Annotated in this window: 57 protein-coding genes (1 of these 57 running past the window's edge); 37 read left to right on the top strand and 20 right to left on the bottom strand. The window is 63.5% G+C overall.

The window, feature by feature from the left end; translation table 11 throughout:
• From N7650_RS20430 to N7650_RS20395, 8 genes are all read left to right on the top strand, one after another.
• A protein-coding gene (locus tag N7650_RS20430) for a tetratricopeptide repeat protein (protein WP_279899748.1) crosses the window boundary here: on the top strand, positions 1-179 show its 3' portion. It extends 643 nt beyond the left edge of the window; 179 of the gene's 822 nt are visible here — the last part of the coding sequence; its start codon lies off the left edge, out of view; the stop codon is at positions 177-179.
• A gap of 184 nt (positions 180-363) precedes the next feature.
• Positions 364-816 carry a MarR family transcriptional regulator gene (locus N7650_RS20425; protein WP_009396570.1) on the top strand — a complete coding sequence of 151 codons (453 nt, stop codon included), beginning with the start codon at positions 364-366 and terminating at the stop codon, positions 814-816.
• On the top strand, positions 813-2,900 hold the full coding sequence (locus N7650_RS20420; protein ID WP_279899747.1) for an FUSC family protein: 2,088 nt from the start codon (positions 813-815) through the stop codon (positions 2,898-2,900). Before N7650_RS20425 ends, N7650_RS20420 begins: the two co-directional genes overlap by 4 nt.
• Positions 2,897-3,109, top strand: a complete 213-nt coding sequence (locus N7650_RS20415) for a DUF1656 domain-containing protein (protein WP_009396566.1) — start codon at positions 2,897-2,899, stop codon at positions 3,107-3,109. Before N7650_RS20420 ends, N7650_RS20415 begins: the two co-directional genes overlap by 4 nt.
• Entirely contained in the window at positions 3,106-3,981 is an 876-nt protein-coding gene (locus N7650_RS20410) for an HlyD family secretion protein (protein WP_064303113.1), read from the top strand. Before N7650_RS20415 ends, N7650_RS20410 begins: the two co-directional genes overlap by 4 nt.
• Complete coding sequence (locus N7650_RS20405) at positions 3,978-5,378, top strand: TolC family protein (RefSeq protein ID WP_279899746.1); 1,401 nt, start codon at positions 3,978-3,980, stop codon at positions 5,376-5,378. Before N7650_RS20410 ends, N7650_RS20405 begins: the two co-directional genes overlap by 4 nt.
• A 151-nt stretch (positions 5,379-5,529) precedes the next feature.
• Entirely contained in the window at positions 5,530-5,769 is a 240-nt protein-coding gene (locus N7650_RS20400) for a DUF2789 domain-containing protein (protein WP_009396560.1), read from the top strand.
• A gap of 65 nt (positions 5,770-5,834) precedes the next feature.
• Positions 5,835-6,473 (top strand): hypothetical protein, encoded by a 639-nt coding sequence (locus N7650_RS20395; RefSeq protein WP_064303115.1) that lies wholly within the window; start codon positions 5,835-5,837, stop codon positions 6,471-6,473.
• A gap of 3 nt (positions 6,474-6,476) precedes the next feature.
• On the opposite strand, the gene N7650_RS20390 is transcribed toward N7650_RS20395, so the two are convergent.
• From N7650_RS20390 to N7650_RS20370, 5 genes are all read right to left on the bottom strand, one after another.
• Positions 6,477-6,917, bottom strand: a complete 441-nt coding sequence (locus tag N7650_RS20390; RefSeq protein ID WP_009396554.1) for a CBS domain-containing protein — start codon at positions 6,915-6,917, stop codon at positions 6,477-6,479.
• A 143-nt stretch (positions 6,918-7,060) separates the two neighbouring features.
• Positions 7,061-7,825, bottom strand: coding sequence for an L-cystine ABC transporter ATP-binding protein TcyN (gene tcyN, locus N7650_RS20385; RefSeq protein ID WP_009396553.1), 765 nt, complete (start codon positions 7,823-7,825; stop codon positions 7,061-7,063).
• The gene (gene tcyL / locus N7650_RS20380; RefSeq protein ID WP_009396552.1) at positions 7,822-8,496 is read right to left on the bottom strand and encodes a cystine ABC transporter permease; all 675 of its coding nucleotides are present in this window, start codon (positions 8,494-8,496) and stop codon (positions 7,822-7,824) included. Before tcyL ends, tcyN begins: the two co-directional genes overlap by 4 nt.
• Positions 8,493-9,293 carry a cystine ABC transporter substrate-binding protein gene (tcyJ, locus tag N7650_RS20375; RefSeq protein ID WP_279899745.1) on the bottom strand — a complete coding sequence of 267 codons (801 nt, stop codon included), beginning with the start codon at positions 9,291-9,293 and terminating at the stop codon, positions 8,493-8,495. Before tcyJ ends, tcyL begins: the two co-directional genes overlap by 4 nt.
• Positions 9,294-9,411: 118 nt before the next feature.
• A complete protein-coding gene (locus N7650_RS20370; protein WP_279899744.1) occupies positions 9,412-10,410 on the bottom strand; it encodes a D-cysteine desulfhydrase in 999 nt (332 codons plus the stop codon).
• 290 nt (positions 10,411-10,700) lie between these two features.
• On the opposite strand from N7650_RS20370, the gene epsC reads away from it, so the two are divergent.
• The 4 genes from epsC (at position 10,701) to N7650_RS20350 (ending at position 15,325) form a co-directional block, all read left to right on the top strand.
• On the top strand, positions 10,701-11,633 hold the full coding sequence (gene epsC / locus N7650_RS20365; protein ID WP_009396549.1) for a serine O-acetyltransferase EpsC: 933 nt from the start codon (positions 10,701-10,703) through the stop codon (positions 11,631-11,633).
• A 280-nt stretch (positions 11,634-11,913) separates the two neighbouring features.
• Positions 11,914-13,899 (top strand): choline transporter BetT, encoded by a 1,986-nt coding sequence (gene betT, locus N7650_RS20360; protein WP_279899743.1) that lies wholly within the window; start codon positions 11,914-11,916, stop codon positions 13,897-13,899.
• A 236-nt stretch (positions 13,900-14,135) separates the two neighbouring features.
• Positions 14,136-14,618, top strand: coding sequence for an Hcp family type VI secretion system effector (locus N7650_RS20355; protein WP_279899742.1), 483 nt, complete (start codon positions 14,136-14,138; stop codon positions 14,616-14,618).
• On the top strand, positions 14,615-15,325 hold the full coding sequence (locus tag N7650_RS20350; RefSeq protein ID WP_279899741.1) for a DUF4225 domain-containing protein: 711 nt from the start codon (positions 14,615-14,617) through the stop codon (positions 15,323-15,325). The genes N7650_RS20355 and N7650_RS20350 overlap by 4 nt, the downstream gene beginning before the upstream one ends.
• Positions 15,326-15,681: 356 nt before the next feature.
• Here the strand turns inward: N7650_RS20350 and N7650_RS20345 are convergent, their stop codons facing one another.
• Entirely contained in the window at positions 15,682-16,722 is a 1,041-nt protein-coding gene (locus tag N7650_RS20345; protein ID WP_279899740.1) for a LacI family DNA-binding transcriptional regulator, read from the bottom strand.
• A gap of 313 nt (positions 16,723-17,035) precedes the next feature.
• Here N7650_RS20345 and N7650_RS20340 point away from each other — a divergent pair, with 313 nt between their 5' ends.
• The 14 genes from N7650_RS20340 (at position 17,036) to N7650_RS20275 (ending at position 32,149) form a co-directional block, all read left to right on the top strand.
• Positions 17,036-19,186 carry a TonB-dependent receptor gene (locus N7650_RS20340; protein ID WP_279899761.1) on the top strand — a complete coding sequence of 717 codons (2,151 nt, stop codon included), beginning with the start codon at positions 17,036-17,038 and terminating at the stop codon, positions 19,184-19,186.
• A 1-nt stretch (position 19,187) separates the two neighbouring features.
• On the top strand, positions 19,188-20,519 hold the full coding sequence (locus N7650_RS20335) for an LLM class flavin-dependent oxidoreductase (RefSeq protein ID WP_279899739.1): 1,332 nt from the start codon (positions 19,188-19,190) through the stop codon (positions 20,517-20,519).
• Positions 20,520-20,530: 11 nt separating this feature from the next.
• Positions 20,531-21,568: an L-glyceraldehyde 3-phosphate reductase gene (gene mgrA / locus N7650_RS20330; RefSeq protein WP_009396536.1), complete on the top strand. Its 1,038-nt coding sequence runs from the start codon at positions 20,531-20,533 to the stop codon at positions 21,566-21,568.
• A gap of 3 nt (positions 21,569-21,571) precedes the next feature.
• Positions 21,572-22,495 (top strand): sulfonate ABC transporter substrate-binding protein, encoded by a 924-nt coding sequence (locus N7650_RS20325; RefSeq protein ID WP_009396534.1) that lies wholly within the window; start codon positions 21,572-21,574, stop codon positions 22,493-22,495.
• Positions 22,496-22,803: 308 nt separating this feature from the next.
• A complete protein-coding gene (locus N7650_RS20320) occupies positions 22,804-23,277 on the top strand; it encodes a YMGG-like glycine zipper-containing protein (RefSeq protein WP_009400072.1) in 474 nt (157 codons plus the stop codon).
• A 346-nt stretch (positions 23,278-23,623) separates the two neighbouring features.
• On the top strand, positions 23,624-24,703 hold the full coding sequence (locus tag N7650_RS20315) for a methyl-accepting chemotaxis protein (RefSeq protein WP_279899738.1): 1,080 nt from the start codon (positions 23,624-23,626) through the stop codon (positions 24,701-24,703).
• A gap of 17 nt (positions 24,704-24,720) precedes the next feature.
• Complete coding sequence (locus N7650_RS20310; RefSeq protein ID WP_009400075.1) at positions 24,721-25,086, top strand: response regulator; 366 nt, start codon at positions 24,721-24,723, stop codon at positions 25,084-25,086.
• Positions 25,086-25,424 carry an STAS domain-containing protein gene (locus N7650_RS20305; RefSeq protein WP_064303127.1) on the top strand — a complete coding sequence of 113 codons (339 nt, stop codon included), beginning with the start codon at positions 25,086-25,088 and terminating at the stop codon, positions 25,422-25,424. Before N7650_RS20310 ends, N7650_RS20305 begins: the two co-directional genes overlap by 1 nt.
• Positions 25,414-27,435, top strand: a complete 2,022-nt coding sequence (locus N7650_RS20300; protein WP_279899737.1) for a chemotaxis protein CheA — start codon at positions 25,414-25,416, stop codon at positions 27,433-27,435. The genes N7650_RS20305 and N7650_RS20300 overlap by 11 nt, the downstream gene beginning before the upstream one ends.
• Positions 27,426-29,045, top strand: coding sequence for a methyl-accepting chemotaxis protein (locus N7650_RS20295; protein WP_279899736.1), 1,620 nt, complete (start codon positions 27,426-27,428; stop codon positions 29,043-29,045). Before N7650_RS20300 ends, N7650_RS20295 begins: the two co-directional genes overlap by 10 nt.
• A gap of 11 nt (positions 29,046-29,056) precedes the next feature.
• Positions 29,057-29,560: a chemotaxis protein CheW gene (locus tag N7650_RS20290; RefSeq protein WP_279899735.1), complete on the top strand. Its 504-nt coding sequence runs from the start codon at positions 29,057-29,059 to the stop codon at positions 29,558-29,560.
• A gap of 1 nt (position 29,561) precedes the next feature.
• Entirely contained in the window at positions 29,562-30,374 is an 813-nt protein-coding gene (locus N7650_RS20285) for a protein-glutamate O-methyltransferase CheR (protein WP_279899734.1), read from the top strand.
• A complete protein-coding gene (locus tag N7650_RS20280) occupies positions 30,371-31,438 on the top strand; it encodes a chemotaxis response regulator protein-glutamate methylesterase (protein WP_009400087.1) in 1,068 nt (355 codons plus the stop codon). Before N7650_RS20285 ends, N7650_RS20280 begins: the two co-directional genes overlap by 4 nt.
• A 54-nt stretch (positions 31,439-31,492) precedes the next feature.
• Positions 31,493-32,149 carry a response regulator transcription factor gene (locus tag N7650_RS20275; protein ID WP_009400089.1) on the top strand — a complete coding sequence of 219 codons (657 nt, stop codon included), beginning with the start codon at positions 31,493-31,495 and terminating at the stop codon, positions 32,147-32,149.
• Positions 32,150-32,155: 6 nt separating this feature from the next.
• Here N7650_RS20275 and N7650_RS20270 read toward each other — a convergent pair whose 3' ends face one another.
• The gene (locus N7650_RS20270) at positions 32,156-32,581 is read right to left on the bottom strand and encodes a thioesterase family protein (RefSeq protein ID WP_009400091.1); all 426 of its coding nucleotides are present in this window, start codon (positions 32,579-32,581) and stop codon (positions 32,156-32,158) included.
• A 291-nt stretch (positions 32,582-32,872) separates the two neighbouring features.
• On the opposite strand from N7650_RS20270, the gene N7650_RS20265 reads away from it, so the two are divergent.
• The 3 genes from N7650_RS20265 (at position 32,873) to N7650_RS20255 (ending at position 34,367) form a co-directional block, all read left to right on the top strand.
• A complete protein-coding gene (locus N7650_RS20265; protein ID WP_279899731.1) occupies positions 32,873-33,211 on the top strand; it encodes a hypothetical protein in 339 nt (112 codons plus the stop codon).
• Between the two features lie 104 nt (positions 33,212-33,315).
• Positions 33,316-33,765, top strand: a complete 450-nt coding sequence (locus N7650_RS20260) for a hypothetical protein (protein WP_279899730.1) — start codon at positions 33,316-33,318, stop codon at positions 33,763-33,765.
• A gap of 278 nt (positions 33,766-34,043) precedes the next feature.
• A complete protein-coding gene (locus N7650_RS20255) occupies positions 34,044-34,367 on the top strand; it encodes a response regulator (protein ID WP_158487720.1) in 324 nt (107 codons plus the stop codon).
• Between the two features lie 57 nt (positions 34,368-34,424).
• Here the strand turns inward: N7650_RS20255 and N7650_RS20250 are convergent, their stop codons facing one another.
• Entirely contained in the window at positions 34,425-35,966 is a 1,542-nt protein-coding gene (locus tag N7650_RS20250) for a phosphoenolpyruvate carboxykinase (protein ID WP_279899727.1), read from the bottom strand.
• Positions 35,967-36,146: 180 nt separating this feature from the next.
• A complete protein-coding gene (gene hslO, locus N7650_RS20245; protein WP_009400108.1) occupies positions 36,147-37,049 on the bottom strand; it encodes an Hsp33 family molecular chaperone HslO in 903 nt (300 codons plus the stop codon).
• Between the two features lie 110 nt (positions 37,050-37,159).
• Between hslO and N7650_RS20240 the strand changes: the two genes are divergently transcribed.
• Positions 37,160-37,963 (top strand): phosphatase PAP2 family protein, encoded by an 804-nt coding sequence (locus tag N7650_RS20240; RefSeq protein WP_009400110.1) that lies wholly within the window; start codon positions 37,160-37,162, stop codon positions 37,961-37,963.
• Here the strand turns inward: N7650_RS20240 and N7650_RS20235 are convergent.
• Positions 37,954-38,352, bottom strand: coding sequence for a S4 domain-containing protein (locus N7650_RS20235; RefSeq protein WP_009400112.1), 399 nt, complete (start codon positions 38,350-38,352; stop codon positions 37,954-37,956). The two genes, N7650_RS20240 and N7650_RS20235, sit on opposite strands and share 10 nt — an antisense overlap.
• Before the next feature lie 108 nt (positions 38,353-38,460).
• Here N7650_RS20235 and N7650_RS20230 point away from each other — a divergent pair, with 108 nt between their 5' ends.
• On the top strand, positions 38,461-38,943 hold the full coding sequence (locus N7650_RS20230; protein ID WP_009400114.1) for an ATP-dependent zinc protease: 483 nt from the start codon (positions 38,461-38,463) through the stop codon (positions 38,941-38,943).
• Positions 38,940-39,845 (top strand): 30S ribosomal protein S6--L-glutamate ligase, encoded by a 906-nt coding sequence (rimK, locus tag N7650_RS20225; RefSeq protein ID WP_009400116.1) that lies wholly within the window; start codon positions 38,940-38,942, stop codon positions 39,843-39,845. The genes N7650_RS20230 and rimK overlap by 4 nt, the downstream gene beginning before the upstream one ends.
• On the opposite strand, the gene N7650_RS20220 is transcribed toward rimK, so the two are convergent.
• Together N7650_RS20220 and ompR are read right to left on the bottom strand one after the other, a co-directional pair.
• On the bottom strand, positions 39,842-41,155 hold the full coding sequence (locus N7650_RS20220; protein ID WP_064303132.1) for an ATP-binding protein: 1,314 nt from the start codon (positions 41,153-41,155) through the stop codon (positions 39,842-39,844). The two genes, rimK and N7650_RS20220, sit on opposite strands and share 4 nt — an antisense overlap.
• A gap of 125 nt (positions 41,156-41,280) precedes the next feature.
• Positions 41,281-42,021, bottom strand: coding sequence for a two-component system response regulator OmpR (ompR, locus tag N7650_RS20215; protein ID WP_009400122.1), 741 nt, complete (start codon positions 42,019-42,021; stop codon positions 41,281-41,283).
• 242 nt (positions 42,022-42,263) lie between these two features.
• Between ompR and N7650_RS20210 the strand changes: the two genes are divergently transcribed.
• The 4 genes from N7650_RS20210 to N7650_RS20195 all read left to right on the top strand — a co-directional run bounded on the left by N7650_RS20210 (position 42,264) and on the right by N7650_RS20195 (position 47,475).
• The gene (locus N7650_RS20210; protein WP_279899724.1) at positions 42,264-44,582 is read left to right on the top strand and encodes a Tex family protein; all 2,319 of its coding nucleotides are present in this window, start codon (positions 42,264-42,266) and stop codon (positions 44,580-44,582) included.
• Positions 44,579-44,965, top strand: a complete 387-nt coding sequence (locus N7650_RS20205) for a PaaI family thioesterase (protein ID WP_279899723.1) — start codon at positions 44,579-44,581, stop codon at positions 44,963-44,965. Before N7650_RS20210 ends, N7650_RS20205 begins: the two co-directional genes overlap by 4 nt.
• Before the next feature lie 298 nt (positions 44,966-45,263).
• Positions 45,264-46,847: a glutamate--cysteine ligase gene (gshA, locus tag N7650_RS20200; RefSeq protein WP_279899722.1), complete on the top strand. Its 1,584-nt coding sequence runs from the start codon at positions 45,264-45,266 to the stop codon at positions 46,845-46,847.
• A 1-nt stretch (position 46,848) separates the two neighbouring features.
• On the top strand, positions 46,849-47,475 hold the full coding sequence (locus tag N7650_RS20195) for a TetR/AcrR family transcriptional regulator (RefSeq protein WP_009400130.1): 627 nt from the start codon (positions 46,849-46,851) through the stop codon (positions 47,473-47,475).
• A 79-nt stretch (positions 47,476-47,554) separates the two neighbouring features.
• On the opposite strand, the gene N7650_RS20190 is transcribed toward N7650_RS20195, so the two are convergent.
• From N7650_RS20190 to N7650_RS20155, 8 genes are all read right to left on the bottom strand, one after another.
• Positions 47,555-47,770 (bottom strand): TOBE domain-containing protein, encoded by a 216-nt coding sequence (locus N7650_RS20190; protein ID WP_009400132.1) that lies wholly within the window; start codon positions 47,768-47,770, stop codon positions 47,555-47,557.
• A gap of 28 nt (positions 47,771-47,798) precedes the next feature.
• A complete protein-coding gene (ssuB, locus tag N7650_RS20185; protein WP_009400134.1) occupies positions 47,799-48,611 on the bottom strand; it encodes an aliphatic sulfonates ABC transporter ATP-binding protein in 813 nt (270 codons plus the stop codon).
• Positions 48,608-49,405, bottom strand: a complete 798-nt coding sequence (gene ssuC, locus N7650_RS20180) for an aliphatic sulfonate ABC transporter permease SsuC (RefSeq protein WP_009400136.1) — start codon at positions 49,403-49,405, stop codon at positions 48,608-48,610. The genes ssuB and ssuC overlap by 4 nt, the downstream gene beginning before the upstream one ends.
• Before the next feature lie 10 nt (positions 49,406-49,415).
• Positions 49,416-50,564, bottom strand: a complete 1,149-nt coding sequence (gene ssuD / locus N7650_RS20175; protein ID WP_279899720.1) for an FMNH2-dependent alkanesulfonate monooxygenase — start codon at positions 50,562-50,564, stop codon at positions 49,416-49,418.
• A gap of 58 nt (positions 50,565-50,622) precedes the next feature.
• Positions 50,623-51,588 (bottom strand): sulfonate ABC transporter substrate-binding protein, encoded by a 966-nt coding sequence (locus N7650_RS20170; RefSeq protein ID WP_009400141.1) that lies wholly within the window; start codon positions 51,586-51,588, stop codon positions 50,623-50,625.
• Between the two features lie 100 nt (positions 51,589-51,688).
• Positions 51,689-52,282 carry an NADPH-dependent FMN reductase gene (gene ssuE / locus N7650_RS20165; RefSeq protein WP_009400143.1) on the bottom strand — a complete coding sequence of 198 codons (594 nt, stop codon included), beginning with the start codon at positions 52,280-52,282 and terminating at the stop codon, positions 51,689-51,691.
• Between the two features lie 335 nt (positions 52,283-52,617).
• Positions 52,618-53,256: a peroxiredoxin gene (locus N7650_RS20160; protein WP_279899718.1), complete on the bottom strand. Its 639-nt coding sequence runs from the start codon at positions 53,254-53,256 to the stop codon at positions 52,618-52,620.
• Positions 53,257-53,424: 168 nt separating this feature from the next.
• On the bottom strand, positions 53,425-54,765 hold the full coding sequence (locus tag N7650_RS20155) for an OprD family porin (protein WP_009400147.1): 1,341 nt from the start codon (positions 54,763-54,765) through the stop codon (positions 53,425-53,427).
• A gap of 342 nt (positions 54,766-55,107) precedes the next feature.
• Between N7650_RS20155 and tauA the strand changes: the two genes are divergently transcribed.
• On the top strand, positions 55,108-56,063 hold a 956-nt coding region (gene tauA, locus N7650_RS20150; RefSeq protein WP_279899716.1), incomplete at its 3' end, for a taurine ABC transporter substrate-binding protein.

The raw sequence follows: 56,063 nt of genomic DNA, 5'->3' as shown, positions 1-56,063 counted from the left end.
GGGTGTATTGGCTGGAACTGGCGGCGGTGGCCGGGGTGATGCAGGCGGCGGAAGAACTGGCCCTGCATTTCCAGACCGGGGGCAATGAACTGCGCTACCTGTTCTGGCGCGACCAGGCGATCGGGCTGGGCAGCCCGCTGGCGTTGGCGATGAAGGTCGAGGATCAGTTGCGCACCTAGCAAGAACATCGTGGTCCCTGTGGGAGCGGGTTTACCCGCGATTACAATAGTGAATTCACCATCGCAATCGCGGGTAAACCCGCTCCCACAGGTACGCGTAGATCGGTATCTCTCCCAGACGGCTATTGACGCTCCCCGCACCTTCGAAGGATATTAATAGTTAGCAAACTATGAATATTCCCCGATGAAGCTCGAAGCACTGCAAATGAACACCAGCAGCGGCATGGTCATGGCCAGCCGCAGTTGGCGACGCATCTGCCAGACCACCCTGGCGCGCTTTGGCATCAGCGAGGCCTGCGCCGTACCGCTGCTGATGATCCTGCGCCTTGGTGACGGTGTGCATCAGGTCGCGGTGGCCCAGGCGGTGGGGGTGGAAAGCCCGTCGCTGGTGCGTCTGCTCGACCAGTTGTGCAGCGCCGGTTATGTCCGGCGCTGCGAAGATCCAGGTGACCGCCGGGCCAAGGCCCTGTCCCTGACCGACGAAGGCCGCAGCCTGGCCGAAGCCATCGAAAGCGAACTGGTGCGCCTGCGTCGCGACGTGCTCAAGGACGTCTGCGCGGCAGATCTGGAGGCCACCCTGCGCGTGGTCAAGGCCTTCGAAGAGGCGGCGCAACGTTCGCCGGGCCTGCCCCTGTGAAGCACTTCTTCAGCTCGATGCCGCCCGCGCGGGACTGGTTCTACGGCGTGCGCACCTTCGCCGCGTCGATGATCGCCTTGTACATCGCCCTGCTCCTGCAATTGCCACGACCTTACTGGGCGATGGCGACTGTCTATATCGTCTCCAGCCCTTTTGTCGGGCCGACCAGTTCCAAGGCCCTGTACCGCGCCGTTGGCACCTTGCTCGGTGCCGCCGGGGCGGTGTTCCTAGTGCCGCTGCTGGTTCAGGCGCCGGTGTTGCTGACCCTGGCCGTGGCCCTGTGGACCGCGACCCTGCTGTTCCTCTCCCTGCACCTGCGCACCGCCAACAGCTACACCCTGATGCTGGCCGGCTACACCCTGCCGATGATCGCCCTGCCGGTGGTGGACAATCCCCAGGCGGTGTTCGACATCGCTTCGTCCCGGGCCCAGGAAATCTGCCTGGGTATCGTCTGTGCAGCGGTGGTCGGGGCGGTGTTCTGGCCGCGCCGCTTGACCCCGGTGTTCGTTGGCGCCACCGGCAACTGGTTCGGCAGTGCCATCGGCTACTGCGACATCTTTCTTGCCCGCAATGTGCCTGCCGACAGCGTGGCGGGCCTGCGCGGCTCGATGGTGGCGACCTTCAACACCCTGGAAATGATGATCGGCCAGCTATCCCACGAAGGGGCGCGGCCGCAGACGGTGAAGAACGCCCGCGAGCTGCGTGGGCGCATGATCCACCTGCTGCCGGTGGTCGATGCCCTGGATGACGCCTTGCTCGCCCTCGAAGGCCGTGCACCGGAGCAGGCCGCGCAACTGGAGGGGCTTCTTGCACAGGCGCGCGAATGGCTGAAAAGTACCGCGACGCAAGCCCCGGTAGCACGCTGGGCGGCCCTGCGCGACCAGCTCGAACGCCTGCAGCCCAGCGTCGCCGAACTCGACCAGCGCCCCGGGCTGCTGCTGTCCAACGCCCTTTACCGCCTCGGTGAATGGATCGACCTGTGGCAGGACTGCTGCAGCCTCAAGCACGCCATCGCCAATGAAGACCTTTCGCCCTGGCGCGCGGTGTATCGCCATTGGCGCCTGGGCCGCCTGACGCCTTTCTTCGATCGCGGCCTGATGCTGTATTCGGTGTTTTCTACCTTCAGTGCCATCGCCGTGGCCACCGGCCTGTGGATCGCCCTGGGCTGGGCCGATGGCGCCAGCGCGGTGATCCTCGCGGCAGTGGCGTGCAGCTTCTTCGCCGCCATGGACGACCCGGCGCCGCAGATCTACCGCTTCTTCTTCTGGACCACCCTGTCGGTGGTGTTCGCCAGCCTGTATCTGTTCCTGGTCCTGCCCAACCTGCATGACTTCCCCATGCTGGTGCTGGCCTTCGCCGTGCCCTTCATCTGCGTCGGCACCCTGACCGTGCAGCCGCAGTTCTACCTTGGCACCTTGCTGACCATCGTCAACACCGCCTCCTTCATCAGCATCCAGGGCGCTTACGACGCGGATTTTCTCGCCTTCGCCAATGCCAATATCGCCGGCCCGGTGGGCCTGCTGTTCGCCTTTATCTGGACCTTGGTGATGCGCCCGTTCGGCGTCGAGCTGGCGGCCCGGCGCCTGACCCGCTTCAGTTGGCGCGACATCGTCGGCATGACCCGCCCAGCCACCCTCGCTGAACACCGCCGCCTCGGGGTGCAGATGCTCGACCGCCTGATGCAGCACCTGCCACGCCTGAGCCAGACCGGCCAGGACAGCGGCGCGGCCCTGCGTGACCTGCGCGTGGGCCTTAATCTGCTGGACCTGCTCGCCTACCTGCCACGGGCGACCCCGGAGCCTCGGGCGGCGCTGGAAAACGTCATCGAGGAAGTCGGCGGCCACTTCCAGGCCTGCCTAGACGCCGGCGAGCGCCAGCACGCCCCGGCTGTGTTGCTGGGCAGCATGGAAAAGGCCCGTCGCGCCCTCAATCTCGACGCCATGGAAGGCTGCGCCGAAGCGCGCCTGCATTTGCTCCATGCGCTCAGCGGCCTGCGCCTGGCGCTGCTGCCGGGTGTGGAGGTTGTGCTGGAGCCCGACCCGCAATCGCAACTGCCCTATGGCCTCGACGGAGCACCCCTGTGATCGGTGAACTGGATATCAGCGGGGTATTCCTGCCCACGCTGCTGGTGATGATGCTGGTCAGCTACCTGCTGTTCCTTGGCATCCACGCGGTGCTCAACCGCCTGCACTTCTACCGCCTGGTCTGGCACCGGGCGTTGTTCAACGTTGCGCTCTACGCCGTGCTCCTTGGCACGCTGGACCACTTTTGCCGAAGCCTGATGCTGCCATGAAGAAACCGTTTTTGACCCTGGGCCGTGTGGTCCTGACGCTGTTGGTTGTGACCCTGGCGACCGTGCTGGTCTGGCAGATGGTCCTGTACTACATGTTCGCCCCCTGGACCCGCGACGGGCATATCCGTGCCGATGTGATCCAGATCGCTCCCGACGTCTCCGGCCTGATCCAGGAAGTCGCGGTGCGCGACAACCAGCCGATCAAGCGTGGCGACGTGCTCTTCACGATCGACCAGGACCGCTTCCGCCTGGCCCTGCGCCAGGCGCAGGCGACCCTGGCCGAGCGCAAGGAAAGCCTGGCCCAGGCCCAGCGCGAAGCCAGGCGCAACAAGGGCCTGGGCAACCTGGTCGCCGCCGAGCAACTGGAAGAGAGCCAGTCGCGCCAGGCCCGCGCCCAGTCGGCGCTGGACGAGGCCCAGGTGGCCGTGGATGCGGCGCAACTCAACCTTGACCGTTCGGTAGTCCGCAGCCCGGTCAATGGCTACCTCAACGACCGCGCGCCGCGCGCCCACGAGTTCGTCAGCGCCGGGCGTCCGGTACTGGCGGTGGTGGACAGCGAGTCGTATCACGTCGATGGCTACTTCGAGGAAACCAAGCTCTCCGGCATCCATGTCGGGCAGGCCGTGGATATCCGCGTGATGGGCGACAACACCCGGCTGCGCGGCCATGTGCAGAGCATCGTTGCCGGTATCGAGGACCGTGACCGCAGCAGCGGCGCCAACCTGTTGCCCAACGTCAACCCGGCGTTCAGCTGGGTACGCCTGGCGCAACGGATTCCGGTGCGCATCGCCTTCGACGAAGTACCGGCGGACTTCCGCCTGATCGCCGGACGCACCGCCACGGTGTCGATCATCGAGGACACCCGGCCATGAAAAGGCTGTCGCTGCTTGGCTTGAGCCTGCTGCTCTCGGCCTGCCAGATGGTCGGGCCGGATTACCGGTTGCCGGAGAAGGCCGCCTTCAATCGTATTGACCTGCAAGGGCAACTGCGCGCCGACGCCGACAGCGTGGTTTCGGCGCCGGTGCCGAAGGACTGGTGGCGGCTGTATCGTGACGAGCGCCTGGATGCCCTGGTCAACCAGGCGCTGGCGGCCAACAGCGAACTGCGCGTGGCAGCGGCGAACATCGCCCGGGCCCGGGCGCAGGTCGAGGAAGCCGAGGCGCAAGGCGGCTTCAACGGTGGCGTCAAGCTCGGCGCGCAGCGCCTGCAGGAGTCTGGCGAGGCCTTCCTGCTGGCGGACAAGGTGCCGGTGGCGAACATCGGCGAGGCGATCATCAGCGCGTCCTACCAGTTCGACCTGTGGGGCACATTGAAGCGTGGCGTCGAGGCGGCCCAGGCCAATGCCGACGCCGTGCAGGCCGCGGCAGATACAGCGCGGATCACCGTGGTGGCCGATGTGGTGCGGGCCTATACCCAGGTCTGCGCGGCCAACGAGGAATATCACATCGCCCGCGAGTCGCTGGACCTGCAGGACCAGAGCGTCAGCCTGACCCGGCGCCTGCGTGATGCCGGGCGTGGCGATGAAACCCAGGTGACCCGTACCGAGACCCGCTTCAAGTCGCTGCGCGCCGAGTTGCCGCGCTACCAGGCGGCGCGGGACGCGGGGCTGTACACCTTGTCGATGCTGCTGGCCAAACCGGTGGATCAACTGCCGGCGGGAACTGTCGATTGCGCCGAGCTGCCGCATATCGCCCGGGTGTTGCCGGTGGGTGACGGCGCCGCGTTGCTCAAGCGGCGCCCGGATGTACGCCGGGCCGAGCGCATGCTGGCGGCGTCCACCGCGACCATCGGCGTGGCGACCGGGCAGTTGTATCCGGATATCAGCATCGGCGCGCAGGTGGGCACCATCGGTATCCTGGAAAACCTCGGCAAGCCGGCAACCAACCGCTGGGGCTTCGGCCCGCTGCTGACCTGGACGGTGCCGACCAATGGCTCGCGGGCGCGGATCCGCGAAGCCGAGGCCGGCACCCAGGCGGCGCTGGCCAACTTCGACGGCGTGGTGCTGAACGCCATACGCGAAACCCAGACCAGCCTGTCGCAGTACAGCGCCTTGCTGGATCGGCGCGATGCGCTGGAAGAGGCGGAGCGCTCGGCGAAGCTGGCGGCGGACCAGACGCACCGGTTCTACCAGGCCGGACGGGCGTCGTTCCTCGCGGATCTGGAGGCAACCCGGACCTATACCGATATGCGGGCGCAACTGGCGACGGCGAATACCCAGGTGGCGATGGGGCAGATCGGGTTGTTCCTGGCGCTTGGTGGGGGCTGGTAGGCCGCCATCGCTGGCAAGCCAGCTCCCACAGGGTGCTGTGGGAGCTGGCTTGCCAGCGATGAGGCCCTAAACAACACCACAACTTACCTGGCCTAAACTTTCACTCCTTCAGGCAATCAATCCCTTATCAACCCGCCCAAAGGAGTGCCACATGGACCTGTCCCACCACGAATTCTCCGCCTTGTTCGAGCAACTCGGCCTGCCTTCCGATGCCACCAGCATCCAGCAGTTCCTCACCAGTCACTCCCCGCTGAAGAACGAAATCAAGCTGGTCGACGCGCCATTCTGGAGCGATGCCCAGCGCGCCTTCCTCAAGGCCGAATACATTGCCGATTCGGATTGGATCATGACCATCGATCAACTCAACGTGGCCCTCAGAAATAAACGCTGAGCGGCACCCTATGAGCTTCATTGGCGTTGCTATGCTCAGAAAAAAACAACAAGGGGACAGCGCCAATGAAAGACCCCTATGCCGTCGGCTTCTGGGCAGCCGTTGCCGCCCTGGGCCTGCTGACCGCCGGTTATTTCTACGGGGTCAGGGAAGTCCACCAGCTCGATCAGGCCCGCCAGTTCCTCTACGGAGCCGCCGGCCTGATCGCGGCCCTCGCCCTGAGCGCGCTGGCGTGGATTCGCTGGCAGTTGCTGAAGACGCGAAGGCGCCAACTGGAACAGGGACGAACGCTGGTCGCCATCTGGAACACCAAGGTTGCCCTGCGCCGTGTAGAAACCGTGTTCGACCGCTATTTCTGGGGCAGTTACTGGCAGCCGGGGCGGACCTTCCAGGAAGTGATGGGCGAGCTTGAAGGCACGCCTCTGGAGCGCAGCCTCGAAGCGCTCAAGGCGCAGTGCCAGGAGCTCGATCAGGAAACCCACGATCGCCACCGTCATTGGCTGAACAACGCCCGCGAGCTGTCCAGCGTGGCCACGGCCATGGCCCGCGAGCGCTACCAGCTCGACCTGTGCGACTCGCAGCAAAGCTCGCGACGCGGTGCTGCGGTGCTCAACCGCGACCTTGAGGTGCTGGTGTACACCTGGTCGGCGCGGTTGCGCAGTTTCGATCATCAGCTCGATGAGCTCGAGGGCGAGTACCGCTAGTTATCATTCGCCGCGGATATAGCCTTCCAGCTGGCGAATCAGATCGGCCTGCTCGGCGATGGCTTCCTTGACCAGGTCGCCGATCGACAGCAGGCCGAGCAGTTTGCCGTCTTCCACCACCGGCAGGTGGCGCAGGTGGCTGTTGGTCATCATGGTCATGCAGGTATCGACGTTCTGATGGGAGTTCACGGTGATCACCGGTGAACTCATGATCTCGCGTACTTCGGTACCCACCGATGAGCGCCCCTTGAGCACCATCTTTCGCGCGTAATCGCGCTCGCTGACGATGCCCACCACTTCGCCTCCCTCGACCACCGGCAACGCGCCGACGTTTTTCTCTGCCATCACCATCAGAGCCTCGAGCACCGTCTGGTGCGGCGCGATGGTGTAGACCTGGTCGGTATGCTGCGACTTCAACTTCAATAGCTGTGCCACGGTTTTCATTGTGGGCCCTCTGCATGGGGTGGTGTTGGTAAGGCAGATACCCACAAGAATCGTGCACGACCGCAGAACGGGCAAGGCGGATTGCGGCATCGAGGCCATTGAAAAACGTCATCGCCACGTTTTTCCCGGCCCGCTCCGTGTTTTCAGCCCTGGCTGGCGCTGTTCGCGCCGAGGATCTTGCCGAGGAACTGTTTGGTCCGTTCATGCTGCGGGTTGGCGAACAGCGCCTTGGCTTCGCCCTGTTCGACGATCACCCCCTTGTCGAAGAAGATCACCCGGTTTGCCACGTCGCGGGCGAAATTCATTTCGTGGGTAACGATGATCATCGTGCGTTTTTCCCTGGCGAGGTCGCGGATGGTCGCCAGCACTTCGCCGACCAGTTCCGGGTCGAGGGCCGAGGTGGGTTCGTCGAAGAGGATCACCTGGGGCTCCATCGCCAGCGCGCGGGCGATGGCCACGCGCTGTTGCTGGCCGCCGGACAGGCGCCGCGGATAGGCGTCTTCCTTGCCCGCCAGGCCGACCTTGGCCAGCAGTGACCGCCCCAGTGCCGCCGCCTGTTCGTGGGGTGTTTTCTTCACGATCAGCGGACCTTCGATCACGTTCTCCAGCGCGGTGCGATGGGGGAACAGATTGAAGTTCTGGAACACGAATCCGACCTGCTGGCGCAGGCGGCGGATCAGCCCGCCCTGCTGCTTGAGCGGGCGGCCGGCGTCGATCTGCACGTCACCGACCTGGATGGTGCCGCCGTCCGGGGTTTCCAGCAGGTTCAGGCAGCGCAGGAAGGTGGTCTTACCCGAACCGCTAGGGCCGATGATAGCGATGACTTCCCCGGGCTCGACGGTCAGGTCGATGTCCTTGAGCACGGCGTGATCGTTGAAATGCTTGTTCAGGCCTTGCACGCGGATCATCGTTGCGGCTCCTGGTCATGCCGGTTGACCCGGGCCTCCATGCGGTGCTGGAAGTGGGCGAGGATGCTGCAAAGGATCCAGTAGATCACCGCCACGGCCAGGTACATGGTGAACACCTCGAAGGTGCGCGCGGTGATCAGCTGCGCCTGGCGGAACAGTTCGGGTACCTGGATGGTGGCGGCCAGGGCGGTGTCCTTGACCAGCGAGATAAAGCTGTTGCCCAGCGGCGGCAGGGCCGTGCGCAGCGCCTGCGGCAGGATCGCCCGACGCATCGCCTGGGTGCGGGTCATGCCGATGCTGGCGGCGGCTTCCCACTGGCCGCGGTCGATCGAGGAGATTGCCGCGCGCAGGATTTCGCAGATATAGGCGGCCATGTTCAGCGAAAGGCCGATCAGCGAAGCCGGGATCGGATCGAGCTCGATACCGATCTGCGGCATGCCGAAGTAGATCACGAACAATTGCACCAGCAGCGGCGTGCCGCGGAAGAACGACACGTAGATGCGCGCCAGCCAGTCCAGCGGGGGGATCTTCGATAGGCGCATCAACGCCAGGGCGAAGCCCAGGATCAGGCCGAAGAACATCCCGCCGACGCTGAGCAATACGGTGTAGCCAGCGCCCTTCAGCAGGAAGGGCGTGGAGTCGGCAACCAGTTGCAGGCTTTCAGCGATCATTTGGTGACATCAGCACCGAAGTATTTCTCCGACAGCTTGGCCAGCGTACCGTCGGCGCGCAGCTTGTCCAGGGCCTTGTTGATCGCCTCGAGCAGCTCCGGCTCGCCCTTGCGCAGGGCCACGCCCGATTCCAGGCGGGAGAAGGCGGCGCCGGCCAGTTCGGTGTCCTTGGCCTTTTGCGCATATTCCAGTGCGGCCAGGCGATCGATCAGGATCGCGTCGATGCGCCCGTTGCGCAGGTCGGCGAACTTGCTCGGATCATCCTCGTAGGTGCGCACATCGGCTTGCGGTACGGCCTGTTTCACCCATTGCTCGTAGTTGGTGCCCAGGCCCACACCGACCTTCTTGCCGGCCAGGTCGGCGGCGGCATTGATGTTCAGGTCAGCAGCTTTCTTCTTCAGGATCAGCGCCTGGATACCGGAAACGGTGTAGGACTCGGAGAAGTCGTATTTCTTCTTGCGCTCGTCGGAGATGGTCACCTGGTTCACCACCACGTCGAGACGCTTGGACTCCAGGGCGGCGAGAATCCCGTCCCACTTGGTCGGCTGGACCTTGGCCTTGACCCCCAGCTCCTTGGCCAGGGCTTCCGACAGCTCTACCTCGAAGCCGGTCAGCTTGCCATTCTCGTCGACGAAGCTGAACGGTGGGTAAGTGCCTTCCAGGCCGACGTTGATCACGCCCTTGTCCTTGATGGTCTGCAGCTGCTCGCCGGCCACTGCCTGGCCGAGCAGGCTGGCACCCAGCAGAATGCCGGCGCCGACACCGAGAATGCGTTTGGTGAAAACGGAAATCGTCATGCCCTGTCCCCAGTCTTGTTGTGAAAGTGGTGGTGACTATAAGAGCGCGCTCTATAGGCCTGAAAATAATAAAAAGTAATTCTCATATTCTTTTCAGGCTTATGCGTCTGCGCCGGTCTCAGCGTGTATAGACATCAGGGTAGGCGAATAATGCCGGCGCCCCGCCCGTGTGCAGAAAAATCAGTGGACCGTCGTCGAAGCGTTGCCGGGCGATGCCGTCGAGCAGCCCGGCCATGGCCTTGCCGGTATACACCGGGTCGAGCAGGACGCCTTCCTGGCTGGCCAGCAGGCGGATCGCGGCGAGGCCGCCGGCATTGGCTTCGCCGTAGCGGGGCGCGTAGTACTCGTCCCACAAGTTGACCTTGAAGGCGTTTGGCAGTTGTACGCCGAGCAGCTCGGCGGTGCGTTCGGCCAGGGCCTGCACCTTGGGTTTCTGGGCTTCTTCGCTGCGCGAAACGGTGATGCCGATCACCGGCAGGTCGGGCAGGCGCTCGGCCAATGCCAGGGCCAGGCCGGCATGGGTGCCGGCGCTGCCGGAGGCGAGCACCACGCCGGCGAAGCGCTGGCCGCTCTGTTCGATCTGCGCGGCCAGCTCCAGCCCGGCGCGCACGTAGCCCAGGGCGCCGAGGGCATTGGAGCCGCCGATGGGCACCAGGTACGGCTTGCGGCCACTGGCATGCAGGCGCACGCCGAGGGCCTGAAGCTGCTCGTCGGCATTGTCGAGGTTGTCGACCAGCTCGACCTTGGCATCGAACAGCTCCAGCAACCGGCGGTTGCCGTTCTCCAGGTACTCGGGGGAATCGGTGCCGGTGGGGTTTTCCAGCAGCGCCACGCAACCGAGGCCGAGACGGGCGGCGAGGGCAGCGGTCTGGCGTACATGGTTGGACTGGATCGCGCCGGCGGTGACCAGGGTATCCGCGCCCTTGGCCAGGGCGTCGGCGCCAAGGTATTCGAGCTTGCGCAGCTTGTTGCCGCCGAGGGCGAGGGGCGTGAGGTCGTCGCGCTTGAGGTAGATCTCGCGCCCGGCCCAGGCCGACAGGCGCTGGAGCTTTTCCAGCGGGGTCGGGGTACCGAGCAGTTCCAGGCGATTGAAGCGGGACAGCTGTCGTTCGATCATGGGCTTGGTCAGTTGTAGGAAAATTCGAGCATAAGCAGTGATCGGCTCACGGACAACTGTGATGCCAATCGCTGGCAAGCCAGCTCCCACAAGTATCCACGGCGCCACTGAACCTGTGGGAGCTGGCTTGCCAGCGATTTGGGGCCACCCCGGTATTCCTGCTTATGCATGGCATATAGCCAACCGTCATAACAGGGTATTTTTTCCAGCCCCCGTCCATGACGTAGAGTGCTGGACAGGAGAGCGGCATTCCCCTACCAGTCCCATGCCGCCGAGCAGGAGAAACAACCGTGAGCGACAACGCGCAGTCCGGGTATTGGCAATTGAATTCCATCGTCGGCCAGCTTCGTTCGGCCCGCGATGAGTGGCGCACCCGCAATGGCCGCAGCAGCGGTGAGCAGGGCGGACGCGAGCTGCCGTCGCGCGAGGCGGTCAGGCAGATCCTCGAACAACTCTGTGGTGCGCTGTTTCCCATGCGCCTGGGTCCGGTGGATCTGCGCGAGGAAAGCGAAGACTTCTATGTCGGCCATACCCTCGACTCGGCGCTGACCTCGTTGCTCGCCCAGGCCCGCCTGGAACTGCGTTACGCCGCGCGCCATGACAAGCAGGATGATGCGGATGTCGATGCCAGGGCGCTGCGCCTGATCCAGGAGTTCGCCGCAGCCCTGCCGGCCATGCGCGTGCTGCTCGACACCGACGTACTGGCCGCCTTCCACGGTGACCCGGCGGCACGCAGCGTCGACGAAGTGCTGCTGTGCTATCCCGGCGTTCTGGCGATCATCCATCACCGTCTCGCCCATCACCTCTACCGCGCCGGGCTGCCACTGCTGGCGCGGATCAGTTCCGAGCTGGCGCATTCCATCACCGGGATCGACATCCACCCGGGCGCGCAGATCGGCCCTAGCTTCTTCATCGACCATGGCACCGGCGTGGTGATCGGCGAAACCGCGATCATCGGCGAACGCGTGCGCATCTACCAGCACGTCACCCTGGGCGCCAAGCGCTTCCCCGAGGATGAATGCGGCAAGCTGCAGAAAGGCCATCCTCGCCACCCGATTGTCGAGGATGACGTGGTGATCTATGCCGGGGCGACCATTCTCGGGCGGATCACCATCGGCAAGGGCTCGACCATTGGCGGTAACGTCTGGCTGACCCGCAGCGTGCCGGCAGAGAGCAATATCACCCAGGCCAACCTGCAGTCGGACGAGGGCGCGCAGAAGTAATTCTTGGGTGGCCTCGAGGGCCCCATCGCTGGCAAGCCAGCTCCCACAGGTTACGCGATCCCTGTGGGAGCTGGCTTGCCAGCGATGAGGCCCTCAAGAACAGCACAAATTTCCCAGTCCAGTAGTCAGCCATAGGTCGCCTCGAATCCCGATCCATGTTTAACTTGAACGCTTGTTCAAATTAAAAACGCTGGTCCGCTGCCGGTGTTCAACAGGAGGATCTGCCTTTGCTGAACCCGTTCAACCCCACCGCTCTTTGTTCCTGCGAGGTATTTCAACGATGAATGCCCCGTCCAGGATCCGCATGAACCCTCCGGTGTTCTACTTCGCCGCCACCTTCATCCTGCTGTTCGCCCTGACCGTCATCGCCAACCCGCAGGCCGCTGGCGAGTGGCTGCTGGCCGCGCAGAACTGGGCGGCGCATACCGTCGGCTGGTACTACATGCTGGCCATGACCCTGTACCTGGTGTTCGTGGTGGTCACCGCGCTGTCCGGCTACGGCAAGATCAAGCTCGGTGCCGACCATGACGAGCCCGAGTTCAGCTACCTGTCCTGGGCCGGCATGCTGTTCGCCGCAGGGATCAGCATCACCTTGTTCTTCTTCTGTGTCTCCGAACCCCTGACCCACCTGATGCAGCCGCCCCAGGGCGAAGCCGGCACGGTGGAGGCGGGGCGCCAGGCTATGCAGGTGCTGTTCCTGCACTGGGGCCTGCACGGCTGGGGCGTATTTGCTTTCGTCGGCATGGCCCTGGCCTATTTCGCCTACCGGCACAACCTGCCGCTGGCGCTGCGCTCGGCGCTGTATCCGCTGATCGGCAAGCGCATCAACGGGCCGATCGGCTACGCGGTGGATGGTTTCGGCATCATCGCCACGGTGTTCGGCCTCGGCGCCGACATGGGCTTCGGCGTGCTCCATCTCAATTCCGGGCTCGACTACCTGTTCGGTATCGCCCACACCCAATGGATACAGGTCGCGCTGATTGCCCTGATGATGGGCGCTGCGGTGATGGTGGCCGTCGCCGGGGTGGAGAAGGGCGTGCGGGTGATGTCCGACATCAACCTGTTCCTCGCCTGCGCGCTGCTGCTGTTCGTGCTGTTCGCCGGCCCCACCCAGCATCTGTTCAACACCCTGATCCAGAACCTTGGCGACTACCTCGCGGTGTTGCCTCGCAAGAGCTTCGACGTATATGCCTACAACCAGTCCAACGACTGGCTGGGCAACTGGACGGTGTTCTATTGGGCCTGGTGGATTGCCTGGGCGCCCTTCGTGGGGCTGTTCATCGCGCGCATTTCCCGGGGCCGGACCATTCGCGAGTTCGTCTTCGGCGTGCTGCTGATCCCGCTCGGCTTCACCCTCGCGTGGATGTCGATCTTCGGCAACAGCGCCCTGAGCCAGGTGCTCGACCACGGCATGACCGCGCTGGCCGACTCGGCCATCGAGAATCCGTCGATGACCCTGTACCTGCTGCTGGAAACCTACCCGTGGAGCAAGGTGGTGATCGCCGTCACCGTGTTCATCAGCTTCGTCTTCTTCGTCACCTCGGCCGACTCCGGCACCGTGGTGCTCTCGACCTTGTCGGCCAAGGGCGGCAGTACCGACGAGGACGGGCCGAACTGGCTGCGGGTGTTCTGGGGCGTGATGACCGCGCTGGTCACCAGCGGGCTGTTGTTCGCCGGCAGCATCGACTCCTTGAAGTCGGCGGTGGTGCTCACCTCGTTGCCGTTCTCGGTGATCCTGCTGGCGATGATGTGGGGCTTGCACAAGGCGTTCTATCTGGAGTCGCAGCGGCAGATCGCGCAGATGCACTCGCTGGCGCCGTTCGCCAGCTCGCGCCGCGGCAAGGGCGGCTGGCGCCAGCGCCTGAGCCAGGCGGTGCACTTCCCGTCGCGCGACGAGGTCTATCGCTTCATGGACGACGTAGTGCGCCCGGCGATTGCCGAGGTGACCGAGGTCTATGCGGAAAAGGGGCTGAGCGTCATCACCCAGGAGGATCCGAGTCACGACAATGTCAGCCTGAAGATCGGCCATGGCGAGGAGCAGCCGTTCCTCTACCAGGTGCAGATGCGCGGATACTTCACGCCATCCTTCGCCCTGGCCGGATTGGGCACGCAGGAACTGAAGAACCGCCGGTACTACCGCGCCGAGGTGCATCTGGCCGAGGGTAGCCAGGACTATGACCTGATGGGCTACAGCAAGGAGCAGATCATCAACGACATCCTCGACCAGTACGAGCGGCATTTGCAGTATCTGCATCTGGTGCGCTAGCAGCGCAGTCACTGTGGGAGCTGGCTTGCCAGCGATGAGGCCGGCAATGACAAAGATGTTGTCAGGTCGGGCCCAATCGCTGGCAAGCCAGCTCCCACAGGGTTATGTGTTTTCCCGGAAACGGGATCCTCCCGCCAGCTTTCCGAAAATCCGCACACTCTCTCGGAAACGTCTCACAGACGCTGCCGTCTCACCTCTCTAGGCTGCGAACTCCTACCTACAAGTAGAGTTCGATCATGGCTAATCACAGCTATATGCGCATCACCGGCCCGAATAGCGGGCTGATTTCTGCGGGCTGCTCCACCCAAGCCTCCATCGGCAATTTGTGCCAAGCCGGGCATACCAACCAGATCCTCGTGCTATCGATGACTCATGCGATGTCCAGCGTTAGTAACGTTTCCAGCGCCGTTCACAATCCCCTTGTTATCCACAAGCTGCTGGACAAGTCCAGTCCGCTGTTGGCAAAGGCAATGACCGACCGTGAAGACATCGAGTGTGAAATCGATCTCTATCGAACGGCTGGGTCGTTTGATCAGAAGTACTACACCATAGTGTTGAAGGGCGCGCGTATCGTCGGTATCACCCTTGATATCCCGAACGTCCTGATGTTCAACGACGCCTTGCCGACGGAGCAGGTGGTGTTGCGCTACCACTCCATCACATGGACGCACCATATCGCCCGTACCGATGGCTATGCCTTCTCGGGGCTGGAGGAATGAGTCCCCAGCTTTCGTCATACAAGCGTGACAGGCAACTGCAGGAGCTTCACCAGAGCGCGGCGAATCTGACGCAGTACGCCTGCATGGTGAGCGCAAGACATATCAAGGATGGGGTGCTGCGTGGGCAGTTCAACCGGGATATGGCGTATTACGTGCGGCAGGTTTTGTCGGATGTAAGGAATGGCAGGTTAAGGGTCGATGACGGTCTGCTTAGAATCCAGGCCGAGCACAAGCACATGCAAAAAAGTTCGCAGGATATTGGCAAACAAGTAGCAGGTTTCGTCTCAGGAAGCGTTGTGGCTTTTAGCGGCGTAGGAATTTGTTACGGAAGTGCAGGTTTGGCATGTGGTTTTGCTGGTGTGCCGATGATCGCTCATGGCACCAATAACATGTATGAGAATGGCGCCAACTTATGGGAAGGCGGGTCGGATGTAGTTGGACCAGTTCGGACTCTTTATCATAAAGTCTCCGTTGCCGTCGGTGGAACTGAAAGCCAAGGAAGTATGGCGTATTGGCTGGCTGATTTGGGGTTGGCCGGTTATGGGGTTTTACGTCCTGTTGTGAAACCTGACGCCTGGAAGCTTTTTTACAGAATACCAGCTGATCATGTTCCGGCATACAAGCTAATGGGGAACGGGGCGCGTATATTTGAAGCGTATATAGCTTGGCTTACGTATTCTCAGATTGCGGAAGAGGCAGAGAAGTGATTACGGGTTTGTTCATATTTACTTCGTCCTTGATTGTATGTTGCGCTTATTGGGCGCGACGAAAATTTTCGGGAAAAAACTATAGGGGGAGGTATTTTGTTCTATGCGTGGCGTGTAACTTTCCTTTTGGGATTTTCCATCTGGAAATCATAACCAATCGCTGCATTATGTTTATAGGCTGTTTTCCCGGTTTGCATTTTGAATATCCGGTTTTGAGTTGGTTTGCATTTGCCTGCGTTTTTCTTCACTGCTTCGCTTTTCCTGTAGAAAACGAGCCTAGGCGTGTGTTTTAAGAAATGATAATTCGTGTTAATTACCGATCCTGTCCAGGTACACAAAACGGTAGCGATACCCCTTCAAGCACTCTCCCGCCCAATCACCTCACACCCCAACAAATTCAACTGCACCGCCTCCCCCTCGATCACCCCCAGCTGCTGCAACACCCGCTCAGCCGCCATGACCCCCATCTGCAACGCCGGCGGTTTCACCGTGGTCAGCCCAGGCATCAGCATCCCGGCGAACGGATAGTCCCCGAACCCCATCACCGCACAATCCTCGGGGATCCTGTACCCCGCGCGCTGCCCCGCCAGCAAGGCCCCCGCCGCCAGGTTGTCATTGGCAAAGATGATCGCCTCCGGCCGCTGCGCTGATTCCATCAACGCCAGCATCGCTTGCTTTCCCGCCTCGAACGGCGCCAGGTCCGTCTCCGGTGCGAATACCTGCGGCTCGGCACCCAGCGCGGTCAGCGCCTCGACATACCCGTCCCGCCGCTCCAGCGCGCTGAAGTCCCCCGCCGCACTGTTCTGCACGAAGGCAATCCGCCGGTAACCCTTGCCGTGCAGGTACCGGGTCGCGACCACCCCCACCTCATGATGGGAAAACCCGATCTGCACCGGTGCGCGCTCGGGCCGGTAGTCCCAGGTTTCCACCAGGGGGATATCCGCCTCGGCGAGCATCTTTTCCGTGGCCGCACTGTGGAAGTGGCTGGTCAGCACCAGCGCTGCCGGCGACCAGCCGAGGAAGGCGCGCACGGCATTTTCTTCCTGCTCGACGGAGAAGTAGCTGGAAGCCAGCAGCAACTGGTAGCCATGTCGACTGAGGGTGTCGCTGAAGCCTTGGATGGTGTCGGCAAAGATCGGCCCGGAGATGTTGGGGATCACCATGCCGACGATCCGCCCTCGCGCCGAGGCCAGCCCGCCCGCCACCAGGTTCGGCACATAGCCCAATTCGGCCACCACTTCGGCGATCCGCTCGCGCCGTTCCGGGGAAACCTGCTCCGGCTGGTTGAAGTAGCGCGACACGGTGATCGCCGAGACCCCGGCAGCCCGCGCCACCGCCTGCAGGGTGACGCGACCGGCGCCACGGCGCTTGCGGGGCGGGCTTTTTTCATCGCTCACGAGGCATGTCCTTAAAAACCAAAACGCATATAAAAGTAATTTTTCAGTATTGGACGGTCTATTCGGCGCCCGATGATACTGGCGATGTTAGCGCTAACAAAGTGGTTTGTCTGCTACTCGCACGAGCGAATGCCCAAGGACCCTGCGCTGACTTCATCAGGCGCCGCGATCAGCGATCGCGGTGGACAGGGCATTCTTCGAGTAGCAAACCATGCACAGCCGCGCCGCGTTTTTCCCCACGACTTCTCCCTTGGCCCAGGCCATCCGCCGTCAACGCCTGGCCCTCGGCGCGCTCGCGCTGAGCGCCTTGCCGATGGCGCCGGTAATGGCTGCCGACACCACCCCGGCTGCCCAAGGTGACAGTCCGACCCTCAAGGCCGTGACCGTCACCGCCACCCGCCGCGAAGCCTCGCTGCAACAGGTGCCGGTCGCCGTCTCGGTGGTGGATGGCGAGCAACTGGAACGGGAAAACCGTAACAGCGTGGCGAGCATCGTCCAGCAAGTGCCGAGCCTGAATTTCCGTACCGGCGCATCGAACAAGGACACCTCGCTGTTTATCCGTGGTGTCGGCACCATCTCTACTTCGCCGGGCGTCGAGCCGACCGTGGCGACGGTGATCGATGGCGTGGTCTTCGGTCGTCCGGGCCAATCGACCCTCGACCTGCTGGATATCGAACGCCTCGAAGTATTGCGCGGTCCCCAGGGTACGCTGTTCGGCAAGAACGCCTCGGCCGGTGTACTGAACATCACCACCCGCACGCCGACGGAAGAAACCCACGGTTTCGTCGAGCAGTCGTACTACAGCGGCAACGAGAGCCGCACCCGTTTCGGCATCGGCGGTAGCCTGGTTCCGAACACCCTGAAAGGCTCTATCACCACGCTGTTCGGCAGCTACGACGGCAATGTGGATAACAAGGCCAACGGCCAGGAAGTCAACGGCTACAACCGCAAGGGCGTGCGCGGCAAGCTGGTGTTCACGCCCAATGACGACCTCAGCCTGACCCTCGCCGCCGACTACCTGAAATCCCGCGACGACGCGCCCAACGGCGTGGTCAGCAAGTCCCTGCTGCCGGCCTTCTCCAACGCCCTGGCGCCGATACGCGCCGACAGCGACAACCGCGATATCGTCAGCGATTACCGCAGCCACGTGGACGACACCAACAAGGGGCTGTCGGCCCAGCTCGACTGGAGCCTCGGTGACTACACCCTGACTTCGATCACCGCCTGGCGCGGTTGGGACAACACCCAGTGGCAGGACGGTGACCGCCTGGCAACCATCAGTGCGGCCTTCCCCGGCATCGAGGACAAGGGCGAACTGGAGTACAACCAGTATTCCCAGGAGCTGCGCCTGGCTTCGCCCAAGGGCCAGTTCCTCGAATACGTCGGTGGCCTGTTCTACATGCACGGCAAGGATGAAGAAACCTACCGCCGGACCCTGCGCACCACCACCGCGACCCAGCAGGGCATCGCCGACTACAGCACTACCAATGACAGCTATGCGCTGTTCGGTGAAAGCACCCTCAACTTCACCGAGCGTTTCCGTGGTATTGCCGGCCTGCGCTGGACCCACGACGACCTCGAGTACGACCACCGCCGCGTCTCTACCTCGGCAACCGCGGTCAATGGCATCCAGCCAGGCACCAGCAGTTCCGGTTCGGTGGACGAGGACGGCTGGTCCGGGCGCCTCGGTGTGCAATACGACCTGACCGACGACATCACCAGCTACCTGACCTACTCCCGTGGCTACAAGGGCCCGGCCTACAACGTGTTCTTCAACATGCAGCCGCGCGACACCGAGGCGCTCAAGCCGGAAACCTCCAACAGTTGGGAGGCCGGGCTCAAGGCCAGCCTGTGGGGCAACCGCCTGACCACCAATCTGGCGGTGTTCCATACCGAGTACGACAACTACCAGGCGAACTTCTTCGACAGCGTCGCCGGCCAGGTGGTGACCCGCCTGATCAATGCCGGCAGCGTCAAGAGCGAAGGTGCCGAGCTGGACTTCGCCCTGCAGGCCACCTCGCAACTGAAGTTCTCCGGTGCGGTCGCCTACACCAAGGCGCGCATCGACGAATTCGCCTGCCCGGCGGGCGCAGCGGCCTCGTGCAACGTGAATGGCAAGCCGCTGCCGTACAGCCCGGACTGGAAAAGCTACGTCCGCGCCGACTACAGCATCCCGCTGGATAACGGCCTGGATGTCGAGTTGGATACGGACTTCAGCTGGCAGAGCAAAGTGCAGTACGACATTTCCCAGAACGCCGACACCGTTCAGGGCGCCTATGGCATCTGGAATGCCAGCGTCGCCCTGGCGGACTACAACGAAGGCTGGCGCGTGGCGCTGCTGGCGAAAAACCTTGCGGACAAATCCTACTCACCTCTCCTGGCCACCGGAGGGAACTACATCTACCGCGCGGTGCCGCGGGACGATGAACGTTACTTCGGCATCCAGCTACGCAAGGACTTCTGACATGAGCAAAACACCACGGCAAATGAGTCTCGGCGCCTTTCTGATGGCTACCGGGCATCACGTTGCCGCCTGGCGCCACCCCGATGTTCCGGCCAATGCCGGACTGGATATCAAGCACTATCGACACCTGGCCCGGGTCGCGGAAGACGCCTGCTTCGACGCGTTGTTCGTCGCCGACAGCGTTGCTGCTGCCGAAGGCGAGATTGCCAGCCGGATGGCCCGTTCCGACCACTTCGAACCCTTGACATTGCTATCGGCGCTGAGCGGCGTCACGGAGCGCATCGGTTTGGTGGGTACAGCTACTACAACGTACAACGAGCCATACCACATAGCACGGAAGTTCGCTTCGCTCGATCATCTGTCAGGAGGGCGGGCAGGATGGAATCTGGTGACCTCCGACGCAGCGGCAGAGGCGCGAAATTTTGGCCTTGATGAACACGTAGGCCACGCAGACCGGTACCTTCGCGCACGTGAATTTCATGATGTGGTGGTCGGCTTGTGGGACAGCTGGGCCGACGATGCCTTCGTGCGCGACAAGAAGTCCGGTACGTACTACGAGCCTGATTCAGTACGATTGCTCAATCATGAAGGCGAACACTTCAAAGTGCGCGGTCCATTGAATGTAGCCCGCACTCCCCAAGGCCGCCCGGTCGTGGTCCAGGCCGGTTCCTCGCCGGCCGGGCTGGACCTGGCGGCGCGCACCGCCGATGTGGTGTTCACCGCGCAGACCTCGCTGGCGGCGGCGCAGGCCTTCTATGCCGATCTGAAGGACCGGCTCGCGGCGTACGGGCGTGATCGCGATTCATTGAAGATCATGCCGGGCGTGTTCGTGGTGACCGGTACCAGCCAGGCCGAGGCCGAGGACAAATTCGCCGGGTTCCAGGAACTGGTGGAGCCTGAGGTGGGGATCGCCCTGCTCGGCAGAATGCTGGGCAACTTCGACCTGTCGGGTTATCCACAGGACGGCCCGTTGCCGGAACTGCCGCTCACCGATAGCGGCCAGCGCAGCCGCCAGCGCCTGCTCAGCGAACTGGCCGAGCGGGAAAACCTCAACCTGGCCCAGCTGGGCCGGCGTATCGCCGGTGGACGCGGGCATCACAGCCTGATCGGCACTGCGGCGCAGATCGCCGATCAATTGCAGGAATGGTTCGAAAACGACGCCGCCGACGGCTTCAATGTACTGGTCCCGCATCTACCGGGCGGCCTGGAAGACGTGGCCAACCATGTGGTGCCCGAGTTGCAGCGGCGCGGCCTGTTCCGTACCCGCTATGAAGGCACCACCTTGCGCGAACACCTTGGCCTGAGCCGGCCGAACAACCCATATTTCTCTTGAGGAGCACGCCGATGACCTACGTTGCCGCGGAAAACCGCTACACCTCCATGCCGTACCGCCGTGTCGGACGCAGCGGCCTGGTACTGCCCGCCCTGTCCCTGGGCCTGTGGCACAACTTTGGCGACAGCACACCGCTGGGCGATCAACGCGCCCTGCTGCGTACCGCCTTCGACCTGGGCATCAACCACTTCGACCTGGCCAACAACTACGGCCCGCCCTACGGCAGCGCCGAGAGCAACTTCGGCCGCCTGCTGCGCGAGGATTTCAAGGGCTACCGCGACGAGCTGATCATCTCCAGCAAGGCCGGCTGGGACATGTGGCCAGGCCCTTACGGGCAGGGTGGCGGCTCGCGCAAATACATCCTCGCCAGCCTCGACCAGAGCCTGGCGCGGCTGGGGTTGGACTATGTGGATATCTTCTATTCGCACCGCTTCGACCCGGACACGCCGCTGGAAGAAACCGCTGGCGCGCTGGCTACGGCGGTGCAGCAGGGCAAGGCGTTGTATATCGGGATTTCCTCTTACTCCGGAAGCAAGACCCGGGAAATCGCCCGGTTGCTGCAGGAGTGGAAGGTGCCGCTGCTGATCCACCAGCCGGCCTACAACCTGCTCAATCGCTGGGTGGAAAAAGACCTGCTCGATGTCACCGATGAGCTGGGCGCCGGGGTGATCGCCTTTACGCCGTTGGCTCAAGGCCTGCTGACCGACAAGTACCTCAATGGTGTGCCCAAGGATGCGCGGGTCAACAAGCCGGGTGGTGGCTCGCTGTTGCCGTCGCACTTGTCCGAGGCCAACCTGGCCCATGTCCGCGCCCTCAACGAGATCGCCAAGGCGCGCGGCCAAAGCTTGGCCCAGCTGGCGCTGGCCTGGACGCTGCGCGACACGCGGGTGACCTCGGCGCTGATCGGTGCCAGCCGCCCGGAGCAGATCGTCGAGAACGTCGGTGCATTGAATAACCTGGTGTTCAGCGCCGAAGAACTGGCGCAGATCGACCGGCATGCGGTCGAGGGCGGTATCAACCTCTGGGAAAAGCCCTCGCTGGCGGAGTGATGCATGAAGGTGATCGCAATGCTGGGTGCCGGCCTGGCCCTGCTGGGGCTGGCGACGGTGGCGTTGGCTGATCCGCAGGAATTGCGGATCGGCTATCAGAAGGGCTCCATCGCCCTGGTACTGGCCAAGGAGCATGGGCTGCTGGAAAAGCGCTTTGCCCGGACGAAGGTGCAGTGGATCGAGTTTCCTGCCGGGCCGCAGATGCTGGAGGCGTTGAATATCGGCAGCCTGGATGTCGGTTCCACCGGTGATATTCCGCCGCTGTTCGCCCAGGCGGCGGGAGCGGACCTGGTGTATATCGGCGCCGAGCCGGCCAAGCCGTCGGCGGAGGTGATCCTGGTGCGCAATGACAGCGCGTTCAGGCAGGTGGCTGATCTGAAGGGGCGCAAGGTCGCGCTGCAGAAGGGTTCCAGCTCGCACAACCTGGTGCTGCGCGCACTGAACAAGGCAGGGCTGGGCTTCAAGGGCATCCAGCCGGTGTACCTCACCCCGGCCGATGCCCGCGCGGCGTTCGAGCACGGCAGCGTGGATGCCTGGGCGGTATGGGACCCCTATGTCTCGCTGGCGTTGAGCGAGGGGCACAGCCGCAAGTTGGCGGACGGGCAGGGCCTGGGGCTGTCCGGGCCGATCTACACCGCACGGCGGGCCTATGCGGCGGAGAATGGCGAGTTTATCCACAGCCTGCTGGACCAGCTGACCGCAGCGGAAGAGCTGACTCGCAGTGATCGTGCGGGGAGTTTGAAAGTGCTCAGCGCTTCGATGGGGCTACCGGAGGCGGTGGTCGCCAGCTATGTGGATAACCGGCCGCCATCGCCGGTATTGCCGATCACCGACGAGGTGATCGCGGCGCAGCAGGCGACGGCGGATCTGTTCTACGAGAACCGGTTGTTGCCGAAGCGCTTGGAGGTGAAGAGGGCGTTGCCCTGATTCGGGTCTGATGTCGTTTATCCGGGCCTCATCGCTGGCAAGCCAGCTCCCACAGGATCCTGTGGGAGCTGGCTTGCCAGCGATGAGGCCCTCAGCAACACCACAAATCCCCCGCCCACAAAAAAGGCCCTGACATCCGTCAGAGCCTCATCCCGCAAGTAACCTAAGACACGCAAAAACACGATAAGTTTCACCATGAAATCAATAAGTTAGAAATATGTGTGACAGTCGTGCTACTCGTCGGATTTCAATTGTCAGCCTCACGCGCCGGACGCAGGATCGCCGCGTCATCCCTTTGAGGCTTTCGTATGAAGTACTCCTCGATTCTTCTGTTGTCCCTTAGCCTGCTCAGTGGCGTTGCCAGCGCAGGCGGCACCACCGAAGCCGGTATTGGCGGCGCATTGGGTGGGGTATTGGGCTCGGTGGTCGGCCAGTCGATCGGTGGCAGCACCGGTTCGGCGATCGGCGCCGGTCTCGGCGGTGCGGCCGGTAGTGCCGTCGGCGCCGACAAACGCAGCCGCGGCGAAGCCGCCATCGGCGGTGCCCTGGGCGCAGCCGGCGGCAACGTGGTGGGCCGCAGCCTGGGCGGCACCAACGGCAGCCTGATCGGCGCCGCAGCCGGCGGTGGCGCCGGTGGTGCCCTGGGTAACTACATGGGCAACAAGGCCGACGACGACGATCGCCACTACCGTGATCGCGGCCGTGGTTACGACCGCCGCTATGCCCATGATCGTGGCCATCACTACGGCCACCGCAAGCACAAGCGTCACTGGCGCGACTGATCCGTCGCCCCGCATTCCGTTCTCCCGGGGGACGGAATGCGGGAAAGCCCCCAAGGTCCCTTTAACCGATTGCTTATCAAGCTAAACGCCATCACACCTTTGCCTTAAGCCATCCTCCTACGTCTGCCACTCCCTCCTAAGCCTTCCCGGAATCCCCGGGTGCGCTGCGCCTAAAGCGTTTCACCCGACATTCCTGTCGGAGTGGTCAGCGCACTCCCGTAGCGTTTCGTCGTCGCAGTTTTGTGACGCTCCGGTCGGATTAAGGGGCGTCCCGATTTTGACGTCAAATCACTATCGCTACCATGCGAAGCCTTCAAAGAAGGGACGGTGGGCGTAAGGGATGCGAATGCACGTAGGAATCGGTATAGGGATTGTTCTGTGCGTCGCCGCGATGCTCTCCGGACTGCATTGGCTGAACATCGTCGGTCTGCTGCTGATCGCCGCCGCCGCGCTGTTCCTGGCCCCGCGCAAGGCCGCCGCGAACGGGCCGCAGGAAATGGTGCAGAGCCTGCCGCTCGAGCCTGAAACCCACGCCCTGGAAAAACTCCTGCCCGCCGTCGTGCCGTCCTGGACCGACAGCCTGCAACAGAGCCGCCGCCTGCTCGCCGACAACATCGGCGGCCTGCTCGGTCGCTTCAGCGATATCAGCCAGCGCCTCCAGGCCAGCCTCGACCAGAGCGAAGACGTCCTCACCAGCGGCGGTCTCGGCGAGAACCTGCGCCAGGCCAACCAGCGCCTGCAGGGCGTCACCGAAGCCTTCGCCGCTGGTAGCCGTCGCCAGCAGGAATTCCTCGCGACCATCGGCCACCTCGGCGGCTACACCGGCGAGTTGCAGCTGATGGCCCGCCACGTCCAGGAAATCGCCAGCCAGACCAACCTGCTGGCCCTCAACGCCGCCATCGAGGCCGCCCGTGCCGGTGAGTTCGGTCGCGGTTTCGCCGTGGTCGCCGATGAAGTGCGCAAGCTTTCCCGGTTGTCCGCCGAGACCGGCCAGTCGATGGACAGCAAGGTCGGCGAGATCAACCAGGCGATCCAGTCCAGCATCGAATCCGCCAACGAGCTGAATACCGAAGAACAGCAGAACCTCGCGCGCCTGGAACAGGTGCTGGGCGAGGTCATCAACGGCCTTGGCAGCAACCTCGACGAACTCGACGTCGCTTCGCGCAATCTCCAGGACAACGCCCGCTCCACCCAGGGCGATATCCACGCCGTCATGGTCGCCCTGCAGTTCCAGGACCGCGCCGACCAAATGCTCGACCACCTTCAGACCGACCTGCAGCAGCTGCTCGAAGCCATCGAGCGCCGCGACCAGCGCCTGCACGATGCCCAGGCCTGGCTTGCCCGGCTGCGCGAGCGCTTCACCACCAGCGAGGAGCGCGCCGGCCACAGCCAGGCCGCCAGCGCCAGTGACGTGACCTTTTTCTAACTACCGAGGGCCCTGACATGGCCAAGACCATCCTGATCGTCGATGACTCCGCCTCCATGCGCCAATTGGTCAAGCTCAGCCTCACCGGTGCCGGTCACCAGGTCATCGAGGCCTGCGACGGCAAGGACGCCCTGAACAAACTCACCGGGCAGAAAATCAACCTGATCATCAGCGACGTGAACATGCCCAACCTCGATGGCATCGGCCTGGTCAAGGCGGTCAAGCTGAAGCCCGAGTACCGTTTCACTCCGATCATGATGCTCACCACCGAGAGCGAGCAGTCGAAGAAGGCCGAAGGCCAGGCGGCCGGGGCCAAGGCCTGGATCGTCAAACCGTTCCAGCCGCAGCAGCTGCTGGCGGCGGTCGAAAAGCTGATCGGCTGATGGCCACCGTCACGCTGCATCCGGCCAGCGACCTGGCGCCTGCGCGGCTGAGCGTGCACGGCGACCTGACCATCTATGAAGCGGGCGAGACCCGACAGACCTTGCTGGCCCTGCTGGCGCAAGACCCGGGCCCTTGGGCGCTGGATCTCGGCGGCCTGGAGGAGATCGACAGTGCCGGCCTGCAACTGCTGCTGTCGCTGCAAAAGACCCTGGTGCAGGGCGCGCAGGTAATCGACCTGCCAGCCCAGGCCCGCGCACTGGTCGACCTGCTGCGCCTCGAATCCCTGTATCCGCTGGGCGCCTCCGGCGCTGGCGAGGAGTTGCGCGATGTTCGATAGCGATCAATGGACGCAACTGCTGGAAGGCTTTCTTGAGGAAGCCCGCGACCTGCTCAAGGAAGCCGAGGACAACCTGCTGCGCCTGGAACAGGGCAGCGACGATGCCGAGGTGATCAACGCGCTGTTCCGGGCGGTGCATACGCTCAAGGGCTCGGCGGGGATCTTCTCGCTGGAGCCGCTGGTGTCTTTGGCCCATCAACTGGAAAACCAGCTGATGGGGGTTCGCGACGGGCAGCGCCAGCTGACCGCGCCGCTGGTGTCCTTGATGTTGCAGTGCATGGACGAACTCAACGGCATGGTCGAAAGCATCGACCCTCGGCACGGTACCCTGGCGCCCCATACGCCGCGCCAGAGCGAGTTGCTCGTGGCGCTGGGCGGCGGCGAGGCGGTTGCCGAAAGCGCTGCACAGGCGGGCGAGATCAACGAATGGTTCCTGTCCATTCGCTTCGACAACGAACTGCTGCGCAACGGCTTCGAACCCAGCAGCTTCCTGCGCTACCTGGATCGCCTTGGCCGCATCGAGACCTTGCAGACCCTCGCCTGGGCCGTGCCGGACCTGCATGCGCTGGACGCCGAAGCCTGCTACCTGGGCTACGAGTTGACCTTGCGCAGCGCCGCCAGTCGCGAAGAATTGCTCGACGTTTTCGCCCTGGCCGAAGACTTCTGCACCTTGCGCCTGCAGCTGCGGGAGGACGCCGGCGAGCCTGGTCCGCTCGCTTCGGAAGTCGAAGCGCAAACGTTGGCGCCGGCCCCGCAGCTGTCCATCGCCAGTCTCCCTGGCGCCACCAGCGAACCGCGCAGCGGCAACCAGGGCAGCGCGATGGTCAAGGTGGCCGCGCACAAGCTCGATGAACTGATCAACCTGGTCGGCGAACTTGTGATAAGCACCGCTGGCGCGCATATGCAATCGCTGCGCAGCGGCTCCACGGCCTGCATAGAGAGCGTTCAGGCCGTGCAGCAGCACGTCGAGCAGATCCGCGAGCGCGCGCTGAAGCTGCGCATGGTGGAGATCGGCGAGACCTTCAACCGCTTCCATCGCGTGGTGCGCGATGTCAGCCAGGGGTTGAACAAGCAGATCCAGCTAAGCCTGTCCGGCAGCGACACCGAGCTGGACAAGACCCTCACCGACCGTATCGCCGACCCGCTGGTGCACCTGGTGCGCAACGCCATCGACCATGGCATCGAATCGCCGGAAGAGCGCCGCGCCGCAGGCAAGCCGGAGCAGGGCAACCTGCGCCTGAACGCCTGCCATGACTCGGGGATGATCGTCCTCGAAGTCAGCGACGACGGCCGCGGCCTGAACACCGAACGCATCCGCGAAAAGGCCATCGCCCGCGGCATGCTCGACGCCGATGCGCAGATCAGCGAGCAGGACATCCACCAACTGATCTTCGAACCCGGCTTCTCTACTGCCGAAGCGGTTTCCAACCTGTCCGGCCGCGGTGTCGGCATGGATGTCGTGCGCAGCGCCATCGACGAGCTGCGCGGGATCATCGAGATCGAATCCAGCGCAGGACAGGGCTGTACCTTCCGTATCCGCCTGCCGTTGACCCTGGCGATCATCGACGGCTTCCTGGTCAGCGTCGGTGGCGATCACTTCGTGATCCCGCTGGACATGGTCACCGAGTGCATGGAGGAGCGCGCCGACGCCCTCGATGCCAGCGGCCACCTCAATCTGCGTGGCAAGCCCCTGCCCAGCGTCGACCTGGGTCGGCACTTCGGCCTGCGTGGCGACCCGCGCGCCCGGCGCAACATCGTCGTGGTCAGCCAGGGCCGGCAACAGGCCGGGCTGATCGTCGAGCACCTGCTGGGCGAGCTGCAGACCGTCATCAAACCCCTCGGGCAGATGTTCCAGCACCTGTCCGGCATCAGCGGCTCGACCATCCTCGGCTCCGGCCAGGTCGCGCTGATCCTCGATATTCCCAGCCTGTTCCGCCAGTTGCAGCAACGTGCGGAAAGCGAACCCCGATCGAACCTGCTCAGCCCTTCCGGAGAGTCACCATGCAAATGATCAGCAACATGAAGATAGGCGTGCGCCTGACCCTGGGCTTCCTGCTGGTGGTGGCGTTGACCGCGGTCATCGGCTTCATCGGCATCCGCAACCTGAGCCAGGTCAACGACCTCTCCGACCGCATGTACGACATGGACGTGGTGGGCCTGTCCACGCTTCAGGAAGCCAATATCCAGTTGCTCCTGGCCAACCGTGCGGTACGCCGCAGCCTGATGGCCAGCGATGCACAGGACCGCGACGAATCCGCCGCCCAGGCCCGGGCCGCGATGGACAAGACCCGCGAGCTGCTGACCAACTCACGGCAGTATTTCCTGACGGCCGAGGGCAAGGCACAGGTTGCGGCGATCGAAGGCCCGCTGCAGGAGTACATCAGCGCCGCCAACCTGATGCTCGATACCCACCGTCAGTCCGGCGAGCTGCAAACCATGAGCGCCGCGCTTGAACTGATGCCGCGCAACACCGCTGCGGCCAACGAAGTGGACCGTTTGCTGGGCATTGCCAGCGACGCCAAGCAGGCCCGTGCCAGCGAGGCCAATGCCGATATCAGTGCCATCGCCGAGAGCTCGCGGTTGCAGATGATTGTCCTGGTACTGGCCGCGACCCTGCTCGGCATGCTGATCGGGGTGCTGGTCACTCGCAGCATTACCCGCCCGCTGGCTGGCGCGGTGCAGGCTGCCGACCGCATGGCCGCCGGCGACCTGAGCCAGGACCTGGTGATCGATCGCAAGGACGAAACCGGCCGTCTGCTCGGTGCCATGCAAAACATGACCGAGCGCCTGCGCAGCATCCTCGGTGATGTGCGCAGCTCCGCCGATGCACTGTCGTCGGCTTCCGAGCAGGTCAGCTCGACCTCCCAGTCCCTGAGCCAGGCAGCCAACGAACAGGCCGCCAGCGTCGAGCAGACCAGCGCCTCGGTGGAAGAGATGTCCGCCTCCATCGCCCAGAACACCGAAAGCGCCAAGATCACCGACGGTATCGCCGGCAAGGCCGCCAACGATGCGGTGCAAGGTGGCAGCGCGGTAGGCGACACGGTGCTGGCGATGAAGCAGATCGCCGACAAGATCGGCATCATCGACGACATCGCCTACCAGACCAATCTGCTGGCCCTTAACGCGGCCATCGAGGCGGCGCGCGCCGGCGATCACGGCAAGGGCTTCGCGGTGGTCGCGGCGGAAGTGCGCAAGCTGGCCGAACGCAGCCAGGTGGCCGCGCAGGAGATCGGCCAGGTGGCGTCGAGCAGCGTGCAACTGGCCGAACAGGCCGGGCAACTGCTCGGCGAGATCGTACCGAACATCCAGCGCACCTCCGACCTGGTGCAGGAAATCACCGCGGCTTCGCAGGAGCAGAGCAGCGCAGCCGGGCAGATCAATATCGCCATGGGCCAGATGAACCAGATCACCCAGCAGAACGCCTCGGCCTCCGAGGAACTGGCGGCCACCGCCGAGGAGATGAACGCCCAGGCCAGCCAGCTCCAGGAACTGATCGGCTATTTCCGCTTCGAACAGGGCAGCGTCGTGGTGCGCAATCCGCGCAGCGACAGCCTGCCGGTCCCGGCACGCCCAGGGCCCAAGGCGCTGATCGATGAAGGCCAGTTCGTCAGTTTCACTTGAGCGAGGTTTCCATGAGCCAGCCGCAACGAATCGAGACGCAAGTCGATGCCGTCCAGCACCTGAGCTTTCGCGTGCGCGAGGCCGGTTACGCGCTGCCCATCGCCCTGGTACGGGAAATCATCGAGTACGCCGAGATCACCCGGGTGCCGATGATGCCGGCCTATATCCACGGCGTCATCAACCTGCGCGGCAACGTGGTGCCGGTGCTGGACCTGGCGGCGCGCTTCGGCCTGAGCCTGACCAAGCCCGGCAAGCGCACCTGCATCGTGATCATCGAACTGGCGCTGGCCGATGGCCTGCAGCGTATCGGCCTGGTGGTGGACGAGGTGGACGAAGTACTGGAAATCGATCCGCGCCTGGTCATGCCGGCGCCGGCCTTCGGCACCACCATCCGCTCCGACTTCATCGCTGGCATGGCTCAGCAGGCCCAGGAATTCCTGATCATCCTCAACATGCTGCAAGTGCTGTCGCTGGACGATATCCGCCACCTCAGCCAGGCGGCGAAGGCCCATTGAAATGTCCGCGATGCCCAAGTTGCCGGTGCTCGGCGAACAGAACTTTCGCCAGTTGCAGCAGTTGATGCGCGATGCCTCCGGCATCCACCTGGCGAACAACAAGCGCTCGCTGGTGGCCGGACGCTTGTTGAAGCGCCTGCGCCACCTGCAGATCGAAACCTACGACGAGTACCTGAACTGCCTGGCCACTCCCCAATACGCCCGTGAACGGCGTCTGGTCGTGGACTTGCTGACCACCAACGAAACCTACTTCTTCCGCGAGTTCGCCCATTTCGAGTTTCTCGGCCAATGGCTGAGCAAGCGCGGCGGGCCGCTGCGCCTGTGGAGCGCCGCCTGTTCGTCGGGCGAGGAGCCCTACAGCCTGGCGATGACCGCCGCCGAGCATGCGCGCGGCAACGAGTGGTCGGTGCTGGGCAGCGACCTCAGCCAGAGCATGCTGGAGATCGCCGAACAGGGCATCTACGACCTGGCCCAGGCGCGTTATTTCCCCGAGGGCTGGTTGCACCGTCACTGCCTGTGCGGGATCGACGACATGCAGGGGCGCATGCGCGTGCAGGCCTGGCTGCGCAACAAGGTGCAGTTGCGCGAAATCAACGTGATCCAGCCCATGCCGGAAAGCCTCGGCCAGTTCGAGGTGATCTTCCTGCGCAACCTGCTGATCTACTTCGATACCCAGCAGAAGCAGCGCATCGTTCGCAACCTGGTCGAGCGCCTGTGCCCGGGCGGGCTGCTGTTCATCGGCCACGCCGAAAGCATCCACGGCTTCAACCTGCCGCTGCGCCCGGTGCGGCCTTCGGTGTTCGAACGCTTATGATCGAGCGTTCCACTCCCATCCGTGTGTTCATCGTCGACGACTCGGCCCTGGTCCGCCAGGTGCTCGGGCAGTATCTCGGCAACCATCCCGGCATCCAGGTGGTCGGGATGGCCGCCGACCCGCTCTACGCCATCGACAAGATGCGCCGCGACTGGCCCGATGTGCTGGTCCTCGACGTGGAAATGCCGCGCATGGACGGGCTGACGTTCCTGCGCCAGATCATGGCCGAGCGGCCGACGCCGACCATTATCTGCTCGACGCTTACCGAGGCCGGCAACGACCTCAATGTCGAAGCCCTGGCTGCTGGTGCCGTGGGGGTATTCACCAAGGCGAAACTGGGGCTCAAGCAGAGCCTGGAGAACATTGCCGGGAATCTGGTGCGCTGCATCGAGGATGCCGCGAAAACCCGGCCAGTGGCCCGTCACGCCTTGCCCGCGACGGAAAAAAAAGACCTGCAGCCGGTCCCGGCGCTGCGCAAAACCACCGACCGAATCGTTACACTTGGCTGCTCGACCGGCGGTACCCAGGCACTGGAGTTCGTCCTGCGGCAACTGCCGCGCGACTGTCCGGGCCTGGTCATCGTTCAACACATGCCGGAGAAGTTCACTGCCGACTTCGCACGCCGTCTCAACGGCCTGTGCCAGATCGAAGTTCGCGAAGCCAGGCATCTGGATCGCGTGCACACCGGACTCGCCTTGCTGGCACCCGGTGGCCTGCATATGCAGCTCAAGCGCAGTGGTGCGCACTACCTGGTCGAAGTGCTCGACGGCCCTGCCGTCAACCGGCACAAGCCCTCGGTCGATGTCCTGTTCCGTTCCGCCGCTCGCCATGCCGGCAGCAATGCCCTGGGCATCATCATGACCGGCATGGGTGACGACGGAGCCCGTGGCCTGCTGGCCATGCGCGAACAGGGTGCCAGCACCGTGGCCCAGGACGAGGCCAGTTGCGTGGTGTTCGGCATGCCCAAGGAAGCCATTCGCCTCGGCGCGGCCCAGACCATCGAGCCGCTCGATCGCATGCCGATCCTGATCAACCAGTTCGGTGTCAGTGCCCGCAATGGCTGAGCAGTCCAGTATCACCTTCCAATGCCGCCCTACGCGCGATACAGGCTCGAACCTATGCTTTGCCGTTTACTGATAGCCGACGACTCGCCCCTGTTCCGTGCAGGCCTGCGGGCGTTGCTCGAACAAAAACAAGAATATGCCGTGGTTGGCGAAGCGGGCGACACGGTGACCACCGTGGAGCTGGCCGAAACCCTCAAGCCGGACATCATCGTGCTGGATATCGCCCTCGGCACCATGGCTGGCGAGGAACTGTTGCGCGAGCTGTACCTGCGGGTGCCGGCCTGTACCGTGCTGATGCTGTCGTCGCGCTCGGAGCTGGACTTCGTCATGCACTGCCTGCAGCAGGGCGCCCATGGCTTCCTGCTCAAGAGTGCGACAGTGCAGGAGCTGGAGCTGGCCTTGCAATCGTTGCGTGGGGGCGGGCAGTACCTGTCGTCGGCGGTGCTGCCGCTGGTGATCGGTCAGGCGGTGAAGCAGAACCGGCGCAAGCCGCAGGTCAGCGCAGCGATGCAGCTCACTGCGCGGCAGATGGAGATCCTGCGCTTGATCGCACGGGGTGAGTCGACCCGTTCCATCGCCGATGGCCTGGGACTGAGCGTAAAAACCATCGAGGCGCACCGCTCGCAGATCATGCATCGCCTGCAGATTCACGATGTGCCCGGGCTGGTGCTGTTCGCGGTGCGTGAAGGGATCATCCGGCTCAACGACTGAGCGCTGTCAGGTCAGGGCCGACAGTGCCGCCTCCAGGTGCTGCGGGAAGGTGGCCGGCTTGCCGGTATTGCGCTCGATGAACACCTGCACCACCCGGCCCAGGGCATGCAGCTGCTTGCCGCTCATGTCGAACAGTGCCGCCTCGTACTCCACCGTGCTCCCGGCGAAGCGCTCGACCCGCAGGCCCACCTGCAACATATCGGTGAAGGCTGCCGAGGCGTAGAAATCGCAGGACGAACTCACCACGAACGCCACCACCTCGCCTTCCTGCGGATCGATCTGGCCATGGCTGGCAAGCCACGACTGGATCACCGTATCGAAAAAGCCATACACCGCCGCGCTGGTGATCTGGCCGTTGAGGTCCGCATCCTGCCAGCGGGTGGAGATGAAGCCGGCGTGGGGGAAGTGGTCGATTTGCAGGTCTTCGGACATGGGCGTTCTCTGATGGGGGGAACGAGGAATGCTGAAGGATTTGTTGGCGGATCGCCATAGCAATCGCTGGCAAGCCAGCTCCCACAGTTGACCGAGCCGCAACGGAATTCTGCGGACGACACAGGACCCTGTGGGAAGCGATAGCGGTGATGAATTCACCGACGTAATCGTTGTGCTTCGGCGGCCCGATGAGCCAACTACCACTGGTCGGCACCTGACAAAAATGCCAGTTGTCCACAGAAGGGCCCAGGGCTTCAATGGCTCCAAATCTTCTGATGACGAGGGCAGGGCATGCGCACGGTCCTGCTTTTCAGCGACAGCCAGGCAACCACCACCTTCACCGTGACCTGCCTGATGGACAGTCGCTTCCAGGCGACGCAGGCTTATGACCTTCAGGGCGCGCTGCAACTGCTGAGGTTGAATCGATACGAGCTGGTCGTCGCCGACCTGCACCTGCGCTCGAATTATCGGGAACTGGTCAGTTGTTTTTATCCGGCGGCAAGCCTGTTATTGATCGATCGTAGTGAAGAACAGGTCGCCTGGGCCAGCGGCGCCCGTGGAGTGTTGGCGAGACCATTTTTGCCCTGTGAGCTTCTCGCCGCGATCCACAAGCAAATCAACCGTTTGTGAAACTTGCACTACGCCACCTGATAAAAATGCCAGTTGTGCCGGTTGCCCGATGCTCTTCCAATGGTTGCACCGACATCTCGTCGGCTCATGAGGAGGAACGATCCGTGGCTATTCTCACAGACGATTTCGAAGACCTGGCCGTAAAGAACCATGGCACCAGAATCGAACGCCCGCATTTTATCCTTGACGTGCCCTCGAATACCGGCACGACGCTCGCAGCCGTGAAGGATCCACTCACCGAGATCAACAAGGGTATCTGGGTCAAATACGCCTGGGGCAGCCATATGGGCGAGTACGACGAACTTACCATTACGCTCAAGAGTGACAGCGTTACCAGTATTGGCTTCGTCAACTACCGCACCACGGCGGGCGACCCCTGCCGATTCTACGATGCGGGCGGCAAGCAGCTGGGCAGTGCGAAGTTGCCGGCGAAGTCGCTAGTGCCGGTGGTCTGCAGCAGCGCGGCGGCGCCCATCAAGGTGATCAAGGTGTCGGTTGCCGGCGGGCCGGGGGCGTTCGTTGCATTCGATGATTTTGTTATCGAGACGCTTTGAAGTGTGAATGGACAAGCCCCCGGTAAGCGGATCTCCAGCGAACGACGCGGACCCTGTGGGAGCTGGCTTGCCAGCGATAGCGGTGGTGAATACACCGATGTGATCGCGGCATTTCGGCGGCTCGATGAGCCCACTACCACTGGTCGGCACCTGATAAAAATGCCTGTTGTCCATACCAGCGTTCGGGTGCCCAATCGAGGCAATGGAAGTTCACGTCCGGAATTCACTTAACGGATAGATACGTGGAGGGCCGCCAGATGAAAAGGATCCTGATAATCATGGACCAGCAGAGCATGCGACATTTTATTGTCGGCGCACTACAGAATGAGTTTGAGATAGCTACGTTCAGCAATGGGGCTCAAGGACTTCGAGAGGCCTTGAAGAAAAAGTATGACCTCGTCATTGTTGATTCGGAGCTGTTTGGCATGAGTGCGGTGGACACTCTATATAACTTCAGAAAGGCCCATAGCTCTATGCCGAGTATATTTTTGTTTTCCGAAGGTCGACAGGCGGACGCAAGAAAGTCAGACGCCAACAAGGCGCTTCTCAAACCAGTCACCTCAGAGGCATTGCTGACCGCAGTCAAAAACCTGTTGGTCTAGCCCACAAAAAAGCCCCGGCTCTTTCGAACCGGGGCTTTTCGCACAGCGCCAGTCAGCTTACAGCTGAGGACCGGCAGCCTTGATCGCCTCGGAAACTTCGAACTTCTTGAAGTTTTCGATGAACAGCGAGGCCAGGCCTTTGGCTGCTTCGTCGTAGGCGGCCTTGTCGGCCCAGGTGTTGCGCGGGTTCAGCAGTTCGGTATCGACGCCCGGAACAGCCTTCGGCACGTCCAGGTTGATGATGTCCAGGTGCTCGGTCTCGGCACCGATCAGCGCGCCGCTCTGGATCGCAGCGATCACCGCACGGGTGGTCGGAATGCTGAAGCGCTTGCCGACGCCGTAGCCACCACCGGTCCAGCCAGTGTTGACCAGGTACACCTTGGAGCCAAAGCCCTTGATGCGCTTGATCAGCAGTTCGGCGTATTCGCCGGCCGGACGCGGGAAGAACGGCGCGCCGAAGCAGGTGGAGAAGGTCGACTTGATGCCGCCGCCCGAACCCATTTCGGTGGAGCCGACCAGCGCGGTGTAGCCGGACAGGAAGTGGTAGGCCGCCTGCTCGTTGTTCAGGATCGACACTGGCGGCAGGACGCCGGTCAGGTCGCAGGTCAGGAAGATGACCGCGTTGGGCTCGCCGCCCAGGTTCTTCTCGGAACGCTTCTCGACGTGCTCCAGCGGGTACGCGGCACGGCTGTTCTGGGTCAGGCTGCCATCGGCGTAGTCGGCGTGCTTGGCGTCGTCGAGGACGACGTTTTCCAGCACTGCGCCGTGCTTGATGGCTTTCCAGATGACCGGCTCGTTCTTCTCGGAGAGGTCGATGCACTTGGCGTAGCAGCCGCCTTCGATATTGAAGACAACGCCTTCGCCCCAGCCGTGCTCGTCGTCACCGATCAGGTAACGGCTTTCGTCGGCCGACAGGGTGGTCTTGCCGGTGCCGGACAGACCGAAGAACAGGGTCACGTCGCCTTCTTCACCGATGTTGGCGGCGCAGTGCATTGGCAGTACGTCGGCGGCCGGCAGCAGGAAGTTCTGCACCGAGAACATGGCTTTCTTCATTTCGCCGGCGTAGCGCATGCCCGCGATCAGGACTTTCTTCTGGGCGAAGTTGAGGATCACGCAACCATCGGAGTTGGTGCCGTCACGCTCTGGCACGCACTCGAAGTTGGCGACGTTCAGCACTTGCCACTCTTCGCGGCCAGCCGGGTTGTACTGGGCCGGGTTGATGAACAGGCAACGACCGAACAGGTTCTGCCAGGCAGTCTGGGTGGTCATCTTGACGGCCAGGTAGTGCTCTTCGGCTGCACCTACGTGAACGTGGGAAACGAAGTGTTCCTGGGCGTTGTTGAACGCCTCGACACGGGCCCACAGGGCGTCGAACTTGTCGGCGGGGAATTTGCGGTTGATCGGGCCCCAGGCGATGGCGTCCTGGGTGCTCGGCTCTTCGACGATGAAACGGTCGACCGGCGAACGACCGGTACGGTGACCGGTTTTCACGACCAGCGCGCCGGTGTCGGCCAGCTCGCCTTCACCGCGTTTCAGTGCTTCTTTTACCAGCTCGTCGACGCTCAGATCGGTGAACACGGCGTTGTTGGCTTGCGTCATGAGATTCCCCATCCGGCCCGGTGGCCGAGTGCTCCAAACGATTTGTAGTAGATCTTTACGAACTACTACAGCGAAAAAAGTGGCCGGATTATGCCAGAAACGCCCAAAAAAAGTAGGGCCCTCCTGTCAGAACTGCTTCTTAAGCGCATTCGACAGGAGAATTCCCTGAGCGGAAACGTTTCAGTGGCGAGTATCTGACGGCGAGTCCACGCCGCCTCCAGCGAACAGCTGCTCCACATCCGCCGTATCGAAGCGATAGCGCTCGTTGCAGAACTGGCAATCGACCTCGATCTCGCCGCCATGTTCCACCAGCAGCTCGCGGGCGTCCTCGAGCCCGAGGCTGACCAGCGCGTTGCCGGAACGCTCCCGCGAGCAACTGCAACGGAACTGCAGCGGCTGGATATCGAACAGGCGCACGGCATCTTCGTGGTAGAGGCGATGCAGCAGGGTTTCGCTGTCCAGGCCGAGCTGCTCGTCGCGGCTGAGGGTGTTGGCGATGGCCGAAACGTGGGCCCAGCTGTCGGCGCGCTCATCGGCATCCGGCTGACGGTCCACCGGCAGTTGCTGCAGCAGCATGCCACGGGCGCGCTGGCCGTCGGCGCTGAGCCAGAACCGGGTGCCCAGCTGCTCGGACATGACGAAGTAGTTGGTGAAGGACTCGGCCAGGTCGGCGCCGTCCAGTTCGACGACGCCCTGGTAGCGCTTGCCGTGGTGCGGATCGATGGTCAGCGCCAGTACCCCGTTGGGCATCAGCTCGCGCAAGCCGGCGTCAACACCGAGCGCGTCGCCGTCATAGCGGGCGATACCGCGGATCTCGCGCTCGCTGGAGCACTCGACCATCAGCAACGGCACCGGACCATCGGAACGCGCCTGGAGGATCAGCAGTCCATCGAACTTGAGGGTACCGACCAGCAGCGCGGCGGCGGCCATCAGTTCGCCGAGCAGTTGTGCGACCGGTTGCGGGTAGGGGTGCTTTTCCAGCACCCGGGCGTAGCTGGTTTCAAGGCTGACGAGTTCGCCGCGCACGTCGCGCTCGTCGAAGATGAAGCGTTGGGTGAAGTCTGTATCCGGCACGTCGCTCATGGGGAATCTGCTGTCTGTAAATGTGACAAGATAATTACAAGGGTTTCGAAACCCCTATGGCAGAGCACCCTGAAGGTGCTCGCATGGCAATTTTTCTGGAGAGGTATCTTATGGACAATCGACCACTGTTCCAAGCGAGGTGGTCCTGGGGCCCATTGGCAGCCTGTACGCTGCTACCCATTGCGCTACTGTGTTTCTGGTTATGGCCTTTTGGCCAGATCCTCTGCCTGACTTTCGACGAGTGGCTGTTCCACAGTCTCAATGCACCACTGGCCGACAACGCCGCCTGGCGCTATATCTGGACCCTCGGCAGCCTGCGTCCCTTCGATATCGTCGTCGGCCTGATCCTGCTGGCCGTGCTGATCCGTGGCAATTGGGTGTTCAAGGCGCACCAGGTGCGCGAAGCCTTCTTCGGCTTCTTCGTCACGCTGCTTCTCTTAGTGGTGGTTCGCGCGCTGTTTTCCAAGTGGGTGGATGCTGCCGGCTGGCAGCATCACAGCCCGTCCATGGTGTTCGAGGATGCCATTCGCCTCAGCGATTTCTACCCGCACCTGGAAGCCACCTGGGAACTGAAGGACCGTTCCAGCAAGAGTTTCCCGGGTGACCACGCCTCGGTCCTGCTGGTCTGGGCGCTGTTCATGACCCTGTTTACCCGGGGGCTTTGGCAGAACCTGGTGGTCTGGGGCCTGGCCGTGCTGTTCATGCTGCCGCGCCTGGTCGCGGGGGCTCACTGGGGCCAGGACGACTACATCGGCGGCTTGCTGATGGCCGTGCTGGCACTGGGCTGGAGCTGCTTCACACCACTGGCTGCAAGAGCCAGCGCCGCGCTGATGCGCTGGACCGCGCCGTTGTTCGCCTTCGCCACCCGCCTGCCGGTGATCCGTCAATTGAGCGTGGTCAGCGGTCAGTCGTAATTGCCCTGGAATTGATGGATCTGCCGACGCTGCTTCTTGGTCGGCCGGCCATCGGTGGTCACGCCCAGCGCGCCGGCCTTGCGCAGCTCCGCCGCCTGTTCGCGGCGGCGGATGCTGTCTGCGGTTTCCTCGTATAGCGTCTGTGCCTCCGGCGCGCCCCGGCGCACGATGGACAGCGCCTTGACCACCACGGTCTTCTCGTCGAAACCGGTACGCAGGACGAACTCGTCGCCGATACGCGGCTCCTTGCCGGGTTTGCAGCGCTCGCCACGGCAGTGCACCTTGCCGCTCTCGATGGCGGCCTTGGCCAGGGCGCGGGTCTTGTAGAAACGCGCGGCCCAGAGCCATTTGTCCAGACGAACCTTGTCGTCGTCTTCCTGATAAGCCATGACACAGCTCCGTTGAATTGCGGTCATGGAACTGTACTACCGTAACTGACGGATGCAAAAAGTCCGCTGCCTGCTTACAGTTCACCGAATTTTCCCGGGTTGCCCATCGTGAAGACATTTGATCATCTGAGCGTTATCGGTTTGCGCGAGTGGGTGGCCTTGCCCGACCTCGGCCTGGCCGGCCTGCGCGCCAAGATCGATACCGGCGCCAGCACCTCCAGCCTGCATGCCACCGAGGTCGAGCCGTTCACGCGCAATGGTGAGCGCTGGGTGCGCTTCAACGCCCATCTGGGTTCGGTAGTGCAAATGCGTCACCGCCGCTGCGAAGCGCCGCTGGTAGCGATGAAGACCATCAAGAGCTCCAATGGCCACGCCCAGGTGCGTTACGTCATTCGCACGGCACTTGCGCTCGGCGACAGGGTCTGGGAAGTGGAGTTCACCCTGGCCTGTCGCAAGGCCATGCGCTATCGGCTGCTTCTAGGTTCCAAAGCCCTGGTGCACGGCCAACTGGTGGTCAACCCAGGGCTCAAGTATGTACAGGACAAGCCGGCGTTCCCGGCCACCATTACCCCTTCCACAGGTGCTGCATGAAGATCGCTGTGCTGTCGCGTAACCCGCGTCTGTATTCCACCCGTCGTCTGGTCGAGGCCGGTACGCAACGGGGCCATGAAGTGGTTGTGATCGATACCTTGCGTGCCTACATGAACATCGCCAGCCACAAGCCGCAGATCCACTATCGCGGCAAGCCACTGGAAGGCTTCGATGCGGTGATTCCGCGCATCGGCGCCTCGGTGACCTTCTACGGCTGCGCGGTGCTGCGCCAGTTCGAGATGATGGGCGTGTATCCGCTCAACGAATCCGTGGCCATCGCCCGCTCGCGGGACAAGCTGCGCTCGCTGCAATTGCTGTCGCGCCGTGGCATCGGCCTGCCGGTGACCGGCTTCGCCCATTCGCCGGACGATATTCCCGACCTGATCCAGATGGTCAACGGCGCGCCGCTGGTGATCAAGGTGCTGGAAGGCACCCAGGGCATCGGTGTGGTGCTGTGCGAAACCACCAAGGCCGCCGAGTCGGTGATCGAGGCGTTCATGGGCCTGAAGCAGAACATCATGGTCCAGGAGTACATCAAGGAAGCCGGCGGTGCGGATATCCGCTGCTTCGTGGTCGGCGACAAGGTGATCGCCTCGATGAAGCGCCAGGCCAAGCCGGGGGAGTTCCGCTCCAACCTGCACCGCGGTGGCACCGCCAGCCTGATCAAGGTCACCCCGGAAGAGCGCATGACCGCCATTCGTGCGGCCAAGGTCATGGGCCTGAGCGTGGCGGGCGTGGATATCCTGCGCTCCAACCACGGCCCGCTGGTGATGGAGGTGAACTCGTCACCCGGTCTGGAAGGCATCGAGGTCACCACCGGCAAGGATGTCGCCGGGATGATCATCGAGCATCTGGAAAAGAACGGCGGGCCCAACCAGACCCGCACCAAAGGGAAGGGCTAGACGGCGTCGCGCGGTAGCAGCAGGCCCAGTGGCAAGCGCACCCGGGCCTCGATCCCGCCACCGGAGCGATTGCGCAATTCCACGTTGCCGCCATGCTGGGCCGCGATCCGCCGCACGATCGCCAGGCCCAGCCCGGTGCCTTTGCCGCTGCGGGCCTTATCGCCGCGAATGAACGGGTTGAAAATGGCATCCAGCTCGGCGGGATCGATTCCCGCACCGCGGTCCAGCACGCTCAGCACCACGTATGGCGCATTGGCGTCACCCGAGACATAAGCGGCCACTTCAACGCCCTTGCCCGCGTGATGCAGCGCGTTGCCGATCAGGTTGTTGAGCAGGCGCTTGATCGAGACACGACGCAGCGGGAAGGGCGGAATCGGCTCCAGGCACAGGCGCACCTGTTCCTTGGGCTGGTTGAACGGCGCGACCACTTCGCGCACCAGGTCGCTCAGGTCCACTTCCTCGACGGGCTCGTCGCGGCCGTCGCGGATGAAGGCGAGGAACTGGTCGAGGATGGCGTCCATGTCCTCGATGTCGCGGACCATGTCGTCGGTCAGGTCGCTTTCGCTGGGCAGCATGGACAACGACAGGCGCAGGCGGGTGAGGGGGGTGCGAAGGTCATGGGATACCCCGGCCAGCATCAGTTCGCGCTCCCGGCCGGCCTGTTCCACGTCCTCGGCCATCTGGTTGAAGGCGCGGTATACCTCGGTCATCTCGCTCGGCGTGTCGCTGATCGGCAGGCGCACGCTGCGGCCCTGGCCCAGTTGCCGGGCGGCGAACACCAGGCGCTTGAGCGGCTGGTTGAGCTGGCGCACGAAGATCCACGCCGAGGCGGTGGACAGCAGGCCGATGGCGAGGAACCAGCCAAGCACGTTCCAGATTTTCTGGCCGCGCAACGGGTGCGGGTACAGCGGCACCTTGAGCCAATCGTCGCCCAGGCTTGGCGCCCTGACCCAGAGCGCCGGAGGCGAATGGACGCGCAGGCGGACCTCGGTGTCCTCGCCCAGTTCGGCCTGCATCTGGCGCTGGTAGATCTCGCTGTAGGGCCAGTGCTGCTCGCCCTCGGGCACGCCGTTGCCGGTGACGCGGATCAAGCCGGCGGCTTCGGCGACCTTGTCGCGGTTCTCCTCGTCCGCTGCCCAGTACGCACGCAGGGTCAGGGCGACGCCGTGGCTGTACTGGCGATCGACCAGCACGTCCTCGTTCATCAGCAGGTAGACCAGGGTCAGTGCCTTGGAAAACAGGACGACGATCAACACCAGCCACAGGGTGCGGGCGAAGAAGCTTTGCGGAAACCACAGTGGCGTTTTCATGGGCGACGGCTACACGCTTGGCAGGTGCGAGCGCGGCTCGCGGGCAGGGCATGAGGTGATCCAAGCAAAAGCAGGGCAACCTTGCGGTGGCCCTGCTTTCGATGACTCATCGGTAACACGTGCCATCACTTGCCGGCATTGCCGTCCGGCACGAACACGTAGCCTACGCCCCAGACGGTCTGGATATAGCGCGGCTTGGACGGGTCAGGCTCGATCATGCGGCGCAGGCGCGAGATCTGCACGTCGATGGAGCGCTCCAGTGCATCCCATTCGCGGCCACGGGCCAGGTTCATCAGCTTGTCGCGGGTCAGCGGCTCGCGGGCATGCATGACCAACGCCTTGAGCACGGCGAACTCGCCGGTGGTCAGCATGTGCACTTCGTCGCCACGCTTGAGTTCGCGGGTGGCCAGGGACAGCTCGTAGTCGCCGAAAGTGACGGTTTCGTCCTCGCTGCCCGGTGCGCCCGGTACCGTGGGCGCCTGGCGGCGCAGTACGGCCTTGACCCGCGCGACCAGCTCGTCGGGGTTGAACGGCTTGGCCAGGTAGTCGTCGGCGCCCAGTTCCAGGCCCTTGATCCGGCTCAACTCGTCGCCCTTGGCGGTGAGCATGATGATCGGCACCTGGTTGTTCGCTGCGCGCAGGCGCCGGCAGGCGGAAAGACCATCCTCGCCGGGCAGCATCAGGTCGAGGACGACCAGGTTGAACACCTCGCGCGCCAGCAGGCGGTCCATCTGTTCGACATTGGGTACTGCCCGTGCGCGATAGCCCTTGCTGGTGAAGAAACGCTCGAGAAGGCTGCTCAGGCCCGGGTCGTCATCGACGATGAGGATCTTTTCGCCTTCGGCTGTTTGTGCAGTGCTGCTCATGGGTAGCTCCTTTAATCTCGGCGCGCATTATGGCTTAGCCGCCATTTGCGGGTGCCGAGCTCATTGTTAGCAGATTTTTCCCCGTGTGCCAGCGGAATGGTCTGTCAGGCTGGCCAGCCGCTATCACCGCAAGCCTTTTGCGCTGGGTATAATGCGCCGCTTTTCACCGCGCGCCGCCATGCCCCGACGCCCTCTGGCGCCGGCCCCTGCGGCCAAGCATTCACAATTTGTCAGGTGGTTTTATGGACAGCATCAACAGCCGCATCGCCGAAGAACTCGGCGTCCGCCCGCAACAGGTCGAGGCGGCCGTGGCTCTACTTGATGAAGGCTCCACGGTGCCTTTTATCGCCCGTTACCGCAAAGAAGTGACCGGCAGCCTGGATGACACCCAGCTTCGCACCCTTGAAGAGCGCCTGCGCTACCTGCGCGAACTCGACGAGCGTCGCGCCAGCATCCTGGCCAGCATCGAGGAGCAGGGCAAGCTGACCCCGGAACTGGCCCGCGAGATCAAGCTCGCCGACACCAAGACCCGCCTCGAAGACCTGTACCTGCCGTACAAGCAGAAGCGTCGCACCAAGGGCCAGATCGCCCTGGAAGCCGGCCTCGGCGAACTGGCCGACGGCCTGCTGGCCGATCCGCAGCTGTCCCCCGAAAGCGAGGCCGCGCGCTTCGTCGATGCCGAAAAAGGCGTTGCCGACGTCAAGGCTGCGCTGGAAGGCGCCAAATACATCCTCATGGAGCGCTTCGCCGAAGACGCTGCCCTGCTCGACAAGCTGCGTAATTTCCTGACCCAGGAAGCCACCCTGTCGGCCCGCGTGGTGCCGGGCAAGGAGGAAGAGGGCGCCAAGTTCCGCGATTACTTCGAACATGACGAACCGCTCAAGGGCGTGCCGTCGCACCGTGCCCTGGCGATTTTCCGCGGGCGCAACGAAGGCGTGCTGTCCGCCTCGCTCAAGGTCGGCGAAGAACTTCCGGGCACCCTGCACCCGTGCGAACTGATGATCGCCGAGCGCTTCGGCCTGGCCAACCAGGGCCGCCCGGCCGACAAATGGCTGGCCGAAGTGGTGCGCTGGACCTGGAAGGTCAAGCTCTACAGCCACCTGGAAACCGACCTGTTCGGCGAGCTGCGCGACAACGCCGAAGGCGAGGCGATCAACGTTTTCGCCCACAACCTGCACGACCTGCTGCTGGCCGCTCCGGCCGGCCCGCGCGCGACCCTGGGCTTCGACCCGGGCCTGCGTACCGGCTGCAAGGTCGCGGTGGTCGACGCCACCGGCAAGCTGCTCGACCACACCACGGTCTACCCGCACGCGCCGAAGAACGACTGGGATCGCACCATCGCCATCCTCGCCGCCCTGTGCGCCAAGCACTCGGTGGAGCTGGTCGCCATCGGCAACGGCACCGCCAGCCGTGAAAGCGACAAGCTGATCTCCGAACTGGTCAAGAAATACCCGGCGCTGAAGATCACCAAGGTCATGGTCTCCGAGGCTGGCGCTTCGGTGTACTCGGCATCCGAGCTGGCCGCCCGCGAATTCCCCGACCTCGATGTGTCGATCCGCGGCGCCGTGTCCATCGCTCGCCGCCTGCAGGACCCGCTTGCCGAGCTGGTGAAGATCGACCCGAAATCCATCGGCGTCGGCCAGTACCAGCACGACGTCTCCCAGCTCAAGCTGGCCCGTGGCCTGGACGCCGTGGTCGAGGACTGCGTGAACGCCGTCGGCGTCGACGTCAATACCGCCTCCGTGGCCCTGCTGGCACGCATCTCCGGCCTCAACGCGACCCTGGCGCAGAACATCGTCAGCCACCGTGATGCCAACGGCGCCTTCAAGACCCGCGCTGCCCTGAAGAAAGTCAGCCGCCTCGGCGAGAAAACCTTCGAACAGGCCGCCGGCTTCCTCCGGGTGATGAACGGTGACGACCCGCTGGACGCCTCGGCCGTCCACCCCGAGGCCTACCCGCTGGTACAGCGCATCGCCGCCGATACCGGCCGCGACATCCGTTCGCTGATCGGCGACAGCGGCTTCCTCAAGCGCCTCGATCCGAAGAAGTTCACTGACGAGACCTTCGGCCTGCCGACCGTCACCGACATCCTCCAGGAGCTGGACAAGCCCGGCCGCGACCCGCGCCCCGAGTTCAAGACCGCCGAGTTCCAGGAAGGCGTCGAAGACCTCAAGGACCTGGAGCCGGGGATGATCCTCGAAGGCGTGGTGACCAACGTCACCAACTTCGGTGCCTTCGTCGATATCGGCGTGCACCAGGACGGCCTGGTGCACATCTCGGCGCTGTCCGAGAAGTTCATCAAGGACCCGCGTGAAGCGGTCAAGGCCGGCGACGTGGTCAAGGTCAAGGTTATGGAAGTGGACATCCCGCGCAAGCGCGTCGGCCTGTCCATGCGCATGAGCGACACCCCGGGCGAGAAGGTCGAGGGTGCCCGCGGCGGTCGCCAGGGTTCGGGTGGTCGCCAGCAAGGCGCGCCGGCCCGGGTCAAGGACACCCCGCCACCGGCCAACAACGCCATGGCCTCCTTGTTCGCCAACGCCAAGCAGTTGAAGAAGAAGTGACGGGCGCGCCTGAAGACATCGTCCAGAGCGCCTTCAGCCAGTTGCTGGGCTGCCGTCTGCAACGCCTCGAAGCGGGCGTTGCCGAGGTGGCCCTGGCCCTGGAGCCGCACCTGCGCAACCGCGGCGGCTTCCTGCATGGCGGGGCTATCTTCAGCCTGGTGGACATCGCCATGGGCCTGGCCTGCTCCAGCAGCCACGGCTTCGATCGGCGCAGCGTCACCCTGGAGTGCAAGATCAACTACGTTCGTGCGGTCAGCGAAGGTGAAGTGCTGTGTATAGCCCGCGTTCTCCACGCGGGAAGACGCACGCTTGTACTGGACGCCGACGTGCTTCAGGGCGACAAACTTGTCGCCAAGGCCCAGGGCACCTTCGCAGCGCTCTAGGATTTGCACGATAAGCGCCTGCGCGACGATCATGCTGCGTTGAAAACAGGCTCGGAATGCTCATTTGCAACCAGCAAACTCCGCTTCCTCGCCTGTTTTCGCCTTGCCTGATCGCCGCGCAGTCACTTCTCGTGCAAACCCTAGCCGCAAAAGGCCATCTGCGGTACTTTCGGCAGTGCGCTGGGCGCTGCCGATTCCCTGCGAAAACCAGGCGACAACGCCAGTTCCTCCTGTCCACCCTTGTAGACCGTCATTTCCACCCCCATATCGGGGCGACTGATGTGTGAAGGAATCCATCTTGAGCGAACTTCTCAACCGCCGCCTGAGCCTGCTTGGCCAGGGCGACAACCTCTCCCTGCTCAAGCAGTGCCTGCACGGCATCGAGCGTGAATGCCTGCGCGTGACCGAGGACGGTCGCCTGGCCCAGACACCGCACCCCGAGGCCCTGGGCTCGGCGCTGACCCACGAATCCATCACCACCGATTATTCCGAGTCGCTGCTGGAATTCATCACTCCGGCGCTAGCCGACCCGGCGCAGACCCTCGAAAGCCTGGAGAACATCCACCGCTTCGCCGTCAGCAAGCTCGGCAGCGAGTACCTGTGGAGCCCGTCGATGCCGTGCCCGTTGCCGGCGGAAGAGGACATCCCGATCGCCTGGTACGGCACCTCGAACATCGGCCAGCTCAAGTACGTCTACCGCAAGGGCCTGGCCCTGCGCTACGGCCGCACCATGCAGTGCATCGCCGGTATCCACTACAATTTCTCGCTGCCGGAAAAGCTCTGGCCGCTGTTGCGTGATGCCGAAGGCGGCAGCGGTGACGACCGTGACTACCAGTCGTCGGCCTACATTGCCCTGATCCGCAATTTCCGCCGCTACAGCTGGCTGCTGATGTACCTGTTCGGTGCCTCGCCGGCGCTGGACGCAGGGTTCCTCCGTGGCCGCCCGCACCAGCTCGAGTCCTTCGACGCCGACACCCTGTTCCTGCCGTGGGCCACCAGCCTGCGCATGAGCGACCTGGGCTACCAGAGCAACGCCCAGGCCGGCCTGACCCCCTGCTACAACGACCTCGCCAGCTACACCGACAGCCTGCGCCGCGCCGTGGCCACGCCCTACGCGCCCTATGTCGAGATCGGTACGCACAAGGATGGCGAGTGGGTGCAGCTCAACACCAACATCCTGCAGATCGAGAACGAGTACTACTCGAACATCCGCCCCAAGCGCGTGACCTATACCGGCGAGCGGCCGATCCAGGCGCTGGTGGCCCGGGGCATCCAGTACATCGAAGTGCGCTGCCTGGATATCAACCCGTTCCTGCCGACCGGCATCGATTTGCCGCAGGCGCGTTTCCTCGATGCCTTCCTGCTGTTCTGCGCCCTGGAAGAAAGCCCGCTGCTGCAAAACGGCGAGTGCGGCCAGTGCACCGACAACTTCCTCAAAGTGGTTAAGGAAGGCCGGCGTCCGGGCCTGCAACTGCATCGCGACGGCCAGCCGGTCGAACTCAAGGCCTGGGCCTCCGAGCTGCTGGCGCGTATCGCACCGTTGGCCGAACTGCTCGACCGCAGCCAGGGCAGCGATGAGCACGCCCGTGCCCTCGCCACCCAGGCGGCCAAGGTCGACGACCCGGCGCTGACCCCGTCGGCCCAGGTGCTCGCCAGCATGACCGCGCACCAGGAAAGCTTCGCCGCCTTCGCCCTGCGCCAGAGCCAGCTGCATGCCGACTACCTGCGCAAGGAGCCGCTGCCGGCTGACGAGCAGGCGCGTTTCGAAAGCCTGGCCCGGGCTTCGCTGGAAGAGCAGGCGCGTCTGGAACAGCAGGAAGTCGGCGACTTCGACCTGTTCGTCGGCGCCTACCAGGCCAGCATCCTGGCGATCAGCAACTGACATGAGCCGCGGCAGCACCCCTCGCAAACCCCGCGCCCGCAGCCAGGCGCGGATCGACTCGATCCTCGACGCGGCCCGCACCTTGCTGGCCAGCGAGGGCGTGGCCAGCCTGTCGATCTACAGCGTCGCCGAGCGCGCGCAGATCCCGCCGTCGTCGGTCTATCACTTCTTCGCCAGCGTCCCGGCCTTGCTCGAGGCGCTGACGGCGGATGTACACGGCGCGTTTCGCGCCTGCCTGCAGGCGCCCATCGATACCGCGAGCCTGACCGGCTGGCGGGACCTGGCGCGGCTGGTGGAAGCGCGAATGCTGGAGATCTATCAACAGGACGCCGCCGCCCGGCAACTGATCCTCGCCCAGCATGGCCTGAGCGAAGTGACCCAGGCCGACCGCCAGCACGATATCGAGCTGGGCGACCTGATGCACAAGCTGTTCGAGCAGCATTTCCGCTTGCCGGAGCTGCCGCATGATGTGGATGTATTTGCCTTGGCGATGGAGCTGAGCGACCGGGTCTATGCCCGTTCGGTGCAGGTGCACGGGCAGATCACGCCGCGCATGGCGGAGGAGGGGATGCGGGTGTTCGAAGCGTATGTGGGGCTGTATCTGCCGCCGTTCCTGCCCAAGCATTAAAAGCATCGCTGGCAAGCCAGCTCCCACAGGTCCGGCGTACACCGGACCTGTGGGAGCTGGCTTGCCAGCGATTGGGGTTTCACAGTTTCGCGATGGAAACCTCGGTCGATTTCACGAAGGCAATCACTTCGCTGCCGATGGTCAGCTCCAGCTCCTTGACCGAACGGGTGGTGATCACCGAAGTGACGATGCCCGAGGCGGTCTGCACGTCGATTTCCGACAGTACCGGGCCTTCCAGGATTTCTTTCACGGTGCCTTTGAACTGGTTACGTACGTTGATCGCTTTGATAGTCATCTGCTTGCTTCCTTCGTAGGTTCTGAGGTCAATGAGCCCAGCGCAGTTGCGTAGGCAAGGGTGCTACGGGTTCGGGCCCGGGCGGAGTGCCAGGGATCGAGAGAACACGGTTGAGTACTTCGGTTTCCAGCGCGGCCAGGCGGTGCGAGCCACGTACCCGTGGGCGCGGCAGGTCCACGTGCAGATCGAGGCCGATTTCGCCGTCCTCGATCAGGATCACCCGGTCGGCGACCGCTACCGCTTCGCTGACGTCGTGGGTCACCAGCAGCACCGTGAAGCCGTGCTTGCGCCAGAGGTCTTCGATCAGTTGCTGCATTTCGATCCGGGTCAGGGCATCCAGGGCGCCCAGCGGTTCGTCGAGCAGCAGCAGGCGCGGCTGGTGGATCAGGGCGCGGGCCAGGGCCACGCGCTGTTTCTGTCCACCGGACAGGGCTGCCGGCCATTCATTGGCACGGTCGGCCAGGCCCACCGCTTCCAGTGCCTGCCTGGCACGTTCCTGCCACTTGCCTTCGAGACCCAGGCCGACGTTGTCGATGACCCGCTTCCACGGCAGCAGGCGCGCTTCCTGGAACATCAGGCGGGTGTCTTCGCGAGCGTCCGACAGTGGCGCGCTACCGGCCAGCAATTCACCACCGGTCGGTTGGTCGAGGCCGGCCAGCAAACGCAGCAGGGTGCTCTTGCCACAGCCACTGCGGCCGACGATGGCGACGAACTGGCCGGCCGGGATGTGCAGGTCGATATTGCGCAGGACCTTGCGTTGGCCGAAGGTCTTCTCGACCTTCTGCACCGCCAGCGGGATGCCACGCAGCAGGCGCGGCGGCTGTTCCTTGAGAACGGTCATGCGCGGTCTCCCTTGCTCACTTGATAGGCCGGGTGCCAGCGCAGCCAGACACGCTCCAGGCCGCGGGCAGCGAGGTCGGCCAGCTTGCCGAGCACCGCGTACAGCACGATCGCCAGCACTACCACGTCGGTCTGCAGGAACTCGCGGGCGTTCATCGCCAGGTAGCCGATGCCGGAGTTGGCCGAGATGGTCTCGGCGACGATCAGGGTCAGCCACATGAAGCCGAGGGCGAAGCGCACGCCGACCAGGATCGACGGCAGCGCACCCGGCAGGATCACCTGGCGGAACAGGGCGAAGCCGCTGAGGCCGTAACTGCGGGCCATTTCCACCAGCGCCGGATCGACGTTGCGGATGCCGTGGTAGGTGTTCAGGTAGATCGGGAACAGCGTGCCGAGGGCGACCAGGAAGATCTTCGCCGACTCGTCGATGCCGAACCACAGGATCACCAGCGGGATCAGCGCCAGGTGCGGCACGTTGCGGATCATCTGCACCGAGCTGTCCAGCAGGCGCTCACCCCAGCGCGACAGGCCGGTGATGAAGCCGAGCACCAGGCCGATGCTGCCGCCGATCAGGAAGCCCAGCCCGGCACGCCAGCCGCTGATTGCCAGGTGGGTCCAGATTTCGCCGCTGCGCACCAGTTCGACGCCCGCGGAAATCACCGCGCTTGGCGCCGGCAGGATGCGGGTCGACAGCCAACCGGCGCTGACCGCCAGTTGCCAGATCGCCAGCAGCGCTACCGGCAGGGCCCAGGGCGCCAGGCGCTGGACCCAGGAGTTGGAAGAAGAACGACTCATGGCGTGATCCTCAACGCTGCGCCGCGGCTTTGGGCAGGATGTCGTTGGCCACCATCTCGCCGAACGGGCTGACATAGCCACGCTCCTGCGGCAGGGCCGGACGTTCGACATCCAGGTGCGGGAACAGCAGTTCGGCCACGCGGTACGACTCTTCCAGGTGCGGGTAGCCGGAGAAGATGAAGGTGTCTATGCCCAGCTCGGCGTATTCCTTGACCCGCGCCGCCACGGTCGGGCCATCGCCGACCAGCGCGGTACCGGCACCGCCACGCACCAGGCCGACGCCGGCCCACAGGTTGGGGCTGACTTCCAGGTTGTCGCGGTTGCCACCGTGCAGGGCAGCCATGCGTTGCTGGCCGACCGAATCGAAGCGCGCCAGGGAAGCCTGGGCACGGGCGATGGTGTCGTCGTCCAGATGGGAGATCAGGCGTTCGGCGGCTTTCCAGGCCTCGTCGTTGGTTTCGCGGACGATCACATGCAAGCGGATACCGAAGCGCACGGTACGGCCCAGCCTGGCGGCCTTCTCGCGGACTTGCGCGATCTTCTCGGCCACCGCGCTCGGCGGTTCGCCCCAGGTCAGGTACAGCTCGACCTGCTCGGCGGCCAGGTCCTGCGCGGCATCGGAAGAGCCACCGAAATACAGTGGCGGACGCGGTTGCTGGATCGGCGGATAGAGCAGCTTGGCGCCCTTCACCGTGATGTGCTTGCCGTCGTAGTCGACGGTCTCGCCTTCCAGCACCCGACGCCAGATGCGGGTGAATTCCACCGATGCCTGGTAACGCTCTTCATGGCTGAGGAACAGGCCGTCGCCGGACAGTTCGTCAGGGTCTCCACCGGTCACCAGGTTGAACAGCGCGCGCCCGCCGGACAGCCGGTCGAGGGTCGCGGCCTGGCGTGCCGCCACGGTCGGCGAAATGATCCCCGGACGCAGGGCGACGAGGAACTTCAGGCGCTGGGTCACCGGGATCAGCGACGCGGCCACCAGCCAGGAGTCCTCGCAGGAACGCCCGGTGGGGATCAGCACGCCGCCGAAGCCAAGACGGTCGGCCGCCTGTGCCACCTGCTGCAGATAACCGTGATCGACGGCGCGAGCGCCTTCGGCGGTGCCAAGGTAATGGCCGTCGCCATGGGTCGGAAGAAACCAGAAAACGTTGAGGCTCATTGGAGTTGTCTCCTAAGGGTGGCTCAGACCGGGGCGACGCCCCGGCTCGGGCGAAACGTCAAGGTGCGGTGGCGACCTTGGCCGGCGGCGTCCAGATCACGTCCTTGATGCTCAGCGGCTTGGGGATCAGCTTCAGGCTGGTGAAGGTGTCGGCGATCTTCTGCTGCGCGGCGACCACTTCCGGGGTCAGGAAGCCGGCACCGTAGCCCTGGCGCTTGACCGAGGTCAGGGTGATGTCGGCGGGCAGGCCGAGCAGCGGCGCGACCTGGTCGGTCACTTCCTGCGGGTTGGCCTTGGACCATTCGCCCACGGCACGCACCTCGTCCACCAGGGCGCTGATCACTTCAGGGTGCTTCTGCGCATAAGGCTTGGTGGCCAGGTAGAACTGATGGTTGTCGACGATGCCCTGGCCATCGCGCAGGGTGCGGGCTTGCAGTTGTTGCTCGGCGGCGGCCTGGTACGGGTCCCAGATCACCCAGGCATCGACGCTGCCACGCTCGAAGGCGGCGCGGGCATCGGCGGGCGGCAGGAACACCGGCTGGATGTCGCTGTATTTCAGGCCAGCGTCCTCGAGGGCGCGGACCAGCAGGTAATGCACGTTGGAGCCCTTGTTCAGGGCGACCTTCTTGCCCTTGAGTTCCTTGACCGACTGGATCGGCGAACCCTTCGGCACCAGGATCGCTTCGCTGTGCGGTGCTGGCGGCTCGTAGGCCACGTACAGCAGGTCGGCGCCGGCGGCCTGGGCGAAGACGGGCGGGGTTTCGCCGGTCACGCCGAAATCGATGGAGCCGACGTTAAGACCTTCCAGCAGTTGCGGGCCGCCGGGGAATTCAGTCCATTGCACCTGCACGCCCTGGGCGGCGAGGCGCTTTTCCAGGCTGCCCTTGGCCTTGAGCAGAACCAGGGTGCCGTACTTCTGGTAGCCGATACGCAGGGTTTCGGCCTGGGCTTGGGTGATGGCGCCGAAGGTAACAGCCGCAGCGAACAGAGCGGCCAGACCACGACGCAAAACGACAGTGCGCATAGCGCTCTCCTTTTGCAGTGTTGGGATTCGGGCTGCACCTGCTTGCCTCGTTGTCGGGCCAGTAAGGTGGGGGTTGCACGATGAAACGGGTGCTACAGGATCAGATGCTCCAGCGGGCACTGATCAGGCGTTCGTTGAGCAGGCCGGGCGCCAGGGGTTTCGGGCGACGGGCCAGGGCGCTGTGGAACAGCTCCAGGGATTCGTTCAGGCGCTGCTCCAGGGCGGGCGCCAGATGGGCCGGGACATTGCCCTGGCCGTAGGCGACCTGGCTGTCGTCGGCGAAGATCCCTTGCAGGGTCTCCTGCGCCTTCAAGGCCGAGAGCACCGGTTTCAGGGCGTAGTCCACCGCCAGCATATGGGCGATGCTGCCGCCGGTTGCGATGGGCAGCACCACCTTGTGACTCAGGGCGCGCTCGGGGAGCAGATCGAGCAGGGTCTTCAGGGCGCCGGCGAACGACGCCTTGTACACCGGGGTGGAAACGATCAGGCCGTCGGCCTGTTCCACCAGCTGCTGGAAATGCTGGACCTGAGGGCTGTCGAAACGGGCATGAAGCAGATCTTCGGCCGGGAAGTCCCGCACCTGGAATGTCACCACTTCCACGCCCTGGCCTTGCAGCCAATCGCGTGCGCGTTCGAGCAGCACGCCGGAGCGTGAACGCAGGCTGGGACTTCCACCGATAGAAACGACCAACATTGAATGCGCATCCTTGGAACTGTTCGAAAGGCCCGCGAGTTAGGAGGCTCGCTGGAATGGGGTGACATTAACAGGTGCTTGCATATATCTAGAAATCATATTTTTTCATTTGTTTATATGAATTGGAGATATGTCTTTTGGCCTGTGGAGATCTCCTGTGGGAGCTGGCTTGCCAGCGATGAGGCCGGCATGGGGAAAGGTGTTGGCCGGCCGGGCCCTATCGCTGGCAAGCCAGCTCCCACAGGGTTCTCCACAGGTTTCGGGAGCGTGGAATTGCAGGCAAAAAAAAGGGCCGTCGAAACGGCCCGAAAATCCCTGCGATGGCTAAATCAGAATCAACGGTTCGGCTGTGGGGTCAGGCGCAGGTACGGCTTGACCGCGCGGTAGCCCTTGGGGAAGCGGCGCTTGATCTCTTCCTCGTCCTTCAGCGACGGCACGATCACCACTTCGTCACCGTCCTGCCAGTTGGCCGGGGTGGCCACCTTGTGGTTGTCGGTGAGTTGCAACGAATCGATCACCCGCAGGATCTCGTGGAAGTTGCGCCCGGTGCTGGCCGGATAGGTGATGGTCAGGCGGATCTTCTTGTTCGGGTCGATCACGAACAAGGAGCGCACGGTGAGGGTATCGTTGGCGTTCGGGTGGATCAGGTCGTACAGGTCGGAAACCTTGCGATCGGCATCGGCCAGGATCGGGAAGTTGACCGTGGTGTTCTGGGTTTCGTTGATATCGTCGATCCAGCGGTGGTGGGAGTCCACCGGGTCCACCGACAGGGCGATGGCCTTGACGCCGCGCTCGGCGAACTGTTCCTTCAGCTTGGCGGTGAAGCCCAGCTCGGTGGTGCACACCGGGGTGAAGTCGGCCGGGTGCGAGAACAGCACGCCCCAGCTGTCGCCGAGCCACTCGTGGAAGCGGATCTTGCCGGCGCTGGAATCCTGTTCGAAGTCGGGGGCGATATCGCCGAGTCTGAGGCTCATGGTGCGGCTCCTTGGCTGTTCGTTGATGGACTCAACTGTGCCTGTAGGCCGAGCAAATTAAAAAGAATAAATATCGATTTATTTAGATCTTAAAGAGATAACAAATGGCGGACAAAACAACGCCCGCGCAGCACGGGGCCGGGCGGGCGTTGGGTATCTCGCGGCGGGTTACAGCAGCGGGACGGAGTAGCTGAGGATCAGGCGGTTTTCGTCCTGGTCCTTGGTGTTGGCAACGTTGCTGCGCCAGGTGGCATTTTTCCACATTACGCCGAAGCCTTTGAGGGTGCCTTCCGGTACGACGTAAGCCAGGGTGATGTCACGTTCCCACTCTTTGCGGTCACCGATGGTGGAATCGATGTCGTCGCCGCGCAGGTAGGTGACGCCAGCAGTGGCGCCAGCCAGGCCGACCTTGGCGAAGTCGTAGGAGTAGCGGGCTTGCCAGGTACGCTCACCGGCACGACCGAACTTCTGGATCTGCGAGTCGGTGATGGTGTAGTTGGACGAGCCGTCACCCTGGTTCAGCCAAGGGAAGTCGCTGTCGCCATTGCTGACCTGATAGCCGCCACCAAAGGTGTGACCGGCAACGGTGTACAGGAACAGGGCGCTGTACAGGTCGTTGTCGACCTTGCCGCGAGTCTTGACCGGATTGTTCGGGTAGTAACCGGTGGTGTACCAGGCAGCGGTATCGCCGTTCTTGCCGTCATCGGTGCTGTGGAAGTAGCGGAAGTCGGACTTCAGCACGCCCGGGCCGATAGCCCAGTTGTGTACCGCACCCAGGAAGTGCTGGTTGTAGAAGTTCTCCAGGCCGCCGTACCAGTATTGCAGCAGGAGATCCTTGTTGACCTTGTAGTCGGCGCCGGCATAACGGAACTGGTTGCTATATTTGCCGTTGCGGAAGTTGCTGGACTGGTTGGCACCCGCAATGGACAGGCCTTCGGTGCTCGAGGAGTTACGGCCCTTGACGTGCTCGATCTGGCCGGCAGTCAGGGTCAAGTCCTTGATTTCGTTCGAGACGATCTGGCCGCCTTCGAAGGTCTGCGGCAGCAGGCGACCATCGTTGTACGAGATGACCGGGTTCTTCGGCAGCAGGGTGCCGTAGCGCAGTTCGGTCTGGGAGATCTTGACCTTGGCGGCAGCGCCCAGGCTGGAGTAGTCGTTGACAGCACGGCCATCGCTGTCGGTCGGGAAGACGGTGCCGCCGTAGGCGTCGCTGCTGGCATTGCCGTGACGGCCTTTGCCGGAGTCCAGGCGGATGCCCAGCAGGCCGATTGCGTCGACGCCGAAGCCTACAGTGCCTTCAGTGAAGCCCGAGGTGTAGTCCAGTTGGAAGCCTTGGCCCCACTCTTCCTGATAGTTGACGGTGCCGTTGCCGTGATTGCGGTTATCGGTGTTGATATAGAAGTTACGCAGCTTCAACGTAGCCTTGCTGTCTTCGATAAAACCGGCAGCGCCTGCTTGCTGGGCCAGTACCCCAAGGGCGACGGCAAGAGTCAGGGTCGACTTCTTCATGGATGAATTGCTCCTCTCTGTTTCTAATTCTTGTGGTTCGTTAACGGTCGGGTCTTGCGCCCCACTCGTTGTCGATGGGCGATTAGCACCAATGGATGACCATCGAGTCAATCGTAACCAGTCGTTTCAAGACTTTGGTCTAATGCGCCATGCTGGGGGCGAAGGATAATTACAATTCGATAAACCTAAAAAGAATTATTTTGTTTTTTTTAAGATTTTTTTGACATAAACAACAAAAATTTCACATCGCTTCGGGCACATAAGCTAATGCCCATAAATTATTTCTGGTTGGTTTTTTAGATCATTTAGATTCATGGCTTTCCCCTTCCGGAATTCCCCGCCATGAAGCCGTCACGTCCGCTCAAAGTATTCACTGCCCTGGCCCTCACCGGCTTGACCCTGGTCAGCCATGCCGCCGGTCTCACCGTGGGTTACCAGACCGGCATCGATCCGAGCAAGGTGCCCCAGGCCGATGGTGCCTACGAGCAGGCGATTGGCGAGAAGATCGACTGGCGCCGCTTCAACAGCGGGCCGGAAGTGGTCACCGCGATTGCCTCCGGCGACGTGCAGATCGGCAACCTCGGTTCCAGCCCGCTGGCCGCTGCCGCTTCGCGCAAGCTACCGATCGTGGCCTTCATCGTTTCGGCGCAGATCAACGCCGCCGAAGCGCTGGTGGTGCGCAATGGCAGTGGTATCGACAGTCCGAAGGACCTGGTCGGCAAAACCATCGCCACCCCGTTCGTCTCCACCTCCCACTACAGCCTGCTCGGTGCCCTCAAGCACTGGGGGCTCGATACGCGTCAGGTGAAAGTGGTGAACCTGCAGCCGGCGGAAATCGCCGCGGCATGGAAGCGTGGGGATATCGATGGCGCCTTCGTCTGGTCGCCGGCGCTGGGGGAGATCCGCAAGACCGGCAAGACCCTCACCGACGCCGCCGAAGTCGGCGGCTGGGGCGCGCCGACCTTCGAAGTGTGGGTCGCACGCAAGGACTTCGCCGAGAAGCACCCGGACGTCGTGGCGAAGTTCGCCAAGGTGACCCTGCAATCCTTCGCCGACTATGCGGCGAACAAGGCGCAGTGGACTGCCGACTCGGTGCCGGTACAGAAGATCGCCAGGCTGACCGGCTCCAATCCCGCCGATGTGCCTGAACTGCTCGCAGGCTCCGCCTTCCCCGACGCCCAGGCCCAGGCCGGCCTGCTGCAAGGCCAGACCCCGGCGGCGATCGCCGAGACGGCAAAATTCCTCAAGGAGCAGGGCAAGGTGGAAACCGTGCTGCCGGACTACGCGCCCTTCGTCAG

Origin of the sequence: Pseudomonas sp. GD04058 (assembly GCF_029836855.1) — a bacterium.
Lineage (GTDB): Bacteria > Pseudomonadota > Gammaproteobacteria > Pseudomonadales > Pseudomonadaceae > Aquipseudomonas > Aquipseudomonas bharatica.
The sequence above is the reverse complement of the archived record's forward strand: the minus strand, read 5'-3'. Positions and strand labels throughout refer to the sequence as shown.

Excerpts from the sequence above, each read along its gene's own strand:
- N7650_RS20405 (WP_279899746.1), top strand. The coding sequence starts at position 3,978 with ATGAAAAGGCTGTCGCTGCTTGGCTTGAGCCTGCTGCTCTCGGCCTGC.
- mgrA (WP_009396536.1), top strand. The coding sequence starts at position 20,531 with ATGACCTACGTTGCCGCGGAAAACCGCTACACCTCCATGCCGTACCGC.
- ompR (WP_009400122.1), bottom strand. The coding sequence starts at position 42,021 with ATGAGCAGCACTGCACAAACAGCCGAAGGCGAAAAGATCCTCATCGTC.
- N7650_RS20370 (WP_279899744.1), bottom strand. The coding sequence starts at position 10,410 with ATGATCGAACGACAGCTGTCCCGCTTCAATCGCCTGGAACTGCTCGGT.
- tcyN (WP_009396553.1), bottom strand. The coding sequence starts at position 7,825 with ATGATCCGCGTGCAAGGCCTGAACAAGCATTTCAACGATCACGCCGTG.
- N7650_RS20410 (WP_064303113.1), top strand. The coding sequence starts at position 3,106 with ATGAAGAAACCGTTTTTGACCCTGGGCCGTGTGGTCCTGACGCTGTTG.
- N7650_RS20315 (WP_279899738.1), top strand. The coding sequence starts at position 23,624 with ATGCACGTAGGAATCGGTATAGGGATTGTTCTGTGCGTCGCCGCGATG.
- N7650_RS20235 (WP_009400112.1), bottom strand. The coding sequence starts at position 38,352 with ATGGCTTATCAGGAAGACGACGACAAGGTTCGTCTGGACAAATGGCTC.
- ssuB (WP_009400134.1), bottom strand. The coding sequence starts at position 48,611 with ATGACCGTTCTCAAGGAACAGCCGCCGCGCCTGCTGCGTGGCATCCCG.
- N7650_RS20390 (WP_009396554.1), bottom strand. The coding sequence starts at position 6,917 with ATGAAAACCGTGGCACAGCTATTGAAGTTGAAGTCGCAGCATACCGAC.
- ssuC (WP_009400136.1), bottom strand. The coding sequence starts at position 49,405 with ATGAGTCGTTCTTCTTCCAACTCCTGGGTCCAGCGCCTGGCGCCCTGG.
- N7650_RS20255 (WP_158487720.1), top strand. The coding sequence starts at position 34,044 with ATGGACCAGCAGAGCATGCGACATTTTATTGTCGGCGCACTACAGAAT.
- N7650_RS20335 (WP_279899739.1), top strand. The coding sequence starts at position 19,188 with ATGAGCAAAACACCACGGCAAATGAGTCTCGGCGCCTTTCTGATGGCT.
- N7650_RS20325 (WP_009396534.1), top strand. The coding sequence starts at position 21,572 with ATGAAGGTGATCGCAATGCTGGGTGCCGGCCTGGCCCTGCTGGGGCTG.
- N7650_RS20270 (WP_009400091.1), bottom strand. The coding sequence starts at position 32,581 with ATGTCCGAAGACCTGCAAATCGACCACTTCCCCCACGCCGGCTTCATC.
- N7650_RS20160 (WP_279899718.1), bottom strand. The coding sequence starts at position 53,256 with ATGAGCCTCAGACTCGGCGATATCGCCCCCGACTTCGAACAGGATTCC.
- tcyJ (WP_279899745.1), bottom strand. The coding sequence starts at position 9,293 with ATGACGATTTCCGTTTTCACCAAACGCATTCTCGGTGTCGGCGCCGGC.
- N7650_RS20340 (WP_279899761.1), top strand. The coding sequence starts at position 17,036 with ATGGCGCCGGTAATGGCTGCCGACACCACCCCGGCTGCCCAAGGTGAC.
- N7650_RS20300 (WP_279899737.1), top strand. The coding sequence starts at position 25,414 with ATGTTCGATAGCGATCAATGGACGCAACTGCTGGAAGGCTTTCTTGAG.
- tcyL (WP_009396552.1), bottom strand. The coding sequence starts at position 8,496 with ATGATCGCTGAAAGCCTGCAACTGGTTGCCGACTCCACGCCCTTCCTG.
- N7650_RS20220 (WP_064303132.1), bottom strand. The coding sequence starts at position 41,155 with ATGAAAACGCCACTGTGGTTTCCGCAAAGCTTCTTCGCCCGCACCCTG.
- N7650_RS20290 (WP_279899735.1), top strand. The coding sequence starts at position 29,057 with ATGAGCCAGCCGCAACGAATCGAGACGCAAGTCGATGCCGTCCAGCAC.
- N7650_RS20355 (WP_279899742.1), top strand. The coding sequence starts at position 14,136 with ATGGCTAATCACAGCTATATGCGCATCACCGGCCCGAATAGCGGGCTG.
- N7650_RS20400 (WP_009396560.1), top strand. The coding sequence starts at position 5,530 with ATGGACCTGTCCCACCACGAATTCTCCGCCTTGTTCGAGCAACTCGGC.
- hslO (WP_009400108.1), bottom strand. The coding sequence starts at position 37,049 with ATGAGCGACGTGCCGGATACAGACTTCACCCAACGCTTCATCTTCGAC.
- N7650_RS20250 (WP_279899727.1), bottom strand. The coding sequence starts at position 35,966 with ATGACGCAAGCCAACAACGCCGTGTTCACCGATCTGAGCGTCGACGAG.
- N7650_RS20280 (WP_009400087.1), top strand. The coding sequence starts at position 30,371 with ATGATCGAGCGTTCCACTCCCATCCGTGTGTTCATCGTCGACGACTCG.
- N7650_RS20190 (WP_009400132.1), bottom strand. The coding sequence starts at position 47,770 with ATGACTATCAAAGCGATCAACGTACGTAACCAGTTCAAAGGCACCGTG.
- N7650_RS20295 (WP_279899736.1), top strand. The coding sequence starts at position 27,426 with ATGCAAATGATCAGCAACATGAAGATAGGCGTGCGCCTGACCCTGGGC.
- N7650_RS20285 (WP_279899734.1), top strand. The coding sequence starts at position 29,562 with ATGTCCGCGATGCCCAAGTTGCCGGTGCTCGGCGAACAGAACTTTCGC.
- N7650_RS20265 (WP_279899731.1), top strand. The coding sequence starts at position 32,873 with ATGCGCACGGTCCTGCTTTTCAGCGACAGCCAGGCAACCACCACCTTC.
- N7650_RS20395 (WP_064303115.1), top strand. The coding sequence starts at position 5,835 with ATGAAAGACCCCTATGCCGTCGGCTTCTGGGCAGCCGTTGCCGCCCTG.
- N7650_RS20155 (WP_009400147.1), bottom strand. The coding sequence starts at position 54,765 with ATGAAGAAGTCGACCCTGACTCTTGCCGTCGCCCTTGGGGTACTGGCC.
- betT (WP_279899743.1), top strand. The coding sequence starts at position 11,914 with ATGAATGCCCCGTCCAGGATCCGCATGAACCCTCCGGTGTTCTACTTC.
- N7650_RS20275 (WP_009400089.1), top strand. The coding sequence starts at position 31,493 with ATGCTTTGCCGTTTACTGATAGCCGACGACTCGCCCCTGTTCCGTGCA.
- rimK (WP_009400116.1), top strand. The coding sequence starts at position 38,940 with ATGAAGATCGCTGTGCTGTCGCGTAACCCGCGTCTGTATTCCACCCGT.
- ssuE (WP_009400143.1), bottom strand. The coding sequence starts at position 52,282 with ATGTTGGTCGTTTCTATCGGTGGAAGTCCCAGCCTGCGTTCACGCTCC.
- N7650_RS20350 (WP_279899741.1), top strand. The coding sequence starts at position 14,615 with ATGAGTCCCCAGCTTTCGTCATACAAGCGTGACAGGCAACTGCAGGAG.
- N7650_RS20210 (WP_279899724.1), top strand. The coding sequence starts at position 42,264 with ATGGACAGCATCAACAGCCGCATCGCCGAAGAACTCGGCGTCCGCCCG.
- N7650_RS20305 (WP_064303127.1), top strand. The coding sequence starts at position 25,086 with ATGGCCACCGTCACGCTGCATCCGGCCAGCGACCTGGCGCCTGCGCGG.
- N7650_RS20195 (WP_009400130.1), top strand. The coding sequence starts at position 46,849 with ATGAGCCGCGGCAGCACCCCTCGCAAACCCCGCGCCCGCAGCCAGGCG.
- N7650_RS20240 (WP_009400110.1), top strand. The coding sequence starts at position 37,160 with ATGGACAATCGACCACTGTTCCAAGCGAGGTGGTCCTGGGGCCCATTG.
- N7650_RS20310 (WP_009400075.1), top strand. The coding sequence starts at position 24,721 with ATGGCCAAGACCATCCTGATCGTCGATGACTCCGCCTCCATGCGCCAA.
- ssuD (WP_279899720.1), bottom strand. The coding sequence starts at position 50,564 with ATGAGCCTCAACGTTTTCTGGTTTCTTCCGACCCATGGCGACGGCCAT.
- N7650_RS20320 (WP_009400072.1), top strand. The coding sequence starts at position 22,804 with ATGAAGTACTCCTCGATTCTTCTGTTGTCCCTTAGCCTGCTCAGTGGC.
- N7650_RS20170 (WP_009400141.1), bottom strand. The coding sequence starts at position 51,588 with ATGCGCACTGTCGTTTTGCGTCGTGGTCTGGCCGCTCTGTTCGCTGCG.
- N7650_RS20425 (WP_009396570.1), top strand. The coding sequence starts at position 364 with ATGAAGCTCGAAGCACTGCAAATGAACACCAGCAGCGGCATGGTCATG.